General features: G+C 40.3%; 51 protein-coding genes. 12 read left to right on the plus strand and 39 right to left on the minus strand.

The genetic code is table 11. The features are described from left to right. The first annotated feature begins 191 nt into the window (after window positions 1–191). Together wrbA and KFZ56_RS19020 are read left to right on the plus strand one after the other, a co-directional pair. On the plus strand, window positions 192–800 hold the full coding sequence (wrbA, locus tag KFZ56_RS19015; protein WP_222643788.1) for an NAD(P)H:quinone oxidoreductase: 609 nt from the start codon (window positions 192–194) through the stop codon (window positions 798–800). 82 nt (window positions 801–882) lie between these two features. Beyond that, window positions 883–1,599 carry an SDR family oxidoreductase gene (locus KFZ56_RS19020; RefSeq protein ID WP_222643789.1) on the plus strand — a complete coding sequence of 239 codons (717 nt, stop codon included), beginning with the start codon at window positions 883–885 and terminating at the stop codon, window positions 1,597–1,599. 100 nt (window positions 1,600–1,699) lie between these two features. On the opposite strand, the gene KFZ56_RS19025 is transcribed toward KFZ56_RS19020, so the two are convergent. Continuing rightward, window positions 1,700–1,918 (minus strand): hypothetical protein, encoded by a 219-nt coding sequence (locus tag KFZ56_RS19025; protein ID WP_222643791.1) that lies wholly within the window; start codon window positions 1,916–1,918, stop codon window positions 1,700–1,702. Window positions 1,919–2,049: 131 nt separating this feature from the next. Then, window positions 2,050–3,573, minus strand: a complete 1,524-nt coding sequence (dacB, locus tag KFZ56_RS19030) for a D-alanyl-D-alanine carboxypeptidase/D-alanyl-D-alanine endopeptidase (RefSeq protein ID WP_222643792.1) — start codon at window positions 3,571–3,573, stop codon at window positions 2,050–2,052. Between the two features lie 411 nt (window positions 3,574–3,984). Between dacB and KFZ56_RS19035 the strand changes: the two genes are divergently transcribed. Then, on the plus strand, window positions 3,985–4,344 hold the full coding sequence (locus KFZ56_RS19035) for a Lin0512 family protein (RefSeq protein WP_222643793.1): 360 nt from the start codon (window positions 3,985–3,987) through the stop codon (window positions 4,342–4,344). 69 nt (window positions 4,345–4,413) lie between these two features. On the opposite strand, the gene KFZ56_RS19040 is transcribed toward KFZ56_RS19035, so the two are convergent. Next, complete coding sequence (locus tag KFZ56_RS19040) at window positions 4,414–5,580, minus strand: TraB/GumN family protein (RefSeq protein ID WP_222643794.1); 1,167 nt, start codon at window positions 5,578–5,580, stop codon at window positions 4,414–4,416. 212 nt (window positions 5,581–5,792) lie between these two features. On the opposite strand from KFZ56_RS19040, the gene KFZ56_RS19045 reads away from it, so the two are divergent. From KFZ56_RS19045 to KFZ56_RS19055, 3 genes are all read left to right on the plus strand, one after another. Next, window positions 5,793–6,332, plus strand: coding sequence for a GNAT family N-acetyltransferase (locus KFZ56_RS19045; RefSeq protein ID WP_222643795.1), 540 nt, complete (start codon window positions 5,793–5,795; stop codon window positions 6,330–6,332). 134 nt (window positions 6,333–6,466) lie between these two features. After that, the gene (locus KFZ56_RS19050) at window positions 6,467–7,333 is read left to right on the plus strand and encodes an SDR family oxidoreductase (protein ID WP_222643796.1); all 867 of its coding nucleotides are present in this window, start codon (window positions 6,467–6,469) and stop codon (window positions 7,331–7,333) included. Window positions 7,334–7,492: 159 nt separating this feature from the next. Then, window positions 7,493–7,939: an ATP-binding cassette domain-containing protein gene (locus KFZ56_RS19055; RefSeq protein WP_222643797.1), complete on the plus strand. Its 447-nt coding sequence runs from the start codon at window positions 7,493–7,495 to the stop codon at window positions 7,937–7,939. A gap of 19 nt (window positions 7,940–7,958) precedes the next feature. Here the strand turns inward: KFZ56_RS19055 and KFZ56_RS19060 are convergent, their stop codons facing one another. Continuing rightward, complete coding sequence (locus tag KFZ56_RS19060; RefSeq protein ID WP_222643798.1) at window positions 7,959–8,714, minus strand: tyrosine-protein phosphatase; 756 nt, start codon at window positions 8,712–8,714, stop codon at window positions 7,959–7,961. A gap of 566 nt (window positions 8,715–9,280) precedes the next feature. On the opposite strand from KFZ56_RS19060, the gene KFZ56_RS19065 reads away from it, so the two are divergent. Next, entirely contained in the window at window positions 9,281–9,850 is a 570-nt protein-coding gene (locus KFZ56_RS19065; RefSeq protein ID WP_222644063.1) for a histidine phosphatase family protein, read from the plus strand. A 3-nt stretch (window positions 9,851–9,853) separates the two neighbouring features. Here KFZ56_RS19065 and KFZ56_RS19070 read toward each other — a convergent pair whose 3' ends face one another. From KFZ56_RS19070 to KFZ56_RS19080, 3 genes are all read right to left on the minus strand, one after another. Further along, the gene (locus KFZ56_RS19070) at window positions 9,854–10,192 is read right to left on the minus strand and encodes a DUF3889 domain-containing protein (RefSeq protein ID WP_222643799.1); all 339 of its coding nucleotides are present in this window, start codon (window positions 10,190–10,192) and stop codon (window positions 9,854–9,856) included. A gap of 398 nt (window positions 10,193–10,590) precedes the next feature. Then, the gene (locus KFZ56_RS19075) at window positions 10,591–10,887 is read right to left on the minus strand and encodes a 4a-hydroxytetrahydrobiopterin dehydratase (RefSeq protein WP_222643800.1); all 297 of its coding nucleotides are present in this window, start codon (window positions 10,885–10,887) and stop codon (window positions 10,591–10,593) included. A gap of 128 nt (window positions 10,888–11,015) precedes the next feature. Beyond that, a complete protein-coding gene (locus KFZ56_RS19080; protein ID WP_222643801.1) occupies window positions 11,016–12,731 on the minus strand; it encodes an ABC transporter ATP-binding protein in 1,716 nt (571 codons plus the stop codon). Window positions 12,732–13,204: 473 nt separating this feature from the next. Between KFZ56_RS19080 and KFZ56_RS19085 the strand changes: the two genes are divergently transcribed. Next, the gene (locus KFZ56_RS19085; protein ID WP_222643802.1) at window positions 13,205–13,585 is read left to right on the plus strand and encodes a DoxX family protein; all 381 of its coding nucleotides are present in this window, start codon (window positions 13,205–13,207) and stop codon (window positions 13,583–13,585) included. A gap of 642 nt (window positions 13,586–14,227) precedes the next feature. Here the strand turns inward: KFZ56_RS19085 and KFZ56_RS19090 are convergent. The 7 genes from KFZ56_RS19090 to KFZ56_RS19120 form a co-directional block, all read right to left on the minus strand. Continuing rightward, window positions 14,228–15,451, minus strand: a complete 1,224-nt coding sequence (locus KFZ56_RS19090) for a S1C family serine protease (RefSeq protein ID WP_222643803.1) — start codon at window positions 15,449–15,451, stop codon at window positions 14,228–14,230. A gap of 92 nt (window positions 15,452–15,543) precedes the next feature. Further along, window positions 15,544–16,329, minus strand: a complete 786-nt coding sequence (locus KFZ56_RS19095) for an MBL fold metallo-hydrolase (RefSeq protein ID WP_222643804.1) — start codon at window positions 16,327–16,329, stop codon at window positions 15,544–15,546. Continuing rightward, window positions 16,313–17,269 carry a two-component system regulatory protein YycI gene (locus KFZ56_RS19100; protein WP_222643805.1) on the minus strand — a complete coding sequence of 319 codons (957 nt, stop codon included), beginning with the start codon at window positions 17,267–17,269 and terminating at the stop codon, window positions 16,313–16,315. Before KFZ56_RS19100 ends, KFZ56_RS19095 begins: the two co-directional genes overlap by 17 nt. After that, the gene (locus tag KFZ56_RS19105; protein ID WP_222643806.1) at window positions 17,256–18,578 is read right to left on the minus strand and encodes a YycH family regulatory protein; all 1,323 of its coding nucleotides are present in this window, start codon (window positions 18,576–18,578) and stop codon (window positions 17,256–17,258) included. Before KFZ56_RS19105 ends, KFZ56_RS19100 begins: the two co-directional genes overlap by 14 nt. Continuing rightward, the gene (gene walK, locus KFZ56_RS19110; protein ID WP_222643807.1) at window positions 18,575–20,419 is read right to left on the minus strand and encodes a cell wall metabolism sensor histidine kinase WalK; all 1,845 of its coding nucleotides are present in this window, start codon (window positions 20,417–20,419) and stop codon (window positions 18,575–18,577) included. Before walK ends, KFZ56_RS19105 begins: the two co-directional genes overlap by 4 nt. 5 nt (window positions 20,420–20,424) lie before the next feature. Beyond that, the gene (gene yycF / locus KFZ56_RS19115) at window positions 20,425–21,126 is read right to left on the minus strand and encodes a response regulator YycF (protein WP_222643808.1); all 702 of its coding nucleotides are present in this window, start codon (window positions 21,124–21,126) and stop codon (window positions 20,425–20,427) included. Between the two features lie 665 nt (window positions 21,127–21,791). After that, window positions 21,792–23,081 (minus strand): adenylosuccinate synthase, encoded by a 1,290-nt coding sequence (locus tag KFZ56_RS19120; protein ID WP_222643809.1) that lies wholly within the window; start codon window positions 23,079–23,081, stop codon window positions 21,792–21,794. Window positions 23,082–23,361: 280 nt separating this feature from the next. On the opposite strand from KFZ56_RS19120, the gene cdaS reads away from it, so the two are divergent. After that, window positions 23,362–23,979, plus strand: a complete 618-nt coding sequence (gene cdaS, locus KFZ56_RS19125) for a sporulation-specific diadenylate cyclase CdaS (RefSeq protein WP_255585254.1) — start codon at window positions 23,362–23,364, stop codon at window positions 23,977–23,979. A 468-nt stretch (window positions 23,980–24,447) separates the two neighbouring features. On the opposite strand, the gene KFZ56_RS19130 is transcribed toward cdaS, so the two are convergent. Then, the gene (locus KFZ56_RS19130; protein WP_222643810.1) at window positions 24,448–25,557 is read right to left on the minus strand and encodes a 5,10-methylene-tetrahydrofolate dehydrogenase; all 1,110 of its coding nucleotides are present in this window, start codon (window positions 25,555–25,557) and stop codon (window positions 24,448–24,450) included. After that, window positions 25,554–26,741: a hypothetical protein gene (locus KFZ56_RS19135; protein WP_222643811.1), complete on the minus strand. Its 1,188-nt coding sequence runs from the start codon at window positions 26,739–26,741 to the stop codon at window positions 25,554–25,556. Before KFZ56_RS19135 ends, KFZ56_RS19130 begins: the two co-directional genes overlap by 4 nt. Before the next feature lie 703 nt (window positions 26,742–27,444). On the opposite strand from KFZ56_RS19135, the gene KFZ56_RS19140 reads away from it, so the two are divergent. Then, a complete protein-coding gene (locus KFZ56_RS19140) occupies window positions 27,445–28,140 on the plus strand; it encodes a YdeJ family lipoprotein (protein ID WP_222643812.1) in 696 nt (231 codons plus the stop codon). Between the two features lie 733 nt (window positions 28,141–28,873). On the opposite strand, the gene dnaB is transcribed toward KFZ56_RS19140, so the two are convergent. The 4 genes from dnaB to KFZ56_RS19160 all read right to left on the minus strand — a co-directional run bounded on the left by dnaB (window position 28,874) and on the right by KFZ56_RS19160 (window position 33,722). Next, the gene (dnaB, locus tag KFZ56_RS19145) at window positions 28,874–30,241 is read right to left on the minus strand and encodes a replicative DNA helicase (RefSeq protein WP_222643813.1); all 1,368 of its coding nucleotides are present in this window, start codon (window positions 30,239–30,241) and stop codon (window positions 28,874–28,876) included. Between the two features lie 83 nt (window positions 30,242–30,324). Next, window positions 30,325–30,771: a 50S ribosomal protein L9 gene (gene rplI, locus KFZ56_RS19150; RefSeq protein WP_222643814.1), complete on the minus strand. Its 447-nt coding sequence runs from the start codon at window positions 30,769–30,771 to the stop codon at window positions 30,325–30,327. Continuing rightward, window positions 30,768–32,744 (minus strand): DHH family phosphoesterase, encoded by a 1,977-nt coding sequence (locus tag KFZ56_RS19155; protein WP_222643815.1) that lies wholly within the window; start codon window positions 32,742–32,744, stop codon window positions 30,768–30,770. The genes rplI and KFZ56_RS19155 overlap by 4 nt, the downstream gene beginning before the upstream one ends. A 27-nt stretch (window positions 32,745–32,771) precedes the next feature. Then, the gene (locus KFZ56_RS19160) at window positions 32,772–33,722 is read right to left on the minus strand and encodes a YybS family protein (protein ID WP_222643816.1); all 951 of its coding nucleotides are present in this window, start codon (window positions 33,720–33,722) and stop codon (window positions 32,772–32,774) included. 280 nt (window positions 33,723–34,002) lie between these two features. Here KFZ56_RS19160 and KFZ56_RS19165 point away from each other — a divergent pair, with 280 nt between their 5' ends. Further along, window positions 34,003–34,491, plus strand: a complete 489-nt coding sequence (locus tag KFZ56_RS19165; protein WP_222643817.1) for a DUF1189 family protein — start codon at window positions 34,003–34,005, stop codon at window positions 34,489–34,491. Window positions 34,492–34,846: 355 nt separating this feature from the next. Here KFZ56_RS19165 and rpsR read toward each other — a convergent pair whose 3' ends face one another. From rpsR to KFZ56_RS19200, 7 genes are all read right to left on the minus strand, one after another. Then, window positions 34,847–35,077, minus strand: a complete 231-nt coding sequence (rpsR, locus tag KFZ56_RS19170) for a 30S ribosomal protein S18 (RefSeq protein WP_222643818.1) — start codon at window positions 35,075–35,077, stop codon at window positions 34,847–34,849. Between the two features lie 21 nt (window positions 35,078–35,098). Continuing rightward, the gene (gene ssb, locus KFZ56_RS19175; protein WP_222643819.1) at window positions 35,099–35,581 is read right to left on the minus strand and encodes a single-stranded DNA-binding protein; all 483 of its coding nucleotides are present in this window, start codon (window positions 35,579–35,581) and stop codon (window positions 35,099–35,101) included. A 176-nt stretch (window positions 35,582–35,757) separates the two neighbouring features. After that, the gene (gene rpsF, locus KFZ56_RS19180) at window positions 35,758–36,048 is read right to left on the minus strand and encodes a 30S ribosomal protein S6 (RefSeq protein ID WP_222643820.1); all 291 of its coding nucleotides are present in this window, start codon (window positions 36,046–36,048) and stop codon (window positions 35,758–35,760) included. 236 nt (window positions 36,049–36,284) lie between these two features. Continuing rightward, window positions 36,285–37,385: a redox-regulated ATPase YchF gene (ychF, locus tag KFZ56_RS19185; protein ID WP_222643821.1), complete on the minus strand. Its 1,101-nt coding sequence runs from the start codon at window positions 37,383–37,385 to the stop codon at window positions 36,285–36,287. Between the two features lie 203 nt (window positions 37,386–37,588). Next, window positions 37,589–37,792: a DUF951 domain-containing protein gene (locus tag KFZ56_RS19190; protein ID WP_222643822.1), complete on the minus strand. Its 204-nt coding sequence runs from the start codon at window positions 37,790–37,792 to the stop codon at window positions 37,589–37,591. Window positions 37,793–37,830: 38 nt separating this feature from the next. Further along, window positions 37,831–38,745: a mechanosensitive ion channel family protein gene (locus KFZ56_RS19195; RefSeq protein WP_222643823.1), complete on the minus strand. Its 915-nt coding sequence runs from the start codon at window positions 38,743–38,745 to the stop codon at window positions 37,831–37,833. A 13-nt stretch (window positions 38,746–38,758) separates the two neighbouring features. Beyond that, window positions 38,759–39,787, minus strand: coding sequence for a YkvI family membrane protein (locus tag KFZ56_RS19200; RefSeq protein WP_222643824.1), 1,029 nt, complete (start codon window positions 39,785–39,787; stop codon window positions 38,759–38,761). 88 nt (window positions 39,788–39,875) lie between these two features. On the opposite strand from KFZ56_RS19200, the gene yyaC reads away from it, so the two are divergent. Beyond that, on the plus strand, window positions 39,876–40,499 hold the full coding sequence (gene yyaC / locus KFZ56_RS19205) for a spore protease YyaC (protein ID WP_222643825.1): 624 nt from the start codon (window positions 39,876–39,878) through the stop codon (window positions 40,497–40,499). Between the two features lie 371 nt (window positions 40,500–40,870). Here the strand turns inward: yyaC and KFZ56_RS19210 are convergent, their stop codons facing one another. The 12 genes from KFZ56_RS19210 to rpmH all read right to left on the minus strand — a co-directional run bounded on the left by KFZ56_RS19210 (window position 40,871) and on the right by rpmH (window position 52,090). After that, the gene (locus tag KFZ56_RS19210) at window positions 40,871–41,497 is read right to left on the minus strand and encodes a transporter (protein WP_222643826.1); all 627 of its coding nucleotides are present in this window, start codon (window positions 41,495–41,497) and stop codon (window positions 40,871–40,873) included. Between the two features lie 65 nt (window positions 41,498–41,562). Further along, the gene (locus KFZ56_RS19215) at window positions 41,563–42,267 is read right to left on the minus strand and encodes a DUF554 domain-containing protein (RefSeq protein ID WP_222643827.1); all 705 of its coding nucleotides are present in this window, start codon (window positions 42,265–42,267) and stop codon (window positions 41,563–41,565) included. Between the two features lie 227 nt (window positions 42,268–42,494). Next, a complete protein-coding gene (locus tag KFZ56_RS19220) occupies window positions 42,495–43,331 on the minus strand; it encodes a ParB/RepB/Spo0J family partition protein (RefSeq protein WP_222643828.1) in 837 nt (278 codons plus the stop codon). Further along, window positions 43,312–44,085, minus strand: coding sequence for a ParA family protein (locus KFZ56_RS19225; protein WP_222643829.1), 774 nt, complete (start codon window positions 44,083–44,085; stop codon window positions 43,312–43,314). Before KFZ56_RS19225 ends, KFZ56_RS19220 begins: the two co-directional genes overlap by 20 nt. A gap of 208 nt (window positions 44,086–44,293) precedes the next feature. Further along, a complete protein-coding gene (gene noc / locus KFZ56_RS19230) occupies window positions 44,294–45,157 on the minus strand; it encodes a nucleoid occlusion protein (protein ID WP_222644065.1) in 864 nt (287 codons plus the stop codon). 366 nt (window positions 45,158–45,523) lie between these two features. Next, window positions 45,524–46,240: a 16S rRNA (guanine(527)-N(7))-methyltransferase RsmG gene (gene rsmG, locus KFZ56_RS19235; protein WP_222643830.1), complete on the minus strand. Its 717-nt coding sequence runs from the start codon at window positions 46,238–46,240 to the stop codon at window positions 45,524–45,526. 64 nt (window positions 46,241–46,304) lie between these two features. Next, entirely contained in the window at window positions 46,305–48,191 is a 1,887-nt protein-coding gene (gene mnmG, locus KFZ56_RS19240; protein WP_222643831.1) for a tRNA uridine-5-carboxymethylaminomethyl(34) synthesis enzyme MnmG, read from the minus strand. Window positions 48,192–48,209: 18 nt separating this feature from the next. Continuing rightward, the gene (gene mnmE / locus KFZ56_RS19245; protein WP_222643832.1) at window positions 48,210–49,586 is read right to left on the minus strand and encodes a tRNA uridine-5-carboxymethylaminomethyl(34) synthesis GTPase MnmE; all 1,377 of its coding nucleotides are present in this window, start codon (window positions 49,584–49,586) and stop codon (window positions 48,210–48,212) included. Window positions 49,587–50,019: 433 nt separating this feature from the next. Beyond that, a complete protein-coding gene (gene jag / locus KFZ56_RS19250) occupies window positions 50,020–50,631 on the minus strand; it encodes an RNA-binding cell elongation regulator Jag/EloR (RefSeq protein WP_222643833.1) in 612 nt (203 codons plus the stop codon). After that, window positions 50,628–51,404, minus strand: coding sequence for a YidC family membrane integrase SpoIIIJ (spoIIIJ, locus tag KFZ56_RS19255; RefSeq protein WP_222643834.1), 777 nt, complete (start codon window positions 51,402–51,404; stop codon window positions 50,628–50,630). The genes jag and spoIIIJ overlap by 4 nt, the downstream gene beginning before the upstream one ends. A gap of 98 nt (window positions 51,405–51,502) precedes the next feature. Next, window positions 51,503–51,844 (minus strand): ribonuclease P protein component, encoded by a 342-nt coding sequence (gene rnpA / locus KFZ56_RS19260; protein WP_222643835.1) that lies wholly within the window; start codon window positions 51,842–51,844, stop codon window positions 51,503–51,505. 111 nt (window positions 51,845–51,955) lie between these two features. Then, window positions 51,956–52,090, minus strand: a complete 135-nt coding sequence (gene rpmH / locus KFZ56_RS19265) for a 50S ribosomal protein L34 (protein ID WP_050350585.1) — start codon at window positions 52,088–52,090, stop codon at window positions 51,956–51,958. Window positions 52,091–52,669 lie beyond the last annotated feature (579 nt).

The following is a 52,669-nucleotide window of genomic DNA, read 5'->3' on the forward strand; positions in this document are numbered from 1 at the left end:
ATTTCATTATTTTCATTTTACAAGTTAACCTCGAGAAAAAATTTAAGGAGTTGTTGTTTACAAATCTTTTTTTGTACACAAACTGTAATTTAAATTAATACAGTTTGATGAATTGAGTAACACGCAAACATAGGGTTGTCTCTTGTCAGAGAGACTAAATTAATTATTAACAACACAAGGAGGAACTATACATGAGTGTTAAAGTCGCTATTATTTATTACAGTTCAACAGGTACCAATTATCAATTGTCACGCTGGGCAGAAGAAGCCTTACAAGCAGAGGGGCATGAAGTGAGAGTCGTTCGAGCACAAGAGCTGGCACCAGCAGCAGCCATTGCAAAAAATCCCGCATGGGAGCAGCATCTGGAAGAAACGAAAGATGTTCCAGTAGCGTCGCCGGATGATCTTGATTGGGCAGATGCCCTTATTTTCAGTACGCCGTCACGCTTCGGAAACGTTCCCGGTCAAATCAAACAATTTCTTGATACAACAGGTGGCCTTTGGTTTACAGGGAAACTTGTGAATAAAGTGGTCAGCGGCATGTCTTCTGCCCACAATCCACATGGTGGCCAGGAAGCCACCATCAAAGCACTCTATACAACGATGGCTCACTGGGGAGCGATTATCGTCCCACCTGGGTACACCAGCGAAGCTGCAGAAACTTCCGGTGGTAACCCTTATGGAAGCTCCGTTACCATCGACAACGAGGATAAGATGATCGAAGACGTTGAACAAATCGTTAAAGATCAGGCAAGAAGAACAGCCGAAGTTGCTGACTGGATTAAAAAAGGCAAACAATAAGTAAAAGTTAGCATTTGAATGTCCTTTTCCTGCATAATGGATACAAATGGAAAAAATAAAATAACAAAGGTGGGGGATGAAGATGAAATTAGCAAATAAAAAAGTTGTCATCATCGGTGGTTCTTCCGGGATTGGCCTGGAAACGGCAAAACTAGCCGTTGAACAAAACGCGGAAGTCATTATCGCCGGCCGCTCTGAAGATAAACTACAACAGGCGAAATCAGAAATTGGCTCCAATGTCACAACCCATACCCTTGATTTTACAAAGGAAAAAGAAGTTCAGGCATTTTTTGATAAGATCGGAAAACTGGATTCACTCGTAGTGACTGCAGGAATTGCTACATATGGCAATTTCCTTGAAGTCGATACTTCTCAGGATCGTGATTTGTTTGAAGGTAAATTCTGGGGACAGTACCACGTGGCAAAATATGCTGCTCCGAATCTCGCTGAAGATGGATCTATTACCCTCTTCTCCGGCGTAGTTGCTTATAAGGCAATGGAAGGGGCATCTGCCTTAAGCGCGGTTAATGCTGCGGTATCCGGGCTTGGCCAAACATTAGCACTGGAACTCGCGCCAGTTCGCGTTAATGTCGTTTCCCCTGGAGTTATCGACACGCCATCACGCTATGGTATGCCTGAAGATGAGCGCAAAGCGTTCTATGATGCAGTTGGAGGACAATTACCAATGAAGCGTGTCGGGCAACCGGAAGATGTGGCAGAAAGTGTCATTTATTTACTGCGCAACGGCTTTTCCACCGGAGAGGTTCTTCATGTCGAAGGTGGACACCGATTAATATAATGAACGAAATAATAAACAGTGCAGGGATATTCTTCCGTTTATTATAACAGGGACACAGGGACATGGGGACAGGTTCATTGTCCCATTTGTGACCCCATGTCTAAGCAGGATTCACTTTTCTTATTCCAATAATTGAAAGAACCAATGCGATTGGAGGAACAAGAGGTAATATAAGCATCCAACCCATGAAGTACATGATTGGAGCCAAGAAAGCAATCCCGCCTGAAAGAATCGGTAATTGGGACTTTTTCTGCAACCCATAAATAGACAAGAATAATCCTGCTACGATGACTATCATTAGAGATATGTTAAGCAACATGATATACACCTCCAACTCACTCATAAACCCAGTTTATGCCTTTATACTAACACGAATGATTATCAAAATTCTAATGATAAGATATACACGAGAGGCAAGGACAGGGACAATGGACCTGTCCCCATGTCCCATTACTCATCAAATTCATGCCCAGCCAGCGCATGTCCAATCGCATCCTCTATTGCCGTTACCGAATCATCCAAATGATTATTGATCATCACAGCGAATATCAACCTTTCCCCGTCTGCAGCTGTAACATAGCCAGATAGTGTTGATACACCAGTTAATGAACCAGTCTTGGCCACCACGTTACCCCGAGCAGGTCCTTCTGTCATCCGGTCTCTTAATGTTCCTCCGACGAGGCGTTCCGGATCTCCCGCTACCGGCAAAGAATATTCGAATGCTGGGAACCAATCTTTATCCTGAATCGCATATAGCATTTGCGTTAGATCATTCGCAGGGATCATGTTCTTATGTGACATCCCGGATCCATCACGAAGCATAATGGTATCGCCATCCATACCGAACTCCACCAGCGTATCTTCTATGACTTCAAGTCCTTTATCCCAGGACCCCTCATCACGGGCGACTTTACCCATTTCTTTGGTCAGTATTTCCCCGTGGCCATTGTTGCTTAATTTCATAAACGGAATGAAAAGTTCCTCGATTGGCATAGATTTTTTTGATGTAACAAGAGAGACATCTTCAGGTGTAACACCCGTCCCAAGCTTCGAATTTCCTGCAAATGTAACGCCATTCTCTTCTAAGGATTGTTTGAAAACATTCAGCGCATATCCGGTAGGTTCCCAAACGGAAGCCCAAGACCTGTAGTCCGAACCACTTGCTGGCATTTCTCCTTCCACAATGATGGTATTGGAACCATGCTCCCGTTCGATGGAAATGTCTTTATCTTCTGTGTCTGCAACCATCTCCGTGTTATTTACGACCGTGACATAATCGGTTTCTGGCGTAATCTGTATCTCAGCCTGCTCAGCGTCAGCATCAGCACTCACCTCCACAATAACCGTTCCTGCATCATAATCTTTATCCGGCGAAAGGGTCAAAGCAGACACTTGAGCACCTGTGTGAAAAGGTTCATCTGACCAATTCAGATCCTCGGAAAGACGAACATCGTCGTACCAGCTATCATCCGCAATCACATTTCCTTGTATTTTATGAATGCCTTGATCCTTCAAATCTTTTGCAAATTGATCCAAGTCTTCTTTCAATAGCGTGGGGTCGCCCTTTCCTTTCAGATAAACGTTCCCTTGTAGGACGTCTCCTCTAAGTTGTCCGTCGGTCCATACTTCCGTTGAAAATTGATACTCTTTTCCGAGCGTCTCCATCGCTGCTGCGCCTGTCAGTAACTTCATATTGGAGGCTGGATGCAGTCGTGTATCACCATCGCGGGAATAAAGCATGTCACCAGTATCTGCTTGCCGAACACTCACCCCGCCCACCGCTCCATCCAGACGCTCATCATCCAGGATGGCATCCATTTTTTCTTCCAATGCGCCCATTTCTTTTATTTCTTCTATCGATTCTTCGGATGCCGTGACAAATAGGCCTTCTTCCTGCTTCATGAATGGAATCACTGCTAGTATTGCAATCAGGAAACAGAATAGCAACTTTTTTATAGGATTTTTCGATAACATACACGTGTCACATCCTTCTTCATTTGAATACTTCTAATAGAAACTGCTCTATTTTCCATCTTTGTCTAATAACCCTGTACTAATACAGGACTCCCTGATATTTAGGAGCCTTGGACAAAAGTAAGATGAACAACGCTGTAGACGTATGATACATCGTTTAGCGGAGGAAATATACGTAGATTCCTGTGGGTGGACAGGCCTAGAGACTCCGAAGTGCGTAACACGAGGAGGCTCACCAGCCACCCACGGAAAGCGAAGCATATTTCCGGAGCTAGTTTAAATAATATCAATTCCAGAAATACTTTTACTTGTGTATAAAGTCCCGATGTGTTTCACCCATGCCATTTGAGGGTATGCATATTTATGTAGATCATTGCTGACAACTATAAATTTACCAAAGGAGTGTTACAGATGGATCAGGTTTTATTTGTGCAAACTGGTTCAGGCATTGACGTGCATGGGCAAAATATTACAAAAGCAGCTACCCGGGCGGTAGAGAATGCCATTTGGTATAACTCCATGCCTGGTATTGAGAAATTCCTTCCCGAGCAAAAACTCGAGAATATGAAAGTAATTGTCAAACTGGCACTTCCACTCGATCGCGAAAAGCTGGATACGGCAAAAATAAAAGAAGCCATTCCCTATGGTACGGTTGATGTTGAACTAACAGAAGGTGGAATGGCAACATCGAGCGGAATTATTTTAGAAGATAAAGATGATGAAAATGATTTGATGTATATCGTCAATGCGGCTGTTGAAGTTGGCTATTAAAAAATGAAGCCTCTAATGTAGAGAGGCTTCATTTATTATATTCCTTCCATTCAGTGTGCATTCATTTTTCTATAAGTTCTCGAAAAATAAGCGAATCACATCGGCGCCGCCAATGAATGTTCCCAGTGAACTTCCGATATTTGCTAAAAGGACGACTAGTAAAATCCGAGTTACCTTATTGTTCCAAAAACCCTTCACACTAAAGACATCCTCCGTCAGGTTTTCAAAGTCCCGGACATTCGGCCGTTTGATATAGGCCTGCATGAGTCCAGCAAACCACCCGGCTGCAATGAGTGGATTTAAAGAAGTGATCGGTGCGACGACAAACGCTGTAAGAATGGTGAGCGGATGTCCTAATGCAGCTATCGCTCCAATTGCTGAAAACGATCCATTCCAGATCACCCAGCTAAGGGACTGCTGGATACCCGCAGTTGGATTCGCATAAAATGTATATGCGATAATTGCCAGAATGATAATTGGAATAGACCAGGCAATGATTTTGGGTGCATTTGATTTTGGTGGAACGTGAGATAAACGCTTTAAATCATGATCGTTATGAATCTCCTGTTTAATGCCAGGTACGTGCGCAGCTCCAAGAATAGCTACAACCTTATTGCCCGGTGCTTCTTTGATTTTTTGGGATAAAAATTGATCCCGCTCATCGATAAGTGGTTTTTTTAGTCTTGGAAAACTTTCCGTGAATTCATGAAGCATCGCATTAAGCGTATCTTCTGACTTCATTTGCTCCAGGTCCGCTTCGGAAATCGACTCTTTACTAAAAATACCACCGACGACTTGCATAAGCAGCAACGCCTTTCCCTTTAGCCCAATATTGCGCCACACCCGGGAAAAAGTGGTTTGAATGTTTCTATCAGCCAGGACTAATTCTGCGTCTGTTTCTTTCGCTGATTCGATCCCTTGAATCATTTCCTGACCGGGATTAATGCCAAATTGCTTTGCCATACGATTTTGAAAGGACGATATAGCAAGGTTCATGAGCAGTAATGTAGCCTTCTTTTCCCGAATCACCTTAAAGATATCCATATCCTTCCATTTGTTTCCTTCCACAATGGAATTATATCGGCCCTGATCGAGTTCAATACAAACAGAATCCGGATTTTCAGCTTCAATAACTTCCTTCACCTGCTCCGCACTGGTTTTGGAAACATGCGCCGTCCCAATAAGTATTAATTCCTTACCATTCATATGTAATCGAGTAACATTTTCTTGACTCATGCCGTACCTTCCTAACAAATAAGAATTATTTTTATCCATTATACCATACGACTGACGCCTGTCACTCCATAGAACAATTTCAGTAGCCCCACCCGTATTTTGTCGATATTTGTCAAATAGAATAACGCTGGGGTGATTTTAGAATATTATTATTTTGAGCCTTTTTTGTGATATGATTAGCATACATATTAGCTGAAAGGTGGGGCGCCTTCATGAGTGTGATTGAAATTGATGAGGAACTTTACTTGAGAATGTTAAGTATAGAAGATGCAAAGGAGCTATTTCGACTAACCGATAATTCAAGAGATTATTTACGCGAATGGCTTTCCTGGGTGGATGCTACTAAAACGGTGGATGATTCCCGCGCTTTCATTGAACATACATTACAAACGTATAGAACAAAAAAAGGATGCACAGCTGGTATATTTTATCAGGGCGAACTCGTCGGTGCTGCTGGCTTTAACAGTTTTGATTGGCCAAATAAGATAGGATACATCGGTTATTGGCTCGCGGAAGGTTTCCAGGGAAAAGGGATCATGAGCCGCGTCTGCCACGCCCTGACGTCTTATGCTTTCCATGAACTGCGGCTAAATAAAGTGACCATCCGTGCCGCTTATGAAAATAAGAAAAGCAGAGCAATTCCCGAGCGACTTGGTTTTGTGCAAGAAGGGCAGATCCGTCAGGCAGAATGGTTGTATGATCATTACGTGGATCATGTTGTATACGGGATGCTTGCCCATGAGTGGGAATAGGTTGGGATTGATAAAAATTTACGACATCAGAATGCGTAATTGATTCTATGGAATACTATATTTAGATATGTTTGCACGCTTTTTGAAAGTGGAAGAATAAGATAAGAACATATCAATATAGGAGGTATCGCCATATGGATCCAAAGAATATGCAAACGGGGAGTACACCCCGCCAACATCAAGATAAGCAACCTGGTATCGAATCAAAAATGCAACCAAGGCCTCATCAGCCTACGACATATATAGGAACAGGTAAGTTACGTGGGAAGTCAGCACTTATCACCGGAGGCGACAGCGGGATCGGTCGTGCTGTCGCCATTCTGTATGCCAAAGAAGGAGCCAATGTCGCCATTTCGTATTTAGATGAGCATGAAGATGCCGAAGAAACGAAACAGCTGGTAGAGACTGAAGGAGCTAAATGCCTCCTGCTCCCAGGTGATATTAAAGAAGAATCCCATTGCCAGGACTTAGTAGAAAAAACAGTGAATGCATTTGGCAGTATTAATATTCTTGTCAACAATGCGGCAATTCAATACGTTCGTGATGATGTGCTTGAGATATCATCTGAGCAATTTGAGGAGGTTTTCCGAACGAATTTCTTTTCTCAATTCTATTTAACCAAAGCTGCTGTGAGACACATGCAGGCTGGCGATTCGATTATTAGCACTTCCTCGATTAATGCGTATCGGGGGAACCCCATCTTTATGGATTATTCCGCAACCAAAGGGGCAATCACTTCATTCACACGCAGTATTGCGCAAAGTCTTGCTAGTAAAGGGATTCGCGCCAATACAGTCGCCCCCGGCCCGGTGTGGACACCACTAATTCCGTCTTCCTTTGATGAAAATGGCGTTGAAAGTTTTGGACAAGACGCTCTAATGGGACGTCCGGGACAGCCGTCCGAACATGCATGGGCTTATGTTATGCTTGCTTCTGATGATTCATCTTACATGACCGGTCAAGCCATTCATATTAATGGTGGGTCATGGACTTCATCTTAATAAATAATAATGCAGCGTCGAGAACCCTATCGATTCTGCTTTTTTAATGTTATCCTTTCGATTTTTCATATTTCTAATGTAGAATGCCTTTAAATATGATAGAATATTATAAACTGTCTATAAAATATGGCAGATGACGGAGCAGGGAGGCGCGTTCAAGTGTCTGATGTTGTCCAAATGCAACATGTAACCAAGAAATTCGGGAAAACAACCGCGGTAAACAATGTTTCATTCGCTATTAAAAGCGGGCAAACTGTGGCTATTTTGGGTCCGAATGGTGCTGGAAAGACAACTACTATTTCTATATTGTTTGGATTAATGGAGCCGACAGAAGGGAAGGTTCACCTATTTCATAAAAATCCAAAGGAAAAGAAGGTCCGTGAAAGAATCGGAGCCATGCTGCAGGAAGTAAGCATTATTGATAGGCTAAAAGTTCATGAAATCATTGCACTTTTCCGAAGTTATTATCCTTCTCCTTTATCAATGGAAAAGCTCATTACGTTAACCGGTTTGAAAAACGCGGGATATGGGGACAGGTCCCTTGTCCCCATAATAATAGGAAAGGTTCAGGGTATTCACAAGCTTCTTTCCCATTTCCTGTATTAGGGCCTGCATTCGTTTTTTCTTATTCAAGCATCATTTTCCTAACCCTTTCTTGTTTCGAAAGACCAAATTGTAATATATTAACTAGATAATGATCCATACCATTGTATTCCTTCTCGATGGCATCAAACGCTTGTTGTAAATAAGCCTGATCAACGCCAAGCACTTTTTTGATTGCTTTCGTACTTTCGCTATTTAGATTATATTTTTGGAGATCTTGTAAAATATGTTTATTCGCTTCTTGACGAGATGTATTCGTTTGAAGATAGTCGTCCATAATCACCGGTCGATCCACATTTAGAATTGTTAATAAGAGGGCCGCCGCTATTCCCGTACGATCCTTCCCCGCAAAACAATGAAATAATACGGATCCTTCTTCCTGCTCCATGACTTTATGCAGGAAAAGCCGATAGCCTTCCTGGGCAATCGGATCAAGTACTAGCTGCTCATAAACGGAAATCATCCAACGATCGCCCTGTTCAATAGAGCCGACTTTCGAAAAGTTATCCTTGCCTATGGAATTCGTTCTTCCACTTTTTAAGACATCAATAGGAATGTATTCCACACCCTCTATTTCATCGTCTGGTTCCTTATCGATTTCGGATTGCTCTCGAAAATCAATGATTAATTTGAGATCGTGATCTTGAACGAGTTCCTTCTTGTCAGCATCACTCAGATTGACCAGCTGTCCGGCACGTAATAATTTATTCCTTTTTATCTTTTTCCCATCTTTCGTAGCAATTCCGCCAAGGTCTCTAAAGTTGACTAATGTTTCCATCTCTCCACCTCAAATCGTTATTATACAAACACCAACGCTTAGTACTATGGGGCCTCTTATTCTAAAGGGGTTCATAAAAGTAACTATGTTTATTTAAAGTGCCTTCTTCTCAAAAACATATGTTAGATTTATTATAACTTTAGTGATCAAGTTCCTACAAACTTATGACTTGAATCATTCACTATAATTATACGGAGGGACAAAGAATAACTAAAATTGGTATCATTACAGGCAGCACACGTGATGCACGAGTAATTTACAAGTTGCGGAATGGACGAAAACCCTTACATATAAAAAAGAGAGGAGTGCAAAATTTGAAATTATCGATATTAAAGAAAGGGGTCTTGGGCGTTTCAATGAAGAAATCTCACCACTTATGACAAATAAAGATTATGCAACAGAAGCAAACAATACGTGGTCCAAGAAAATTGACGAGCTCGATGGTTTCATTAATGTACATATACATATTGTTAGTTCCTTTTGTCCTATAAAAATTTTATATAACAAAAACTATTTATGGTATGATGAAATCAATTAACAAAAAATATGTGCGGGAGGTAATCACTATCACAGCAATATGCTTAATCAGACACGGCGAAACAGATTGGAACGCTGCAGGAAGGCTGCAAGGGGAAACGGATATTCCATTGAATAATACAGGGGTTCGTCAAGCCGAGGAATGTGCTGCTTCTTTGCGTCCTGCGGATTATGATGTACTTATCACAAGTCCGCTAAAACGGGCAAAACGTACAGCAGAAATCATAAACAATAAGTTAGATCTCCCGTTTGTGGAGATGGGAAACTTTAAAGAAAGGGCCTTTGGGGATGCAGAAGGAATGACGATGAAAGAAAGGTTGACAGCATATCCGGACAAAAACTTTCCGAACCGGGAAACAATGGATGCATTCACACAGAGAGTCATGGCAGGAATAGATACCATCACGAAAAACTACCCCGACCAAAGCGTCCTGCTTGTCGCTCACGGGGCAGTGATTAACCTTATTCTTACGATCGTATCAAATGGGAAAATCGGTGCTGATACCACGAAATTATTAAATGCCTGTATCAGTAACATTCATTATCAGGAGAATCAATGGAATGTGAAAAATTATAATCTGGTGGATCATTTGACGTAAAAATTATTCTGCTGTTTCTTCAAAAGAGATTTGGATAACTTCTTCCGTTTCATTATGAAATGTTATATCAATTAAAACACCATATTCCTTTGTCTCTTCTTTCAGCCATAACTTAAATTTTTGCGTCGTTTCATCTTCACTCGTGTGGCTGCCTACGTGCAAATAATCAATGATGTCAGCATCTGGGTATTCCGATTTGGTTTCTTCCATTGCAAGTCGGCTCCATTTGGCATATGGAGGATTTTCATCTTGAGCGCTTGCGGTATTTGGAGTATATAGTGGTGCTACAGAAAGGGACGTAAGTAATAACGTAATACTAAGAGCTAAGAATAATTTTCTCAACTTGGTCAACTCCTTTATATGTTTTATTATGTGATATTTCTAGAAAAAGTATAAGTATTATTTACATATTCCATACAAAGAGGCTGGGACAAAAGTGTTTTTAACAAATAAATTCCGAACAGACATCGCTTCGGAAATATACTTCGCGCACCTTAGGGCGGCTGGTGAGCCCCCTTGTGCTCGTCGTGTTGCAAGTGGCTTCGAGGGGCAGCACTCCTCGCAAAAAAGATTGCTATCGCACTACGGTGTCTCACCTATGCCTTTCCTCCCGCTGGAGTCTCCGCATATTTCCTACGCTAAGTTTGATAATGTTCGTCTTTTTTATTAAACACTTTTGTTTTGTCCCAGCCTCAACATTTCCCGGGAAATATCGACAAAATTTGAATCCGATACGTCAATTATTTCTCAGCCTGCTCATACAATTCATCAAAATGGTTAGCCATTTCCATGTCCAGGTCTGTTAACCCTTTGGCCTGCCATGATGAGATTTTCAACGTTACTACTTTATAGTCGATAGAAATGAATGGGTGATGATGCTTGCTTTCTGCATATGCGGCAACTTGATCTACGAAGCCCACGCCAGCTAGATAATTTTTAAATCGATACCTGCATTCGATCCACTTTTCATCAAGTCGTTTCCAGTTCGGGAGATTTTTCAATTCCTTTACGATTTGTTCTTCACTTAAGCGCTCCATTGCATCCACTCCTTTAATCACCAGTTTAACAAATAGTAGATAAAAACGATAAATGCCAAACTTATACACAGGTTATCCACATATTTTTGCGGATAACCTGTGTATAAGACAAAAAAGGATACCCTTCATTACCGCATCTGCACTCGGTGCAAATGCGCAAATATCCCGTCACGCGCCAGCAGTTCCTCATGACTTCCTTCTTCTTCAATGCCGTCCTTGGTCACAACCATAATACGATCTGCATTTTTAATCGTTGCAAGACGGTGTGCAATGACAAGTGTTGTCCGATCTTTAGCAAGTTCATTCAGAGCCTTTTGAATAATGGTTTCTGTTTCTGTGTCGAGAGCAGATGTTGCCTCATCCAGAATCAGGATTGGCGGATTCTTCAAGAACATGCGTGCAATGGCAATCCTTTGTTTCTGGCCGCCTGAGAGTTTCAAACCACGCTCTCCCACTTGCGTCCCGTAGCCGGCAGGTAATTCGGCAATGAACTCTTCCATATGTGCTTGGCGCGCTGCCTGCTTAATTTCCTCATCTGTCGCATCCAGTTTCCCATAAGCAATATTGTCACGGAGCGTGCCTGTGAAAAGGAACACATCCTGCTGCACAACGCCAATTTGCGCGCGGAGTGACTCCTTCGTCATATCACGCAAATCCATGCCATCAATGGTAATACTACCACCATCGACATCGTAAAACCGCGGAATTAGAGAGCATATCGTCGTTTTTCCTGCGCCGGATGGACCGACAAACGCGATCGTTTCACCTGCATGGATGTTAAAGCTGAGGGAATCTAGTACCGGTGACTGCGTTCTTTCATAAGCAAAGGTGACTTCACTAAATTCGATATCTCCTCGCAAACTCCTAACTTCAATTGCATTTTCGTGATTTTTGATATCCGGTTCCGAATCCAATAAATCAACAAAACGCTTAAAGCCGGCCATTCCTTTTGGATACAACTCCAGTAGGGCTGTGATTTTTTGAATAGGATTAAATAATACGTTTACATATAAGACAAAGCTAACCATTTCCCCATAGGAAAGCGAGCCATTAAAGACTAACCACGCGCCGATAACCAAGACGAGTAATGTGATCAAGCGCATGAGCATGTATATGTTGGAGTTCACGAATGCCATCACTTTATAGGCACCGAGTTTAGCCTTTCGAAAACTACGGTTATCCCTTGTAAAACGCTCCATTTCAAATTCTTCATTCGTAAAAGACTGAACAACACGCACGCCAGCTACAGCATCTTCTACACGTGCATTCACCCCAGCAATATCCTCATACATCTTGCCCCATGCTTTGTTCATCTGAATGTTACTGTATGCAATCAGGAAAATCAAAATCGGCACGGCAATTAAAATAATCAAAGCCAGTATCGGATTGATGAAGAACATAATGATAAATGCACCTATAAATGTCATAGCAGCAATAAAAAAATCCTCCGGTCCGTGATGTGCCAGCTCCCCAATATCAAATAAGTCATTGGTTATTCGACTCATGATATGTCCTGTCTTCGTATTATCAAAAAAACGAAACGACTGGCGCTGCACATGATGAAACAGATCATGCCGCATATCTGTTTCAATGTTTATTCCAAGCTTATGGCCTAAATAGGTCACGATATACTGCAGAAAAGTACTAATTAAATAGACCAGTAACAGCAAAATACTTACCGTCACGATGAGATTCCAATTCTCCCCAGGTAATAGTTCATCAATAAACCATTGCACTGCAACCGGGAATGCAAGCTCAAAAATCGCTACAATAACTGCAGCGGTAAAATCTATCATAAACAAACGCTTGTGTGGCTTGTAATAAGAGAAAAAACGACGTATCACGCGTGCACTTCCTTTTCTGGGTCAACACCAAAACCTATGGCTGAAATATATGAGAAAATATGATAACCACAAACAGTAGCGAAGGAAAAACACGGATACTCCTGTGGGAAAGCGCAGAGTGAAGACCCCACAGAAAAAAGTGTATTTCTTTTTTCTACCACAGGCATAAGTGCGACTATGCTTCTGTCTGCGCCTGACGGCTTGCCAATCAGCAAGTCTTCTTTAAAGGAGGCTGAGCTCAAGCCCACGGAAAGCGCAGCGTTTTTCCGCAGCGGCCGCCGACGTCAATATGAAATCTATTTCGTCAACCATAGATTTTGGTGAAGATCCCCTTTTCTTTTCATCTAAAGAAAATTATAAGTCGAACACCTAGGTTTGGCAACAAAATTGCGATATTTTTTTATAAGGTTGTCAAGGTTGTCTCTCTCCTCGCATATACATTTAACAAAAGGCCGATCTGGAGGTGATCTCCCATGCAAAAGAATATGAATGTAATCAGATGGATTTGTTATGCAGTCGGTTACGTGTTTATAACATCCGGTATTTTAAAATTAATTGTCCCTGATTTAAAAAATCTGTTTATCAGCCTTGGGCTTCCCTTTCCTGAAACAACTCTATTTCTTGTAGCGATAACCGAAATTACGTGCGGCATGCTTATTGTTGGAAGGATGTATGTCAAATACGCCGTCGCTCCTCTCATTCTAATCATACTCGCGGCGCTCTTTCTAACAAAAATTCCAGTTATGCAAACAGATGGATTTTTATCCTTTGCCTTTGATGCCAGGCTCGACATTGTCATGTTGATCCTCCTGATACTCATTTTGCAACATGTTCGTGGAAGAGCCGTATCATAAAACATAAACACAGGTACTTGTTAATAATAGGGTGGATAAGTGGGGAAACTTGTGTAAAACCCCACTTATCCACAAAATTATACACATATGCACAAATGTTCTTGGTTATTTTGTATAGAAATTTACGTTCTATACCATATCTAGTTTTTTATCTACATATTTGTGCACAGGCTGTGTATAAAATTCCCTGCTTGTCCAGAACAAAAGCGAAAAGCGCCTGGTTAAAAACGTAGAGACCCCCGCGTTGCAACTGAGATTAGATGAACGTGACTTGTCGCCAATGAATGGCGAAAGTCTACGTGAATCTTATGCTTGGAAAGCGAAAAGGAATCATGCCCCTGCATCAGGGGAGCCGTGCGTTGGCCGGCAAGGCCGTTCTTAGTCGGCCTTCCTTTGTCAAGTGAACCGATGATGACTTTCGCCACAGGCATAAGTGCGACTATGGCTCTGCCTGCGCCTGTCGGCTTGTCAGTCGCCAAGTCTTCTTTATCGTAGGGAGCTCTCGTGTTATCTCCTCGTTTTTGGCGCTTGTAGCTGGACGTAGTCATTAATCAATAATACGTTATGCCCAAGCAAATAATTTTATAATTTCCTGGGCAACAAAAAAGCTACCTCCTCTCCTGAGAAGATAGCTCATGCACCTTATTGGGAATCAAGCTCGATTGTAGCCTCCGCCTGTTCACCATCTCGGTAATACGTCACAACAACTTCATCACCGATTTCCTTTTCCTGATATAAGATTTTTCGTAAATCAATCATATTCATCACCGGTTCGCCGTCAAGCTGTGTGATAACATCCAGCTGTTGCATCCCTACCTCATCAGCTGGAGATAGTGGATCGACACTCCACACGTAGACACCGCCATCAATGTCTTGGGGAAGGTTTAACGTTTGATCCCATTCCGATTGTGGAACTTCATCAAGCGAATAAATTTCCACCCCTAAATAGGGCCTTGTTACTTCACCAGTTTCTTCTAGCTCTTGGATCGTTGGCATCGCACTGTCAATGGGTATGGCAAATCCAATCCCCTCCACAGCAGCCTGATTTATTTTCATGGAATTAATGCCAATAAGCTGTCCGGAAATATTAATCAATGCACCACCACTATTTCCCGGATTGATGGCAGCATCGGTTTGAATGACTTCCGCTTGCCAGTCAGGGCGTCCATCTTGGTTAAAGTCCTGTGGAATTGTTCGTTGCGTTCCACTGATAACTCCCTGTGTAACCGAACTGGAAAACATCATGCCTAACGGATTACCAATCGCAATTGCCGGTTCACCGACCTTTATATTTTCCGAAGTGCCAATGTCAATAACTCCTTCCACTTCTGAACCATCCATGCGCAAGACGGCTAAATCTGAAAACAAATCTCCGCCAAGTATTTCTGCATCCACACGTGTTTCGTCGGCTAAAACAACCTCAACCGTATCCGCACCTTCAACAACATGCTGATTGGTCACAACGAACGCAGTACCGTCGTCAACTTTATAAATAACACCGGACCCCGTACCTGCTTCATTACTTTCTTCCTGAGATCCCCAAAAGTCCTCCTGACGTTGAATATTAAGGACACCAACAACTGCTGGCGTTACTTCTTCCACAACATCCGTTATTTGTGTGGAAACATCAACATTTACATTGGTATTTACATTATTGCCATCACCATCATACGCATCATTGTTGTTTGTTTCCTCTTGCGCTGTCCATTGATCTGGTAAGAGATCCGAACCTGGTAGGGCAGGCAACGCTACCGTCACTAATAAAACGCCAATAATAATACCCAGCATACCAGGAACGAGCCAACCACGTCGCCTTTTGCGTTTGCGATGTGGGTTTGGCGGGTAATTCTGATTGTAGTATCCCATTTAACTATCCCCTTATCTTGATATATCGTATAATATGCTCCTTATTATAGTATTACCCTTCATCCCCCAGAAAAATTTACAACAATGGAATTTTACACGACATCATATAGCGCTGTCGGAACTTTCGGGTCTGTATCACATAAATCAAGCTTGATGCCACGCTCCTGCAACATATTATCAACAGACATACGCGCAAGATCCTTCATATTATTATCTTGGCTCAAATGTGCTAAATAAATACGCTTGGTTTCATTTCCGATAATATCCGCAAGGGCTAGTCCCGAATCCTCATTGGAGACATGGCCGGAATCACCTAAAATACGGCGTTTTACATTCCATGGATAACGTCCCATTCGAAGCATGCCGACATCATGATTTGCCTCAAAAATATAGGCATCGGCACCTTCTATCGTTTTTTTAATGCGTTCCGATACATAACCAAGATCTGTCACAAGTGCTATCTTTTTCCCGTTATGATGAAACGTAAAAAACATTGGCTCTGCTGCATCATGCGAGACACCAAATGATTCAACATCTATGTCGCCAAATGTCTTTATCTCCCCTGTACCGAAATGAAACTTTTGGTCCAAGGGGATTTTCCCTATCGATCCTTCCATAGCCTGCCACGTCTTTTCATTTGCGTAAATGGGCAGATTATACTTTCTGGCAACAACCCCTAGCCCTTTAATATGATCACTATGCTCATGGGTTACCAAAATACTTGTTAGCTTACTGGGATCTATTTGCACACCATCAAACAATTGATCCAATTGCTTTCCGCTCAGTCCTGCATCTACAAGGATTCTTTCCTTTTCCGATTCCATATAAAATGCATTTCCTGTACTACCCGATGCTAATACACTAAAACGAATTGTCATTTTCTCCTCCACTCCGACTATTCTCTTCTCGTGTTTCAAGTTCATTTAACACTGGATCCTTTACCTCGCTTTCATCATCCAATGTACGAACATTGGAGATAAAGGATTCAAGCGTGTCATTTAAAAACTCCGATTCTTCGCTATAGAAAATGGTTCCTTCAATCGCATTGACAAAGTAATTCCGCTCGCTCCCGTCATCGCTTCCTTCATTGACCACCACTTTATACGTAGGGGCAAATACTTGCTCGTCATTTTCTAAAGGAACCCTTGTATAAAAACCAATATTCACACGTGATATTTCTTCATCCGGATATAACTGATTTCTTGTATACAATGTTTCAATTGCCCTTATAGGCTCAATCAATGTCCGCTTATCCCCTTGAGGCTCAGCCTCTGCGAGCATTGTTTGCGTGTAGAATTGCATGTTATTATCTTCATCCAGAAAAACGAGAACGATTCCACTCTGATTTAGATAGACCGGGCGTTTATTCTTGACTTGAAAAAAGAATAAAACGTTGTTATCTGTATCCCATTTGCCTAGCTCATAATTATCGGAGTGTAAAATGAGCCCCTCCATCATAGCAGTTATTTCTTCTCTCGTTGCGTCATCCGGAATAGAGACAGGATCCTCAAACACAGAGAGAATGAAGTCATTATTAATTACCTCGGAAATTTGATTGTCAAAACTCTCTAATTGATCACGTTCTTGTTCGCTAAACGTCTTTTGCCCGGTTGAGATATAAGACTCCTTTGTAACGTCAACCTCAATATCGCCGGTTGTAATATTTTCTGATTCCAGCTGGTCCGTAATGGGGGACTCCGGATCCTCCAACACGCTTAAATCCGCTTGATCCTGCTTATTCATAAACTGGATTAATAAATAGGCATTCAAAATGAGGAAACAGATGATAAACAAGGTTTTTATTTTACTCCATTCCATCCTGAAAGCCTCCTTCACCTGGCGCTATATCTTCAATCGCATACCAGCCGTCGTTATATTTCATATACCACGTTGGTTCAAGCGAAACATAATCACGATTGACAGACATTCGATAGCCGGGTTCCAGGTCCTGGATATTTTCCAAATCATAATTGGAACTTAAGTCGTTTTGCAAAAAAGAAATAACGTCATTCCCTGATGGGAGTTCTTCCGAATGACTGTCCAACGTATCGCTTAAACGAAAAAGCGGACGCGTATATTTTGTTAGCTCTTGGTTTTGCCATTCCTGTTCAATCCTTGTCATACCAGCATTATTAAACACTGGATATCCAAGATAGTACATGCGATATTGCACATTACCAGCTGAATCTTGAAGATCCGCAAGTTTATAATCCTCTGTCCATCCATTATGTTCATTAATATTTAAAATGCTTCTTTCCAGTAACTCGACAGCAGTTCCCCATTCCGATTCACCGGATTGCGGATTGATATATTCCATACTGCCACCATATTGCCTAACAGTCATACCACGTTGAGCATCTGAGTAATACAATTCACCCGAGTTTGTCGTTGATGTATCTGATTGACTAACTAAAGATGGATTTGGAAATAATGCATTCACCATATTATTTGGTTGAATGCCGGTTATCGCCACCGCTGATTGTTGATCCATCGTGATAGCGTCCGCAGGAACATAGATCGGTGCATTTCCTTCATCAAATAAAACATATTCACTTAGTTCTTCCCGTGATGTAATGGTATTCCATAACTGACCGTAGTGATCAGATGCATTTATTACGGCACTTGCCTGCTGCCGGCCATCAATGGATACAAATTCAACGCTTAAGCTCGTTGTATCTTCATTAAATGAAAGATACATACGATCAAACGACCAACTTGGAAGTTCTTCTATCTCTTCATTAAATGTAAAAATACGATCTACGATTTCCATGGGAAGGTCGTCCGGAAATATCACCTCTATTTCATAGTTATGATCAATTCGCCCATTCGTTTCACTTGTTTCAAAATCACTCATTTCCCATGTCTGGATATCTTGATATAAAGACAGATGGTCAGCTGGATCCGCATATCCAAAATGCTGATTATCCGCATGGAATATTATCTCATTTGGCTCAACAATAGAACTTTTTGTCTCGTCTCCGCTACCGCCAATATCAACCTCATTGATAACGGAAGAAAGATTTTGCGTTTCATAATTCGGTTGATAATTCCACAAACCAAACGTGAGTAGTAGACTCAACCCGATTAAGATAATCAATACAAACGTCTTTACGGTTTCAAGTTTCAATTGTTATCCCCCCGCTTCTCATTCATAAGCGGAAGTGTAAAGAGGATGGTTGTCCCTTTTCCTTCTTTGCTTTTTGCCCAAATCTTGCCATAATGTGCCTCTACTAGCTCTTTCGAAATGGCCAATCCTAAACCTGTTCCACCAAGTTTTCTCGTTCTTGCCCGATCCGCTCTATAAAAACGATCAAAGACTTTGTCGAGTTTATCATAAGCAATACCCACACCTTGGTCCTGTACACTCACAAGCAGAAAATGCCTTTTATTTTCTACTTTCAGGCGAATAACGCCACCCTCAGGTGAATATTTAATCGCATTTGAAATAACATTATCCAACACCTGTGTCATTTTATCCCTGTCCATCCATACATAGAATTTGGCGTTTGGCACTTCCCGTCTAAGCGATATCTGTTCTGGGATATTCATATCAAATCGATCAATCACTTCATGGAAATAATCTGTGAAATTGATTTTCTCCATTTCCAACCCATAGCTATTTGTATCCATTCGGGAAAGCTGGAGAAGGTCATTTACCATACGTATCATTCGCTCTGTCTCATTTTGCGTAACACGTAAGAATTTAGGTGCAATTTCCTTATCTTCCCAGGCACCTTCTGTCAAAGCTTCTATATAACTTTTCATCGTTGTAAGTGGTGTACGCAGTTCATGAGAGACATTAGAGACAAACTCCCGACGATCCTGTTCGATCCGTTCTTGTTCCGTTACATCACTAATCACAGTAATAAATCCAGTAACCTCATCTTCCTCATCAAAAACAGTAGAAAAATTTGCCCGAACAAGGAAAAACTGTTCATCATCGCTAAAATCAATAATGATAGACCCGCTATCTTGTAGTTCTGTAATGTCCACAATTTTTCCTTCCAGTGGTAACACATCAAGCAAAAATCCACCAATGATTTCTTCGGGATCTTCTCCAATTAACCTGCCGGCAGCTTCATTCATTAATATTACCGCCCCTGTAACGTCTGTGGATATGACACCATCAGACATGTTGGACAGTACAGAACTTAGCTTGCGCCGCTCTTCCTCTATGGTTGCATAAGAGTGTTTTAATCGACTATTTAAATCATTAAATGTATCTGCAAGTTGACCAATTTCGTCTTTACTATAGACATTTACCTTTTGCGTAAAGTCACCTTTAGCCATGGTTTGCGCCTGCATCTGCATCTCAGAAATCGGTCTTGTGATCGTACGCGCTACTAATATCCCAATAAATGCTGAAACGGCTATTGCCAAAAGCGACCCTTGCAAGAAGATCTCATTAATATTCTGAATCTGATCATAGACACTTTCAAGTGATGCTTCCAAATAAATAACACCATTGGAATTACCCTCATCATCAAATACAGGTACTGCTTGTACATACACCCGATTACCGGTATCGGGTGTCACAAATGTATTTTCCTGATCCTGTTCAAGGAAAAGGGCTGTTTGCACAATTTCTCTTGTGGTTTTTTTGCCAACTTCATCCTGATTAAAAACATCATTCGTTCCTAAAATGCGATTTTGGTTATTAATAACTTGAATGCTGGTAATATCTTCTGTATCCACATCACTTACGATACGCTGAATTTCTTCCTGCAGGGTTGGTTCTTCATCATCTTCGCTACGATCCTCACTACGCTCCCGATCAAATGCTTGCTCTACATTATAGGAGAGTAAATCCACACGATCATGAACAGAGTCCTCAAAGCCTTCTCGAAGCTCTGCTTCCAATTCATTCGTAAAGAAAGAACCAATAACCTGAATCGCAACAAATAATAATAGAATATAAATAATAATAAACTTTAATTGGATCGAACGAAAAAAACCAACTTTATTCATGACAACTACTCCTGATCGGGATTACGTAAATAATAGCCAACGCCCCGGCGGGTTACGAGCCACATCGGGTTACTGGGGTTCTCCTCAATTTTTTCACGAAGTCTTCTTACCGTTACATCCACGGTACGTACATCACCAAAATAATCATAGCCCCATACTATCTCCAATAAATGTTCACGCGTCATAACTTGACCAATATGACGTGCCAAATAATGCAATAACTCAAATTCTCGGTGTGTCAGCTCAATCTCAACACCATCTCTGGAGACAACATAAGCATCCGGATGAACTTTAAGCGAACCAATCTCAATGTCTTTCGTCGTCTTCACCGCATCATCCGGGATCTCCTGCCTACGCAGGTTCGCTTTCACCCGTGCAATCAACTCACGATTACTAAACGGTTTTGTCACATAATCATCCGCACCAAGCTCAAGACCCAGTACTTTATCAATTTCTGTATCCTTTGCTGTTAGCATGATGATCGGCATAGACTTTGTCTTGCGAATCTCACGGCATACTTCATTCCCGTCTCTTCCCGGTAACATAATATCCAATAAAATTAAATCCGGATTCTCCGATTCAGCAAGCGAAATAGCCTCATCACCATCATAAGCTAAGACAACTTCATATCCTTCTTTTTCTAAATTAAATTTCAATATATCTGCAATTGGTTGTTCATCATCTACTACTAAAACTTTCTGACTCATAAGCCACATCCTTTTCAAACATTCCTATCACCTATTTTATCGTACTTTCGGTTAAATGTCTTGGGTTGGCGTTGATTCTTGTGATATTTCCACTTCATTAGACCATTATGGGGAGAGACCTGCTTAGAACGGGAACTCATTACGTTAATGAGTGACCTTTATCAAGAAATTCGGTTCTAAACGGGAACTCATTACGTTAATGAGTGACCTTTATCAAGAAATCCGGTTCTAAACGGGAACTCATTACGTTAATGAGTGACCTTTATCAAGAAATCCGGTTCTAAACGGGAACTCATTACGTTAATGAGTGACCTTTATCAGGAAATTCGGTTCTAAACGGGAACTCATTACGTTAATGAGTGACCTTTATCAGGAAATCCGGTTCTAAACGGGAACTCATTACGTTAATGAGTGACCTTTATCAGGAAATCCGGTTCTAAACGGGAACTCATTACGTTAATGAGTGACCTTTATCAGGAAATTCGGTTCTAAACGGGAACTCATTACGTTAATGAGTGACCTTTATCAAGAAATTCGGTTCTAAACAGGAACTCATTACGTTAATGAGTGACCTTTATCAGGAAATTCGGCTTAGAACGGGAACGCATCACGCAGATTTTTTAGCTTATTAAAAAGAGGCCGTCATTTAAGACAGCCCCAATCAATTAATCTCTATAAACACTGCGCACAACATTTGTCTGCGAGCGATCCGGTCCAACAGAAAATACAGATAGTGGTATTTCCGATAATTGTGCGATGCGCTCTAAATAATGACGCGCGTTTTCCGGAAGTTCATGCAGATTTCTGACATGTGTAATATCTTCTGTCCATCCCGGCATTTCCTCATATACCGGCTCACATTCCGCTAAAACGGATAAACTTGCAGGGAACTCATTCATGATTTCCCCTTGATAACGGTAAGCAACACAAATTTTCAGCGTTTCAATACCTGTTAACACATCCAAAGAATTTAGCGATAAATCCGTAATCCCACTCACACGACGCCCGTGACGAACGACAACACTATCAAACCAGCCCACGCGGCGAGGCCTTCCTGTTGTTGTTCCGTACTCACGACCAACTTCCCGAATTTGCTCACCCACTTCATCATTCAGTTCTGTTGGGAAAGGTCCATCACCGACACGGGTCGTATACGCTTTGGACACACCCACAACATGATCGATTTTCGACGGGCCGACACCAGATCCAATGGTTACACCACCTGCAACCGGATTAGACGATGTAACAAACGGATATGTTCCCTGATCAATATCAAGCATGACACCTTGCGCCCCTTCAAATAAGACACGGCGGCCATCGTCAATTGCATCATTTAATACAACCGATGTATCACAGACATATGGTGCCATTTGCTGGCCATATTCATAATACTCCTCTAAAATATCTTCAACCTGTATCGGATTTACTTCATATACTTTTTCAAATAAACGATTTTTCTCTTTTAAATTTTGTTCTAATTTCATGCGGAATGCTTCCTTATCGAGCAGATCCGCAACCCGAATACCACTGCGTGCAGCTTTATCCATATACGCAGGTCCGATGCCTTTTTTCGTTGTACCAATTTTGTCCATACCTTTATCCGCTTCCTGCAATGTATCCAATTGTAAGTGATATGGCAGGATCACATGTGCTCGGTTACTGATGCGTAGATTATCGGTTGAAATATGACGCTCATGCAGGTAAGCAATCTCCTCAACAAATGCCTTCGGATCAATCACCATACCGTTTCCCAACACACAAATTTTATCACTAAAAAATATTCCAGACGGGATCAAATGCAATTTATACGTCACATCATCAAATTTAATTGTATGCCCAGCATTGTTTCCCCCTTGATAACGAGCAACAACTTCGGCATTTTGCGATAGAAAGTCCGTAATCTTACCCTTCCCTTCATCGCCCCACTGTGTTCCAACTACTACTACTGAGGACATCGTGCACCTCCACTAAGTCTATAAAATATGTTTTTTGTTGATTACTCCTCTAAGTTTATCAATAATTAAGGGAGAAGTCAATTTAAAAAACGAACAATATGTATTTATTAGTTTTTATCGTTCGGTAAAATCTTGCAGCTTCAAAAATGAAATTCTCCCTTTTCTTATCACTTTCATCCTTCTTTTCCGACGCACTTGAATAAAACAAGATTTTCAGCAAAAAATAGCGAAAGAATACGAAGTCTACATTTACAAAAGTCTTAACAATGGGGTGGAAAAAATGCCTTCGATTGAGCCACATTTATCCATGATTGGGCGACTGAAAGGTAGCCTAATGCAATTAACAGAAGAAATTGATCAAATGATTGACACCATTGATATGCAAGAATCCAATGTGTTACATGCATTTGACCAAATCCATCATTCCTTTCATAATGTTCAAACTGCAACTGCATCTTACTACTTGAAATTATATTTGTCACCTTTTACCGCCCAGTATGATGTGCTTTCCACAGCGGTCCAGCACTTATCTGAGCGGAAGCACGGCGCATTAATTGTCATTCAACGGAAAGACGAATTGGATAGTTTCATTCATTCTGGTTTACCCATAAACGCGAATCTGTCCTATTCGCTGCTGGAATCGGTTTTTTACACCGGCAATCCCTTGCATGATGGCGCAGTCTTAATTTGTAATGATACGCTTATTTCTGCTGCTAATATTCTCCCGCTCTCCGAACATGAAGCATCAGGAAATAAGCTTGGAACCAGACATCGAGCGGCTCTTGGCCTCTCTGAACAAACGGATGCGCTTGTCTTGGTTGTATCAGAAGAAACCGGCAGAGCAACATTTGCATTAGACGGAAAATTATATCCGATTCGGACGACCGGAGTAGTGTGAATTTACTTGAAATGGATCTTCTATTTTACCTGTTGATCTTGGCTGATTCACGATACTTCCAAAGGGTGTGCTCTATCCTTCTATGAAGAAAAAATAAAAGAGGCTGCTCTGATAGCAACCTTCTTTTTCTATCTCGAGACTATATTCTATTTGTTTCTATTATTCGAAAATGAAATAATGCCCTGCAGGCGTAATAATAATAAAGGTGAATATCACGGCTATTACATTCAAAAGGATAAGAATAATACTTTTTCCCATAATTCCTAAAGGTATGCCAATTACACTAAAAATAAAGCCTAAGATCCAAAAGGGGCTACTAAGTTCAAAAATGGCATTAGGGGTCAATATTAAAAAATAACTAACGAAACAGAGGAATGATAACTTTTTAAGATTATTTTTTTTCATAAATAACCCTTTCTTTTTCAGATACATCCATTAACTGTTGCTTGATTAGAAAAGTTGCTTGGCCTATGCATCATCGTTGGCTGACTCTTTATACCGACGTTTTTGCCGGTATCCATAGGTGATGTCTTTTACCATTTCCTCGTCTTCCAAACTTGCCCCAATAGCACCCGTTACTGTGGTAATGGAGGCTAAAATCCACGCCAGCTTCACATAATTAATGAAAGTGAACGCACCATCGAGATCTGTCAATGATTGATACGCCTCCAGTGGAACGAGCGTTACGACAAGAATTAAAAAAAACGTAAATAACACAGCATAATACGTAATAACAGAAAGAATCAATGTCATGACGGTTGCTCGATTATATAAACGACGAATGAACCGATTTTTGCCACTTGCTGGCGTTTCCCAAAGATTGTGGGAAACAATAAGCCAGACAACCATCAGGCTGATTGCTACCAATGATAGTACAGTCAGCCTTGATTCGCTGAGTAAATGACTTAACGTCCACATCGTTGGAAAAATGGAAGCGAAGGCCCCCGTCGTAAATGCTACCGCAATAACCTTTTTGAATGAAGACATGATACTCCAAGGCTTATTAGCTTGTGTCATACCAAGAAGCAAACGAATCTTCCCATTAAATCTCGGGACGACGGTATAGCGTTTATCTGCTTCCTTTACGCTACTACCTGCATCAACTCTTCTTACTCGGCTTAAGGGAAATTGCTTCTCCAGTGACTTTTTGGAATTATTTCTTCTCCCACTATTCTCTTCGGAAGGATGATACAATTCATCCATGATCGTAATAATCGCCTTTTTCACTTTTTCCTTTTTCACCACCCAACCAAACGCAGGAATAGACAATTGAGCCACATCATGCTTATTGTTTATATCTGTTACGATGATATTCTTATCAAGGAATATAGGCAAATCCGTTAAGCAAATCGCATAGTTCCAATCATGCTGCTTGCGGATTTTGACAGCACCTTCCAAAATATCATCAACCGACTCAGCAAAGCCCGTAACCGGATCCATCACTGTTTCCACAGACCAGTTAACATGTTCATCAATTTCTTCGGCAAAAAATGCCGGCAGTGCTTCCGCCATGTCTGCTGCAATTTCTGCAGGTAGCTCCGGTGCAGCAATTAGCCCTACTTTTGTTTCGTTCGTCAATTTTCTGCACCCTCTTCCTTTTTCGTATCATTGGATTCCTGTTTGCTGCTTGTGCCATCCTCTTCCTGTCCAATTTCATGGTGGCGCTGCTGCTGACGGAAGGAATACGTAATGTTTCTTATATTTTCTTCACGTTCCAGCCCCGATCCGATAGCTCCCGCCAGCGTCCCGGCAGAAGTAATAAACCACACGAGACTAAAATAGGAATGAATTCCCGGATCACTGTCCATTCCCGTTGATAGTTGGAATAACTCAGGTGGAACAAACAAGGAAACCGATATAGAAAACAGTCCAAAAAGCACAATATAATTGATGCTAACAAGCGAAAATAGCGTCAAAAAGGTCGTACCATTATAAAGCTGACGCCAGCGTTTCTTCCCGTGTTCTGATGGTTTTTCCCAAAGATTTTGTGAAAAAATGATCCATGTGACCATTCCAAAAATCGCCAGCAGCATCAAGAAAATCATTCTGTAATTGCTATATAGGATGCTTAACTGCCACGGTGTTGAAAATATGGAAATATAGGTACCCGTTGCAAATGCAAGGGCGAGCACTTTATAAAAGGAAAAGAATCCTTTCCATGGACGGTTGGCTCTGGTCATCCCCAGTAAAACCCGGCTATAACCAATAACCCTGGATGTTATCACATAGCGCAAGTCTGCACCCGTTTGATTGGAATATCCTTCCTCGCGCTTGGTGAAAGAGATAGGAAATGGATTTTTTCCTGCCTTTTTGTATTTGCGCCTGCCTGCTCTTGTCTGTTTTTGTTTTTCTAACTCGAAAAGGGAACCGGCATACAGATTCTCCATGAGCTTCAGCAACGTTTTTCTGATTCGTTTGCGCATCGGAAACAGTCCAAAAGAAGGAATGGAAATCTGAGCGATGCCCTCCTTTAGGTTAGCATTAGCCGTGACTAATTGTTTATCGTAAAAAAAGGGTAGATCTGTCAAGGTGATGGCGTAATCCCAGCCATTTTCTTGTTTGATATTATTTGCCTTTTCCAGCACCTGATTAATGTCTTCCGCTACCCCCACCAATGGGTCTACCGTAAACTCGGTCTCCCATGTTACTTGAGGGTCAATTGTTTTCTCAAACTGCTCCGGCAATTTTTTTACTAGGTGTGTGCATAGATCAGCAGGCAAACCTGGTGTGGAAATCAGCCCGACTGTCATAGATGCAGCCATTCGCTCTCCCCCTTTTTCTGGTTCGTCATGAACAACTTTCTTTTTTTAGTCGTCTCCCTTTTGTTTCCCCTTTTTTGCTAATTAAAAACGGATTTATGTATACGTCATTTGTGAAATACGATGTATAAGGCGAATGGAAGACAAAAACCTCGAATTCTTAGAAACTAAGAGTTCGAGATTTTATCCTTTTTCTTACCACTTAATAACCACATAAACAATTCAAATTGTATAACAAAGATGCCGTTTGAAAAAGATTTTCAGTCCCATTAAAATCGTGATACCGTATATAATCCCAGATACTAAAAAATAGATACATGACGACAAATATAATAAGGAAATTTTTCATAAAAAAGATCCTTTCTTTCGCTTTCCTCCGAGACGAAACGTGTAATTCTCGTTTACGAAGTGAAAAACGGTTCCTTGAAAAAATGTTTTAGTCGATCACCCATAGTAATCATCCTCTTTTTGCAAGACTATAACCATTATTTAATTTAAACAAACAATGATTTACTGTATCTCAAGTAATATATAATGATGAACCTATTCCTATAACTCCACAAATCGGAGCTGCTGGTCCTGTATTTCCTGCACATGCTATAAAACCTAAGGTTGACGCAGGCTAAAAGAAATATGTTTTCTTTTTTGATTAATTGACATGCAATCTCCATATGGTATGTTGGGTTCAAAAGAGAGGAATGATCGAATGAGGAAACAGACAAAGATTTTTTGCTATAATATTGCCCTACTATTAATCATTCTATTTCTCGTTGGATGCGCAGACGGGACGAACGAAGAATCAGAAACAGCTGCTTCAGAGGATGACGCCGTTTTAGAATCTGAAGATGAAACAGAAACAGATGAAAAAGAGGAAGAAGGGGAACCGGCGTCTACCACCGAGCCTGAAGATGACAATAGTGGCGATACTAATGATACTTCTTCAGAAAGAACAAATGATGAAGAGCCTTCTAATAATAATACGGATGAAAGTGACAATGCATCTGGAAGTGAGGAGGATAATCCATTATCCGGATATTCCTCTGAGAAAATTGAATACGCTCGCGTTTGGCTGCAGCTTGGGGAAATAAAAGATGTAGATGAGTTGAATGTTCACCACATTCCAGCCGGTACACCTCTTAACCCTGACGATGAAACCAGTGCTGACTATCCGGAAGATGTGATCCAGCTAGCAGGCGGTCGCTTAGTAGCTGGTTCGGTAACCTATAGTGGGAACGGGGATGGAACGATTAATGTATACAACGTTCCCTTACGCTGGGACGGTAATTACCCTGCAGGGGAGGAATTTTACCAAGATATTATCGAAAATACCAAGCAGGAGTATATTGACATAGGTGACGATGAAGAAGTCATTACGCTCATTGATAAAATGAATATTGATTAATCGGAAGTCGTTATCTTGATTTTCTAACAAAAGGGGCTGTTCAAAAATAGATAGGACAGCCCCTCTATGGTACACGCTTCGACCAAATGTTACTACCCCATGTGCCTGACAGCTCCTCTACGGTACACGCTTCGACCAAATGCTGCTACCCCATGTGTCTGACAGCCCCTCTATGGTACACGCTTCGACCAAATGCTACTATCCCATGTGCCTGACAGCTCCTCTACGGTACATGCTTCGACCAAATGCTGCTATCCCATGTACTTGACAGCTCTTCTACGGTACATGCTTCGACCAAATGCTACTATCCCATGTGCCTGACAGCTCCTCTACGGTACATGCTTCGACCAAATGCTACTATCCCATGTACTTGAGAAACCGTTTGACAAACCGCCCACTTTTACACTCATATCTTTCCCGGGTTCTACCCCGGCAATTATGATAATAACAGCGAACATACACAACACAATGAGTGAGACCAGCCATCCATTTTGTTATATCATGAAGTGCACCAGCCGTGACAGGCCGGACCCAATGGTGCCCGAAGGTTGGATGCAATCAATATAATTCCTATCACTCGTCCAAACACCGCTACTTTATGTCGTTGTGTATGATTATCTATTTTTGTTTGCGCTTTTTCCAAATCTAGTCCCCGGAATACTTTTAAGGAGCCTGTCCCCACCACATCAACGCTTTGCATGGTGAGGAGGCAGACCCCCTTGAAAAACCTTCTTTAAACCGGAACTGGTGGTACGTCACTCTCTTGATAACGATGATCCAAGTCCACAAATTTATTATATTCCTTCACAAACGCAAGCTCCACCGAGCCGGTCGGACCGTTACGCTGTTTGGAAATGATGATTTCGATAATATTCTCTTTCTCTGATTCTGCATCATAATAATCATCGCGATAGAGGAATCCGACAATGTCAGCATCCTGCTCGATACTTCCTGACTCACGTAAATCCGACATCATCGGGCGTTTGTCCTGACGTGATTCCACACCACGCGACAGCTGGGATAGGGCGATTAATGGAACATTTAATTCACGTGCCAACCCTTTTAGTTCCCGGGAAATTTCCGAGACCTCTTGCTGTCGATTTTCACGTGAACTTCCAGTACCTTGAATAAGCTGTAGGTAATCGATTAAAATCATACCAAGTCCGTCTTCCTGTTTGAGGCGACGACATTTGGATCGAATCTCACTCACGCGAATCCCCGGGGAATCATCGATATAGATACCTGCATTGGAAAGAGAGCCCATCGCCATTGTTAATTTACTCCAGTCATCTGCTTGCAGCTGTCCATTACGCAAGCGCTGGGAATCAATATTGCCTTCTGCACAAAGCATACGCTGGACAAGCTGATCGGCACCCATCTCCAGACTGAAAATAGCAACATTTTCATCATTGTTTACGGCGACATTTTGCGCAACATTTAAGGCAAAGGCTGTTTTACCTACAGAGGGGCGTGCAGCAACGATGATGAGATCATTGCGCTGAAAGCCGGACGTAATCCGGTCTAAATCCCGAAATCCAGTCGGGATACCGGTGATATCTGATGTTGCCTGATGCAATTGTTCAATCGTATCATATACTTCGATCAACACATCTTTAATCGTTTTAAACGCTCCGGTTTGTTGACGACTTGATACTTCTAAAATATTTTTCTCAGCCTCGTTCAATACTGTTTCAACATCGTCTTCTTTTTCAAATCCGGATGTGACAATATCTGTAGCCGCACGAATTAAGCGACGGAGTAATGCCTTTTCTTCAACAATTTTACTGTAATATTCCATATTCGCTGCAGTCGGAACACTGCCGGCAACTTCAGAAAGGTACGTAACGCCTCCTGCTTCATCCAGTGTCTTTTGATTTTGCAGGTAGGTCGTTACCGTAACAACATCAATCGGCTCGCCCTTATCAGCCAGACTCATCATTGCTTGGAAAATACGTTGATGGCCCGCGCGATAAAAGTCTTCCGCTACCAATAACTCAGATGCCGTTGAAAATGATTCCGGCTCAAGAAATATAGCACCAATGACGGATTGTTCCGCTTCTATATTATGTGGGGGTATGCGATCATTCCAATCGTCACTCATTTCATCCCCTCCTTACCTAAGAGACATGTCTATATTCGAATGCTTCCATTACCATGAAAGCATTCGAACTATCCCGTGTTTCCTCACTTTTCTGTTACATGCACGGTAACAGAGCCGGAAACTTCCGGGTGCAGCTTAACAGGCACGGTTGTATACCCTAACGCACGAATGGGCTCATCGAGTTCAATCTTGCGTTTATCAATTTTATAGCCATGATTTTTTTCTAAAGATTCAGCAATGTGCTTGCTTGTAATCGATCCAAAGAGACGTCCATTATCACCGGATTTGGCTTGTAACTCGACGTTCAGATCTGCTAACTTATCTTTGAGATCCATGGCTGCTTCCTTTTCCTCTTGTTCCTTTTGTGCTTCTTTGCGCTGCTTCGCTTCCAATGCTTTCAGATTGCCTGGTGTTGCCTCTTGAGCAATGTTGTTTTTCAATAAGTAATTGCGTGCATACCCATCCGAAACATTCTTTACTTCGCCTTTTTTACCTTTTCCTTTGACATCTTTTAGAAAAATTACTTTCATTCTGATTCTCCCCCTTCGAAATATTCATCTAAAATATCCTTCAATAAGCCCTCGGCATCTTCAAGGGTCGTGTCTTCAATTTGTGTAGCAGCATTGGTTAAGTGGCCGCCACCATCCATTTTTTCCATGATAAGCTGCACATTGATTTCACCCAGCGAACGTGCGCTAATACCAATTCTACCATCTTTACGCTCAGAGATAACGAATGATGCTTTAATACCATTCATCGTTAAAAGTGTATCGGCTGCTTGAGCTATTAATATATGACCGTAAGTTTTCCCGGTTTCTGCGGTTGCAATGGCAATAGAATCCCGATAAACTTCAGAGCGTTCGATTAATTTACTACGTTTGACATAAACATCCAGGTCTTCCTTCATAAATCGCTGTACCAGCACGTTATCTGCACCTTTGGAACGCAAATAGGAAGCAGCATCAAACGTGCGCGAACCTGTTCGCATGGAAAAGCTCTTTGTATCCACAATAATACCAGATAGGAGTGCCGTAGCTTCAAGTATTTTTAATTTCTGGTTTTTCGGCTGATATTCCAAAAGCTCTGTTACCAGTTCTGCGGTTGATGATGCATATGGTTCCATATATACGAGTGTTGGATTATCCACGAATTCCTCTCCACGACGATGATGATCAATAACTACTTTGTAATCTGTCATTTGAAGCAAGTTTTCATTTGCAACCATCGATGGCCGATGCGTATCTACTACCACAACCAAGCTTCGGTTTCCTGTAAGCTCCTCTGCCTCTTCTGGATCAATTAAGTGCTCCCATAGTTCCTCGTCTTTCTGTATTTCCTCAACCAAACGATAAACCCCTGTATCGACATCGTCCGGGTCAAATACAACATAACCTTCCACATCATTTGTTTTCGCGATATTTAAAATCCCTATAGCCGCACCAAGCGAATCCATATCCGGAGCCTTATGTCCCATAATAATAACATTATCACTTACTTTGACAAGTTCCATCAACGCATGGGAAATAACACGCGCACGCACTCGGGTTCGTTTTTCCATGGGGTTTGTCTTACCACCGTAAAAACGAACTTTCCCGACTTCATCCTTGATTGCAACCTGATCACCGCCGCGCCCAAGGGCTAAATCAAGACTGGATTGTGCCAGCCCCCCAAGGTCTGGTAGGGTTGCTTCACCATACCCGACACCTATACTAAGCGTAACCGAATTACCCTGCTGGACGTCTACTTCACGGACTCTATCTAGGATATCAAATTTTGCATGTTCCAGCTGTCGCAGAATTTCCTGCGTTCCTACAGCTAAAAACCGCTCTTGTGATGTCCGCTTCAAATAAAGCCCATTCTCAGATGACCAATTATTTAAGACAGCCGTTACCTGTGAATTCAACTGACTTTTTAGCCTATCGTCCATGTTTTGTGTGATTTCCTCGTAATTATCCAAATAAATAATAGCCAAAACCGTTTTATCATTATTGTACAGTGTTTGTAATTCAGCATGCGCTGTACGATCAAACATATACAACAGGCGCTCTTCTTTTTTTACCTTTGTTTGAAATTTATAGCCATCCAGTTCAAACCATATATTATCTTTACTCTCCTTAATTCTTGGGATGAGATCTTCAGAGAGCACATTCAATGAATTCCCGACAATTGTATTATTATCCTCGGCAAATTTATTCATATATGGATTCGCCCATTCAATCTTGTAATCATCGCTATATAAAACAATGCCAAAGGGCATTTCGAGTAGCGCCTCATCTCCAACTTTTTTAATCCGATGGGAAATAGTCGCTATATACTTTTCTGCTTCTTGAAGCAATGTCCGCTCTGTTCGAATGCTGTAGTAAATGGAAGCAGCTAAAAACAATGTCATAATAAGTCCAAGCACCCATTGGAAATACCATATGACAACAAGCAATAGAATGGATAGTGCATAAATCACCCATAAATGACTGCTAAGTTTTGGTTTCTTTTGTAAATCTGGCATAGTACTCAGCTCCTACTTACGTGCGCCTTATTTTTCGTTATTATCTGTCATGCGATCCCTTAACCTAAAGCCTATATCGATTATACCTAAAATACGTACCAAATACAGTAATGGAGCGAATATTATTATCAATACAACACTTAAGATGGGAACCGCTTTGGAGATATTCTTGTGATGCGCGTAAAAGAATATAAAGGAAATGCCTTGAAGGGACATTACGAGACCTGTAATAACAAGAAGATTTTGAGTCCCTAGGTAAAGGATATTATCCGGATCCAGCTCCATCAATGAAAAAACTAATGCAACTAAATAGATCCATATAACAGAAACCGGAAATTGCAACTTGCGAAAAGGCGGAAACTGCAATTGTTTTCGTTCTATTCGGTTGATCACTTTAAAACTAAGCCATTGGCTAATAAATGCCAATACAACACCGGCAATAGCAAGACCAACAGGAAATAAATCGGTTAACAGGCCAACCTGTTCTTCCAACAAACTGCTCGCTTCTTCTAACTGCTGCCCTTCAACTCCAAACTGTTCTAATAGCTCTGCGCTCATTTGCATGGACTCTCCGAGCGTTGCTTCAAATTCCTCTATCCAATTTATATCAAGTAAAACCTGGGTGTATACAAAAACAAATAATAGACCAACAATAAAGCCGAATGTTCCACGAGCCCAAGTCTCATAAGCAGATACATTCTGATAAATGGCACTTCCTATCATTAATCCGCCAAAACCCATAAGTATAGCTATTGGCAACGTAAAAGTAACAGCGAAAAGAGTTGTTAACAGTGCCGCTACAACCATCATTACTAAAGTCGGCTTCCAGTTATATCTCGATGCATATATAACAAATGGCACTGGCAACACAAACATCGCAAAAATCGATAGAACAGGAACGAAAACAGCGACCAGCAACAGTACCATGAATATTGCTGTAAGTAATGCTCCATCTGTTAGCCTCTTTGATTGATTCATTTATTGCACCTCATCTAAAACAAAACGTTTCTAAATTTAATTTCACTCATTATAATATGATAACATGATTTATAGGGTTATGTATGTCGAAACACGTAGAAAATATTATTTCCCGGGGAATATTTTGTAATTAAGATGCAAAATATCCCGAGTGAGGAAGCTCCACCTGTAGCCGGCAAACATAACGCATGCAAAATGTCATTGATTTTTCAGGGCATGATACGCTTTTCTAATTGTTTTCCATTATAATAAAAATAAACCGTACAGAAGGATGAGAAAAATGATTTTTCTGCAAGCATTTCTCCATAGTATCAAATTGCCGCGTAAAAAGGCAATTTTCAAGCTTAATCGAATCGGAATGGATATAACAATCATATACATGTTTATTCTATTATTGCTTGTCTCTATACCATCACTGATCGAGCAACTAACAGTAACGGAGGGGCAGAGTGCCGATCTAAATTTTATATTTATGCTTATTTATTTTTTTATGTTTTATTATCTTCCAATGACAATAATTGTTTTTCTCATGCTATCTCTGATTGCCTATATCGCAACAATCATAGCAAAAGGAATGCGACGCAAACTGCACTTCTCCATACTCTGGAAAATGAGCGCTTATACAACCACCATTCCGTTTATACTTTACAGTGTGATTGCATTGCTTTTCCCTGTGAGTGACATGTTTTTACTGCTTTCGCTTATTTATACAATTGTATTGTTAATTATGATTATTTCTGTTTATCCAAAGCGAAAAGTTAAGGCTTAAGCAGGGGGTTGGGAAAGATGAAATACCCCTGGTGAACATTCTCTTTCGTTACACCGCCTCCCGGTTCGTTTGGTATGGAGCAGCCCGCGATGCGGGTCCTGAAGAACTGCACCCCAGGCTCGAGCGTCTGGGGCGGAATCCAGATCGGTGAATGCCGATGCACCTGCCTTAAACGCCGAACGCGGACTCCTGAATGCCGATCCTTCAGCCATGAATGCCGAAGCCAGAGCACTGAAAGCTGAAGCAGCAGTCTTGAATGCCGAACCCCCAAACATCTGCCACCCTTTTTCAAATTTTTCCTAGCAAAAAACCCCTAAACCAGCCCTACAGCCAGATTTAGAGGTTTTAACTACGATTACTCTGCTACAAATGGCAATAAAGCCATTGTACGAGCGCGTTTAATTGCTTTTGTAAGTTTACGTTGATATTTTGCAGATGTTCCTGTTACACGACGTGGAAGGATTTTCCCCCGCTCTGAGATGAAACGTCTTAGCAAATCAACATCTTTATAGTCGATGTGTGTAATACCGTTTGCTGTGAAATAACACACTTTTTTACGCTTTGCGCGTCCGCGACGAGCTGCCATTGATAACCCTCCTTTGGTTTCTTAGAATGGTAAATCATCGTCTGATATATCGATAGGCTCTCCATTATTTTTAAATGGATCCTCTTGATTTTGATTCTGATTTTGATTTTGCCATGGAGCTTGGTTTTGATTCTGATTTCTGTTTTGGAATCCTGATGTGTCTTGTCCTCTGTCTTGAGAGGTACCTTTTGATTCTAAAAATTGAACACTGTCTGCAACAACTTCGGTTACGAAGACAGTTTTACCATCTTGTCCTTCAAATGTACGTGACTGAAGACGACCATCCACGCCAATCATACTACCTTTTTTCATGTAGTTTGCTAGGTTTTCAGCTGGTCGGCGCCAAACCACACAGTTAAGAAAGTCCGCATCTCGATTTCCTTGTTGATTCGTAAATGGGCGATTAACGGCAATCGTAAAATTGGCTACTGCCACTCCGCTTGGTGTATAACGTAAATCAGGATCCTTCGTTAACCTGCCTACTAGTACGACACGATTTAACATCAGAACCACTCCCTATTAGGGGTTATTTAAAAAGTCCGGTAAAAATGACACATCGAATTTCTTTGTTGGCCTGTTTCTCCGCTACTCATGTATCTAAATACATACATTCCGTTGCTCGAAACTACGCCGCCTCGAACTTCTCGGTCCTTTTTATCCTCCTTTTTAAACCCATATTATTATTGATCATCTTCTCGAATTGCCATATGACGAATAATATCATCAGAGAACTTCGCTTGACGATCAAATTCATTGATTGCCTCTACATCACTGCTGAAGTTAATGACTACATAATATCCATCACGATAGTCTTGAATTTCATAAGCAAGGCGTCTCTTGCCTTTTTCATCAACTTTATCAATCTCCGCGCCATTATCGGTTAAAACCTTATTGAAGCGCTCAATTAATGCTGTCTGAGCTTCCTCTTCAATGTCTGGGCGGATGATATACATGATTTCGTATTTTCTCATCCGGTACACCTCCTTTTGGTCTATGCGGCTCCACACGTTTGTCCAGCGCGTACGCTTCCCGATGGAGCAAGGAGTAATCAATTGCATTACTCACAATACTGTATTATACCAAATGTTTTTTAAAATAACAAGCCTTCGAGAGATCCTGATTTTACGTTAACATGGCCAAGTTCCAACGTATAGAATGTAGATGTACCAATCCATACGCCGGTAAACAGGCACTTTTTGCTTTTGACTTATACATTAAACCGAAAATGAATGACATCGCCATCTTGGACGATATATTCCTTGCCTTCCAAGCGAGCCTTCCCGTTTTCACGGGCTTTATTCATGGATCCTGCCTTCATTAAATCATCGTAAGAAACAGTTTCTGCACGAATAAAGCCTCTTTCAAAATCGGTATGGATGATTCCTGCTGCTTGTGGTGCCTTAATTCCTTTGCGGAATGTCCACGCGCGTACTTCCTGTTCTCCTGCTGTGAAATATGTAGCCAAACCCAGCAATTGATAAGAAGCTTTGATCAGTTGATCCAGACCGGATTCAGCAATTCCCAGCTCATCCAAATACATCTCTTTTTCTTCCTGCTCAAGCTCCGCAATTTCCGCTTCGATTTTCGCACAGACAACGATTACCTCTGCGCCTTCTTTCGCAGCGTATTCTTTTACCTTTTGCACATTTTCATTCGCGTCCGGATCTGCAACCTCATCCTCATTCACATTTGCCACATACAGTGTTGGCTTGCTTGTTAATAAATGAAGTCCTTTTACAATCTTCCATTGATCTTCTGTGAAATCCACTGATCGTACGGATCTTTCCTCTTCCAGTGCAGCTTTAAGCATTGAAAGAACATCATATTCCGCTAAAGCCTCTTTATCCTTTTGCCTGGCCATTTTTTCTACCCGCTGAAAGCGCTTGTTAACTGTTTCCAAGTCCGCTAAAATCAACTCCAAGTTAATGATTTCAATATCCTCAATTGGGTTAATTTTACCGGATACGTGTGTAATATCATCGTCCTGGAAACAACGCACCACTTGGCAAATCGCATCAACTTGGCGAATATGGGAAAGAAATTGGTTCCCCAGTCCTTCTCCCTTGCTTGCACCTTCTACAATACCTGCAATATCTGTAAATTCAAAAGCGGTTGGTATTGTTTTTTTGGGTTGTACTAATGCTGTTAATTTATTTAAGCGATCGTCGGGAACTTCTACGATACCAACATTGGGATCAATCGTAGCAAACGGATAGTTTGCTGCTTCTACTCCAGCTTGTGTGATGGCATTGAAAAGTGTAGATTTTCCTACATTCGGAAGTCCGACAATTCCTGCTGTCAAAGACATTCAACTTTCACTCCTTAAGGATTTCATTCATATGAACGCGTCAATTACTCTAATTATAGATTCAAGAAAAGGAAAACTCAAGTTTGTAAAAGACAAAAATAGGCAACCGAAGTATGCCTATTTTCGTCTTTTACCCTATTATTTTTACATTTTCTATCTCTTACTGCATCTATAATACTACTTTGATGATAATATAGTCAATTTTAACTATTTTTTTCCGACTTTTCCAGTACTTTTTTCATTTTCTTTGTAAATTCCCGACGCGGGATCATGACACTGTGATCGCAGCCTTGGCATTTAATTCGTATATCCATGCCCATTCGGATTATTTTCCAGCGATTTTCTCCGCAAGGATGTGGCTTTTTCATTTGCACGACATCATTCAACCCAAATTGTTTATCCACCATTTGGCCTTCTCCTTTTTTCATCCTATTATACCTGTCGTTTACTGTTCACGCTCTCTTTTTTGCTCTTCTAATACTTCTCTGTCTCCATCATTACCGCGATCATACATCACAACGCGAGGAGCTGGAATTTCAATACCTGCTTTATATAATTGATCCTGCATTTCTCTACGAATATTTCGTTCGCCAGCCCACTGGGAGCCTGGTAATGTCTCTGCAATAACACGAATAACAAAGTGGGATACTTCCAGATTCTGTACACCAATAATCTCCGGAGTCCCTACAATAAACTCATATTTTTCAGGTAATGTCGCTGCAACCTCATTAATAATTCGTTCCGCATCATCAACATTGCTTTCATAGGGAATATTGATATCCACGAGCGATAAGCCATTACGAAGCGAATAATTGGTGACTTGCGTAATGTTTCCATTTGGCAACACATTCATTTCACCCGTCCAGCTTAAAACCTTCGTTGTACGGAGCCCGATTTCTTCTACAGTTCCTTCAATTTCGGATACTGCTACATAATCACCAACGGAAAATTGATCTTCAAAGATAATAAAGAACCCGGAAATAATATCACGTACTAAATTCTGTGCCCCGAAACCAATGGCAAGCCCGGCTACGCCTGCACCAGCTAAGAGTGCTCCAATGTTAAAGCCTAATACATTGTCGAGAATCATAATAAAGGCGATAAAATACACAACATAAGAGACAACACTTTTCGTTAATTTATTCAACGTGTTTTCCCTTCGTTCCGTCATCCGACCCTTTCCGCCTTTTTCCCCTTTGTTAAAGAGCCGATTCGCAAGTCTTCTTGTAACTCTTACAATGATAACTGCCAAAATTAAAATAATAATTATCTTTAAAATACCAGTCCCTATGGTTAGCCAAAGTTCCGGACCAGTTAGATACTCCCACAGTTCTGCTAATTGATTATTGATTGTATCCATATGCAACCTCCATTTAATTACTGTGTTTATTTTCCATTTTATTCCAAATTGGATATAACAACAATCTAGTCAATACATATAAATTTAATATCCCATAGACCGGGTATATGTATGTGATTAATGTAGAAAAGCCTAATTGCGTTAATGGGATCATTGTAGCTAAAGTGACAATGACAATCAAGCCTAAAGGTTTCTTGAAATAGTCTTTTATTCTAGTTACAATTCCGAGTACCCCAGCTGCTGCCGTTGTGAAAATAGCGAACCAAAGTAAAATACTCATCAATATAAGTATTTCAAATGGATAATGGTTTAGTATCGCAAACAACGGTATTTCATATAACAGCAATTCATCGGCAATTTGGATTAAGCTATTATTGTAAATGTAGGAAATAACGCCGAGTAAGAGTCCACTACCTACACATGCTATCCATATCTCTTTTTTGGAACTGATCTTATTACCGATTGCCCCGAGCACCGCTATTAATGGTAGAATATTTAATGCCGTAAACGGAAATGCTGCAGTCCAATTCCGCTGTTCTTGCCAATGAGAAAACAATGCCAACTCCTGATCAACAGTAAATAGTAAGAGAATTAACAAAAGTCCGCCAAGTAAAAGTGGTAAAATAACTTGATTCATGGTCAATAGACCATTGATATCCCTCAAGAATAAAATAATCAATGCCATAACCATAATACCTATACCCAACCAATTGGGTACGTTAAACGCCTGCCCTGTTGCTCCACTCCCAGCAATCATCACAACCGTAGTTGTAAACAAATATAAAAAAATCATAACGTCGTAAAATCCGGTTAATTTTCCACCTACAATGTCGCGTAACACTGGTAGATATTGTGTTGATTTTCGCTCATAACTAACCTTTAAGATCACACCACATGATACCGAGAAAAAGATGGCAAATAGTAGAATGGCCAGTCCACTTTCATGGCCAAAAAATTGCCACAACTCTCTTCCGGAGGCATAACCTGCTCCAATTGTTGTGCCTATAATTAAAAACATCCATTTCAGACCTGCACTCCACATCCCGTTTCCTCCAATATTTTTCAGAATCGATGTATAGAACGATGAAAATATCCGTATACTATACCAATATGATTGTGGAGGTTAAGCTATGAATCTTAAAAACCGTTTTAGACCGAAAAATGAGACGATGCGCATGTTACATAACGATCCCGAATTACTCCCAACAATGGGTAAAAAAATATTTTCTTGGCTTCCTCCATTGCCGTATGAATATATTGTTGTCTGTATTGGGACAGATCGCTCTACGGGAGATGCGCTTGGACCATTAACAGGAACAACCTTCACTGCTATGGAACCGAGGCATATGATCGTTTACGGAACCTTACATAAACCTGTTCACGCAACAAATTTAGAAACGTACATCAAACAGATTAAGGTGAATCACCAAAATCCTTATATCATTGCAATTGATGCTTGTCTGGGAAAGAGTCATTCTGTGGGACAGATTATTATGAGGACAGGACCGGTAAAACCAGGCGCAGCTCTAAACAAACCACTCCCAGCAATTGGCGATATGCATATCACTGGCGTAGTCAATATCAGTGGGTTTATGGAACAAGCCATCTTACAAAATACTAGACTTTCCATCGTTACTGACATGGCACATAAAATAGCAAATTTATTACATGTCATTGATGTTCAACTAACAACGATTCATTCGCAGCCTACATTTATCAAGCAGCAGCGAAAAGCTAACACTATCGAAACATAGTACCCCCCTTTTCTGTATTCGTTGTTTTCGAAAGGTTATTGTTTCTAAGCACAAGGGATATAAAGTGCGACGTAATTACTATTTGCTGTTACTACTATAATTGCCGCCCCTGATCGCGCCGGGCGGATGCGCATCCTTAGGGCACGGCTTCAGCCTCCCCGCGGAAGGTCACAGCTGCTTAGGTCTAGACACGTGCTGGGACTGCGCGTAAATGCTGGTTCCATCGAGTACATTTGTTCCCACAGGAATTGCACATTATGTCGCAATAATTGCGAAGATGTAATTCTGATGAATAGGAATCCCATAGGATAAAAAAACAACGAACGTTATTTAGCATTCGTTGCTTTTGTGTATGGTTCATTTTAATAATGTTAGGTCTCGCGCGATAAAGATTTTCGACCCTTTTTTCTCTTAAAATGCTTTTCTACTTTATTAAACGCCCATTGTAATGCTAATCCCTGAATGACAACCCCTATAATAGTGGTTGCTGTTAGTATCCATATTGATGTGGTATTTTCAATGACAAAGATTTGATGACCAAAGAATAACAAGTGACCACATACAACAAATAATGCATTCATATAGGTAGAGACAGAGTCTTCCAAATTCCAAATAACTACAGATGCAACCAACAATAGCACAAGAAAAATAGATCCCACTTTTACCACAGATTTATACGTGAGCTTTTCTATATATGGAGTCACGTAATATTTTACAATCGTCTTAATTCGAAATAAATAAAACACCCGTACAATTCTAGCCACCTGAAAGAACTGATCTAACGGTATGATAGCCAAAAGCATAAATGGATTTTCCTTTATAAACATCCACTTTTCCTTCGCCAAGAGGAATCGAATGGAATAATCAGCAAAAAACACGATCCAAACAATAAAGTTAACCGTTGAATGATACGTATCTTCTGTCCATATTGTAATGATTGTAAACATAACAAGGAGAATCATCATCCCCTCATATACCATTTTCATCAACCGTTGCATCATGTATCTCCTCATTTTAAGAAGCTTATCCCAAATCACACGATCTGCAGACCTCATAGAAAGTGTTAGAACAATTGATAGATAAAATAGACTACAGCGACCGTCACAATAGATGGTAACAGATTCCCAATACGAATTTGTGTGATTTTTAATAGATTAAGTCCGATCGCTAGAATCAAAAGACCGCCCACTGCAGTAAGTTCTACAATCAATCCATTTAAAAAGGTCTCTGGTATCCATTGATTTATGTAGGTTGCAAGTAATGCAATTATTCCTTGATAAAGTACAACTGGAACCACAGAAAGGATAACACCAAAACCTAATGTAGTTGTTAACACAAGTGCAACAAATCCATCCATAATCCCCTTGGTTATTAATATTTCATGATCTCCTCGAAGGCCACTATCCAGCGCCCCTATTACTGCCATTGCGCCAATAACGAATATTAATGATGCTGTCACAAATCCCTGTGCTACACTGAAATCACTTTTCGTTGTTGTGAATTTGCTACCTATCCATGCTCCGAGTCGGTTAAGTCCTTCCTCTAACCGTAATAACTCACCAAGAATTCCACCAGTAAGCAGGCTTAACAAGACAACAATAATCTCATCTGTTTCAAAGGCCATTTGTAATCCGATAAACAGTACAGCTAGTCCAATTCCATGCATGACTGTTTCCTTAAATCTTTCTGGAATTTTTGTAAAAAATAAGCCGAGTAAACTCCCGACAATAATTAATGCGCCATTCACTAAAGTCCCGAATAAAACCATTGATCCCTCTCCCATTGTCGAGTAATTTATGTCATTTGCTTTATAGGCATTAGATTTATTGAATTGTTTCACGTGGAACAATTTATACGGAGTTCATTCATTATCAGAAGGTTTGGATCTTGTTTGAATCCCTTGGAATGCAATCTTTTACGATATAATTCAAAACCCGCATTTATGTAGATAAGAAAGACCAACGCAACATCTGCGTTAGTCTTCCATTAATCCGTTTATTTTTCAAGTACATCAATGAGACGTTCCAAGTCATCATCCGTATAAAATTCTATTTCGATCTTCCCTTTACGTTTCCCGCGATGAATGGTAACTCCAGTTCCTAATCGATCTCTTAATACGGATTCTCTCTCCTGTAAAAATACATCTTTTTTTGGTTTTTCCTTCTTTGGTGCGGGTTCTTCATTTAATTTGATAATTAACTGCTCAACCTGTCTTACATTCAAATTTTCTTTACGTATTTTGGTAACAAACGCTATTAATTTATCTTTATCTTTTAGACCTAATAATGCACGTCCATGTCCCATCGAAAGTTCACCATTGTTAATGTATGCAATAACTTGATCCGGTAAAGATAACAGACGCACAATATTTGCTATATGAGAGCGGCTCTTTCCTAATCGTTTCGATAGTTCATCTTGTGTTATTTTGAGTTCATTCATTAAATTGGCATATGCATGTGCTTCTTCGATGGGGGTTAAATCTTCGCGTTGCAGGTTTTCCAATAATCCGAGTTCCATCATTTTTTCATCAGTTAGTTCTTTTACAACAGCAGGGACAGTTTCCAAACCTGCCTCTTTAGCAGCACGATAGCGTCTTTCCCCTACTACAATTTCATAGCCTTTAATGCTTTTGCGAACAATTAATGGTTGAATAATCCCATATTCTAAGATGGATTCCTTCAATTCCTCGATGGCATCTGCGTGAAAGTTTTTTCTAGGTTGATAAGGATTTGGTCTACATTCCGTAATAGCAATTTCATGGACAGTTTCATCTTCTTGCGTTTCAATGTCAGGAAATAAAGCGTTAATACCTTTACCCAACCCTTTCGCCATTGGCAACCACTTCCTTTGCTAATTCAAGATATACATCTGCTCCTTTTGATTTTGGGTCATACGTTATAATTGGTTGCCCATAACTAGGGGCTTCACCTAAACGTACTGTACGTGGAATGACAGCTTTATAGACTTTATCCTGAAAATATTTTTTAACCTCATCAATCACCTGTATCCCTAAGTTCGTCCGAGCATCTAACATTGTTAACAATACACCTTCAATCATTAGATGATTATTTAAGTGCTTTTGTACAAGACGAATGGTATTTAATAACTGACTTAGCCCTTCTAGTGCATAGTATTCACACTGGACTGGAATCAGCACTGTATCTGATGCCGTTAATGCATTAAGCGTTAATAATCCCAAAGATGGTGGACAATCAATAATAATGTAATCATACGTCTCTTTGAGCTCTGTTAAAGAATTTTTAAGCCGTATTTCCCGTGATATGATTTGAACCAGTTCAACTTCTGCTCCAGAAAGCTGAATCGTTGCAGGTATAATATCTAAGTTGCCTATATTTGTTGAAACACAAACTTCCTCAGCTGGTAAGTCTTCTACTAAAACATTATAGATACATTGATTCATGTCCGCCTTATTAACACCTACACCACTTGTTGCGTTTCCCTGTGGATCTATATCTACAAGTAATACTTTATTACCTAATTGTGCAAGACTTGCACTTAAATTAACCGATGAAGTTGTCTTTCCAACACCACCTTTTTGATTTGCGATGGACATAATTTTACCCATGTTGACACCTACCTATTAGAAAAACGTTTTCTCCTATTTTAATGGCCAAAATTCTTATATCTTCTATTCTACCACTAATTTAATCTATACTACTATATATATTTCTTCTTTGTTAAAAAAATGTAATTTGAACTGTTGCCAGGCTGTACCTAAAACACCCATCTTCCTTATAAAAGATGGGCATTCTCATAAATTATGATAATATCTATTAATTCTTTTTCGGTATTTTAATCGTTATTTGATAATAATCATCATGTTCCTTCTCATCGGATTCCACATCGACACCCGTATCTGAAACCATATTTAACGACTGACGAATCGTATTCATCGCAATGCGAACATCTTTATTAAACCCTTTTAACGTTGTTCGCTTTTTCTTTTGCCCTTCATCTGGTTTCTGCATTTTAGCAATGCGCTCTTCTGTCTGTTTTACATTTAAATCATTTTCTACAATCGCCTGCAAGAGCTTTACTTGTTTTTCTGGATCAGTTAATTTAATCAAGGCACGTGCATGGCGTTCCGTAATTTCTTTATTTAATATTGCCTGCTGCACTTCTTCGGAAAGTTTTAGTAATCTGAGCTTATTTGCGATTGTTGATTGATTTTTACCTAACCTTTGCGCCAAAGCTTCTTGTGTTAAATCATGAAGCTGCAATAATTGGTCATATGCGGTAGCCTCTTCAATCACGGTTAATTCTTCCCGTTGAAGATTTTCGATTAAAGCAACGGACGCTGTTTCTGCTTCCGTCATATTACGAATGATCGCAGAGATATTCTCCCATTCTAGCGATTGAACAGCTCGCCATCTCCGTTCACCAGCAATAATCTCGTATTTACCCTCTTCCCCTTCCAATTCTCGTACAATAATTGGTTGGATCATACCGTGTGTGTGAATTGTTTGCGCCAGTTCGCTGATTTTTTCATCACTAAAAATAGATCTCGGTTGATACCGATTAGGTTCAATGCTATTTACTGGAAGCTGTATCACTTCATCCGGATGATAGATTTCTTCTTCTGGTTCAGAATCAGATTTATCTCCCAAACCAAATACTCGACTAAAAGGACGTACCATCATCAGACACCACCTTTTTATTCAACTTATACTCTTATCATGGAAAACTTGGAAAAACATTAACGATCTATGTAAAAATTGTTTCACGTGAAACAATTAAAAAACACTATTACACATCAGTGAATAGCCATCCCACACTTATTATATATTTTACCATAAATAGACTCGAAAAAGTACGAAATAAATAAAAGTTTATCTATGAAAAATAAAATGCTGGGCAGAGGCTGGAATAAACGTGTTTTTAACAAATATATTCCGAATATACATCGCTTCGGAAATGTTCGTTTTTTAGTTAAACACTTTTGTTGTGTCCCGGCCTCTACATAAGTGGAACGAAGGCATACGTCAAATTTTTAAAAAATACCTTTATACAATAGGCTCTTTATTTGGTGTTCCAGCTTTCCTTGGATATTTTTTAGGTGTATTCCCCGACTTATTGATCATTACAATGGATCGCTCACTATCCTCTTGAGGTAACGTGAAGATGTGGGTTTTATCTATTTTTCCACCTAATAGTCGGATAGCAGATTCCCCATCCTCCAATTCTTCATGAATGTTAGAACCTTTCATTGCCATAAATATGCCTTGTCTTTTGACAAGTGGTAAACATAATTCACTTAATACAGACATTCGCGCAACCGCCCTGGCTGTCACTACATCGAACGTCTCCCGAAATGCTCGGCTTTTTCCGAAATTTTCTGCCCGATCATGATGGAATTGAACGTTCGTTAGTTCAAGTTGTGCTGCTAAGTGCTTTAAAAAGGTAATCCGCTTTTTTAGTGAGTCTACAATGGTTACATGCAAATAAGGAAAACATATTTGAAGTGGGATGCTTGGAAAACCTGCTCCAGCACCCACATCACAAATCGAAATAGCTTCTTTAAAATCATAATGAAACGCTAATGTTATGGAGTCATAGAAATGCTTCAAATAAACATCTGCTTCTTCTGTTAAAGAAGTCAGATTTATCTTTTGATTCCATTCTACCAAGGTTTGAAAATAAATAGCAAATTGCTTCATTTGGTACTCATTTAATACAATTCCCTGTTCACTTAATGCTTCTCGGAAAGCTTGCGGATTCATTGGCACGAAATCTCCTTCAAATGTGTATCAAAACCCTACCGGACGTTTTGGATATCCGATCCAGTTAATTGGCAACACGAGCAATATTCCCCTGCTCCAAATACACGAGTAAAATAGAAACATCTGCAGGGTTTACGCCTGATATTCTAGATGCCTGCCCCACTGACAGTGGTTGTACTTTTTTCAATTTCTGTCTTGCTTCTGTCGCAATACCACTAATGTCTTCGTAATCAATATCCTCCGGGATTTTTTTATCTTCCATTTTCAACATGCGGGCAACTTGATCATTCGCCTTTTTAATGTAGCCTTCATATTTGATTTGGATACCAACCTGTTCTCTGACTATCTGTGAGAGTTCGGGATTTGGTTCGATTATACGTTCGACTATATCATAGTTTAGTTCCGGACGTTTTAATAGTTCATATGCTTTTATTGCTTCTTTTAATGGTGCAGTTCCGGCTTCTGCCATTACTTTATTTACTTGTTCTGTTGGTTTAACGGTTAATTTGCTTAATCGTTTTTTCTCTTCTTCGACAGCATCATTTTTTTCGACAAATTTCTTGTAACGTGCTTCGGGCACTGTTCCAAGTTTATAACCTGTTTCCGTTAAACGTAAATCAGCATTGTCATGACGCAATAGTAGGCGGTATTCGGCACGTGAGGTCAACAGACGATATGGTTCGTTTGTTCCTTTTGTTACTAAATCATCGATTAAAACACCAATATAAGCTTGGGATCGATCTAAAATGACAGGGTCTTTGCCTGTTACTTTTGCCGCGGCGTTAATACCTGCCATAATCCCTTGTGCCGCTGCTTCTTCATATCCGGATGTTCCATTAATTTGTCCTGCAGTAAAAAGGCCGGGAATTTTTTTCGTTTCAAGCGTTGGCCAAAGCTGTGTCGGAACAATCGCATCATATTCGATTGCATACCCTGCTCGCATAATTTCTGCATGCTCAAGTCCAGGTACACTTCGAACCATACCATGTTGCACGGATTCTGGTAAAGAAGTCGACAATCCTTGCACATAGACCTCTTCCGTATCTCTTCCCTCTGGCTCCAGGAATATTTGGTGATGGGGTTTATCATTAAAACGAACGATTTTATCCTCAATCGAAGGACAATACCTGGGACCTGTACCACGTTTCATGCCTGAATACATGGCAGAAAGTTGTAAGTTATCATTAATCATTTGATGGGTGAATTCATTGGTATATGTTAACCAACACGGGATTTGATCGACAATAAATTCGGTGGTTTCATAAGAAAAACCTTGGGGCTTTTCATCTCCTGGTTGGATCTCTGTTTTGGAATAATCAATGGTACGACTATTGACACGAGGAGGAGTCCCTGTTTTAAATCGTGTAAGTTCAAAGCCAAGTTCCTCAAGATGCTCCGACAGTTTCACAGATACACGCTGATTATTTGGACCACTTTCGTAATCCAAATCCCCCATTAATACTCTTCCACGGTTAAATGTTCCTGTTGTAATAATAACCGTTTCGGCAGAATATTTTGCTTTTGATTCGGTAATAACACCTTTACATACCCCGTCTTCTACAACTAACCTGTCAACCATCCCTTGACGAAGGGTCAGATTTTCCTCGTTTTCGATCACATTTTTCATTTCTTTTATATACAGAGGCTTATCTGCTTGAGCCCGTAACGCCTGTACGGCTGGACCCTTTCCTGTATTTAACATGCGCATTTGGATATACGTTTTATCAATCACTTTTGCCATTACGCCACCAAGTGCGTCCACTTCCCGTACGACGATGCCTTTTGCAGGACCACCGAGTGACGGATTACATGGCATAAAAGCAATCATATCTAAATTCAATGTTAACATTAATGTCTTTGCACCCATTCTTGATGCGGCTACACCAGCCTCAACACCAGCATGGCCGGCACCAATCACGATTACATCATAATGGCCTGCATCATATGTCATTGTTTTTCATCCTTCCTTTTATTTTCCTAAACAAAATTGTGAGAATAATTGATTGATCAAACCATCACTGGCCGTATCTCCAATTATTTCTCCTAAAAATTCCCATGCGCGGGTTACATCAATTTGTATAATATCAAGGGGCATCCCTATATCAATACCCTCCATAGCATCTGCTAATGCAAGATTTGCCTGCTTCAGTAATTGAATATGCCTTACATTCGATACATAAGTTAAATCACCGGTATCAATATCACCAGAAAAGAAGGTCATTGCAATCGCTGACTCCAATTCGTTTATGCCCTCTTCTTGAATAAGTGACGTTGTAACAATCGGATTCCCTTCCGCCATCTCTTTCACTTTATCTACATCAAGCTTATGCGCGAGATCCGTCTTGTTCATAATCACAATATATTCAAGCCCAGCAATTGCTTCAAAAAGCTTTACATCTTCCTCTGTTAGTTCTTCATTAGAGTTTAACACAATTAATATAAGATCGGATTCATTTAAGACTTGTCTGGATCGCTCGACACCGATTTTTTCAACAATATCTTCTGTTTCACGAATCCCGGCTGTATCCACTAATCGAAGTGGAACCCCGCGTACATTCACGTATTCTTCAATAACATCACGTGTCGTTCCCGGAACCTCCGTGACAATCGCCTTATTTTCCTGTACAAGGGTATTCATTAAAGAAGATTTCCCTACATTCGGGCGGCCTATAATAGCTGTTGCCAGGCCTTCACGCAGGATTTTACCTTGTTTCGCTACTTCCAACAGATCATCAATCTCTTGATGGATTTGTTTTGTTTTTTCACGCATCACCTTGTGCGTCATTTCCTCCACATCATCATATTCCGGATAATCAATATTAACCTCGACATGCGCAACAGTTTCCAGTAAATCCTGTCTCAAACGCTTTATAAGTCCTGACAGGCGTCCGTCCATTTGCTTTAACGCTACAGACATTGCCTTATCCGTTTTGGAACGAATCAAGTCCATCACGGCTTCTGCCTGTGATAAATCAATACGTCCATGCAGAAATGCTCGCTTCGTAAACTCCCCCGGCTCTGCCAATCTTGGGCCACTAGCCAAAACGATTTCAAGTACACGATTAACGGCAACCATCCCACCATGACAATTGATCTCCACAACATCTTCTCTTGTAAATGTCTTCGGTGCACGCATGACGGAAACCATTACTTCCTCTGCTACATCGGATGTTGCTGGATCTACGATTTTTCCATAATGCATCGTATGTGATGCTACTTCATGTAAATTACCCCCTTGAAATAATCCTGCTGCAGTTGCAATCGCCTCCGGACCGCTCAACCGTACAATCGCAATGGCACCTTCACCAGTAGGGGTTGATATTGCAGTAATTGTATCTGTCTCCATCATTTCCACCTCCAACCTATTATATATATAAATGAAATTTTATTGGCATTTATACAGGCGGAGAATATGCATATTCTCTTCCCGCCCGCCAAGAAAGAATATCACAAATTATGATAAAAATAAACTTATCCACAGAAAAAATCGTCCCACTAAAAATTCCGTTTATCCACATGTGCATAAACGGAATTCCAATCCTTTTCGTTATTTCTCCTCATATCCTTTTCTAGCAACTTTATCTCTTCATGACTACTTAACGCATCCTCTTCATTAGTTCGATCAATTTTGCCGCCACTCGGGCCCTCCCCAATTTTATACCTTCTTATCTTTCATAAAAATCCGCCTGCCTTCCAATAAGAAAACAGACGGGATTTTATATTATAGTTTCCTCTTTTGGCAATTGTCACTAGGCCAAGTTGATTTAACATTTTTTACCTCATGGTTTAATCACAATATGCCGATGCGGTTCATCACCTTCAGAGTATGTCGAAACATCGCCACGGCTTTGCAGAACACTATGGATAATTTTTCGCTCAAATGCCGGCATTGGTTCAAGCGCTACTTTTTTATTGATATGGATTGCTTTATCCGCCATTTTCGCTGCTAAGGATTGCAGGGTGTCTTTTCGCCGATCGCGATATCCCTCTGCGTCTACTGTAACAGAATAAAACTGTGTGTTGTCTTTATTTAACGCAAGATGTACTAAATATTGCAGGGAATTGAGCGTTTGGCCACGTTTTCCGATTAAGATAGCGATATTATCACCACTTAATTCAAAAGTGACATGGTTACCCTCCATACTTGTTGAAACATTTGCATCTACATTCATATTCATGGTAACTTCTTTAATAAAATCCGCTGTTTCCTGGATTGGATCTTTGCTGATGGTTACTTTTACAATTGCTCGTTTTGATCCAAAACCAAGTAACCCTTTCTTACCTCCATCAATAACATCAACTTCTACCTGGTCCCTCGTGATGTTTAACTGCTCTAATGCTGATTGGATCGCTTCATCAACGGTTTGTCCACTAGCAGTTATTTCTCTCACTTTTTGTCTCCTCCAGTATTGTTAGTATTATTACGCATCATCGGTTTATTGATAAGCAGGGTTTGAGCAACCATAAAGACGTTACCTACTACCCAATATAATGCCAATGCTGATGGGAAGAAGATCGCAAACACACCAATCATAATCGGCATGACATAAAGCATCACTTGCATTTGCGGATTACTTGCAGAAGGATTTCCTGCCATCATGAGCTTTTGCTGGAAGAAGGTCGCTCCACCAGCAATCAATGGTAATATAAAGAAGGGATCTGGTGAACCTAATTCAAACCATAGAAAACTATGTGTACTAATTTCTTCCGTTCGCATTATTGAATGATACATCGCCATTAATATAGGCATTTGTACAAAAATCGGCAAACAACCTGCGAGTGGATTTACCCCGTTTTTCTGGAATAAAGCCATCGTTTCTTCTTGAAGCTTTTGTTGCGTTTTTTGATCTTTAGAACTATATTTCTTTTGTAATTCCTGAAGTTTTGGCTGGACTTCCTGCATCGCTCGTGAACTTTTAAGTTGTTTTATGTTTAATGGTAACAACAACAAGCGGGCAAGAATCGTTACAATAATAATAGCTAAACCATAATTTTCATTAAACAATTCGGCTAAATATGTGATAAATTGGGATAAAGGATATACTAACCAGGTATTCCAAATACCGGTGCTTTCTTCCGTTATCGGTTCATTCACTTGGGTACAACCGGCAAGTAATACTACTAACCCGATTAAGGTCAAAAGCAAAATGTGCTTCTTACGCAAAATGTTTCCTCCTAACTAATTAACAAATACCTATCCATTTGCACTATTTATTCTACCTCATATAAGAGAAGGTTTCTATTTTAAAACAGTCATTGTTATTATTTTTTTAATAAGTGTTCTTTGTATAGTAAGTGGGTTAAACTTTTTTTTATTTCGGCAGCACCCATTTTCTTCGTAGGCTGTCTGGCGATAATCACAATATCATACACTTTGGGTATACAATCTTCCAATTCCTGAAAGGCTTGACGCAAATAACGTTTAATTCGATTTCGTGTAACAGCATTTCCAATTTTCTTACCTACTGAAAGCCCAATCCGAAAGTGATCTTGCGTAGGTTTTCTTACATAATATATGACTAGCTGTCTGTTGGCAAAGGATTTCCCATGCTTAAACGCATACTGAAATTCTTCGTTCTTCTTTATACGAAATTCTTTTCTCATCCATTATCACCTTTACTAAATCACATCTATGTAATACGTTGCAACTCAACTTGAGATACACCCTTTATGAATTTCCTTAAAGAGAAAAAAGACCACTGACTTTTCAGTGGCCTATGCAGATAATACCTTTCTTCCTTTACGACGACGGCGAGCGATAACTTTACGACCGTTTTTCGTGCTCATCCGTGTACGAAAACCATGTACCTTTTTTCTTTTCCGATTATTTGGTTGAAATGTTCTTTTCATTTATCTTGCACCTCCTAGAGGGATCATTCCTAATAATACCCAACTTTATTGATGAATGTCCATAAACAGTCTCTGTAATTATAGTAATACGGGACCAATATGTCAACTTTCATTTTGTATAATCTTATCCACAATGCGATGTTCACCTTCATTCGACACATTTTTCCCTATCCACATTCCGTATCGACATGTTAATCACAAAATATGGGGATGTGGAGAATATTTCTACACAACCGGTTGAAATTGTGGATAACTGTCGAAAATCCATTGCCATTCCTCTATTTATTTGATATTATATTAGTGTTTAACTTGTGTAAATCCAAGAACAATTGAAAAGTTATCCACTACTTGTGGATTATTTGTGGATAGATATTCACACTATCTTTATATATTTTTCAACAACTCTGTGGATATTGTATATAAGCTATCAATGACATCGGCCTTCTAATGTTTTCCTATCCACAGACAAAAAACAAAAATAATGTAAAAGTTATATAGTTTGTTATGCCTTTCCATCTTTTTACTAGATTGAGAGAGGCTTTTTCTATCATATATATGTCGAAAGGAGTGAAATTATTC

The organism is Virgibacillus sp. NKC19-3 (assembly GCF_019837165.1).
GTDB classification, from domain to species: Bacteria; Bacillota; Bacilli; order Bacillales; family Amphibacillaceae; genus Virgibacillus_L; species Virgibacillus_L saliphilus.

Excerpts from the sequence above, each read along its gene's own strand:
- wrbA (WP_222643788.1), top strand. The coding sequence starts at position 192 with ATGAGTGTTAAAGTCGCTATTATTTATTACAGTTCAACAGGTACCAAT.
- KFZ56_RS19020 (WP_222643789.1), top strand. The coding sequence starts at position 883 with ATGAAATTAGCAAATAAAAAAGTTGTCATCATCGGTGGTTCTTCCGGG.
- KFZ56_RS19025 (WP_222643791.1), bottom strand. The coding sequence starts at position 1,918 with ATGTTGCTTAACATATCTCTAATGATAGTCATCGTAGCAGGATTATTC.
- dacB (WP_222643792.1), bottom strand. The coding sequence starts at position 3,573 with ATGTTATCGAAAAATCCTATAAAAAAGTTGCTATTCTGTTTCCTGATT.
- KFZ56_RS19035 (WP_222643793.1), top strand. The coding sequence starts at position 3,985 with ATGGATCAGGTTTTATTTGTGCAAACTGGTTCAGGCATTGACGTGCAT.
- KFZ56_RS19040 (WP_222643794.1), bottom strand. The coding sequence starts at position 5,580 with ATGAGTCAAGAAAATGTTACTCGATTACATATGAATGGTAAGGAATTA.
- KFZ56_RS19045 (WP_222643795.1), top strand. The coding sequence starts at position 5,793 with ATGAGTGTGATTGAAATTGATGAGGAACTTTACTTGAGAATGTTAAGT.
- KFZ56_RS19050 (WP_222643796.1), top strand. The coding sequence starts at position 6,467 with ATGGATCCAAAGAATATGCAAACGGGGAGTACACCCCGCCAACATCAA.
- KFZ56_RS19060 (WP_222643798.1), bottom strand. The coding sequence starts at position 8,714 with ATGGAAACATTAGTCAACTTTAGAGACCTTGGCGGAATTGCTACGAAA.
- KFZ56_RS19075 (WP_222643800.1), bottom strand. The coding sequence starts at position 10,887 with ATGGAGCGCTTAAGTGAAGAACAAATCGTAAAGGAATTGAAAAATCTC.
- KFZ56_RS19085 (WP_222643802.1), top strand. The coding sequence starts at position 13,205 with ATGCAAAAGAATATGAATGTAATCAGATGGATTTGTTATGCAGTCGGT.
- KFZ56_RS19090 (WP_222643803.1), bottom strand. The coding sequence starts at position 15,451 with ATGGGATACTACAATCAGAATTACCCGCCAAACCCACATCGCAAACGC.
- KFZ56_RS19095 (WP_222643804.1), bottom strand. The coding sequence starts at position 16,329 with ATGACAATTCGTTTTAGTGTATTAGCATCGGGTAGTACAGGAAATGCA.
- KFZ56_RS19100 (WP_222643805.1), bottom strand. The coding sequence starts at position 17,269 with ATGGAATGGAGTAAAATAAAAACCTTGTTTATCATCTGTTTCCTCATT.
- walK (WP_222643807.1), bottom strand. The coding sequence starts at position 20,419 with ATGAATAAAGTTGGTTTTTTTCGTTCGATCCAATTAAAGTTTATTATT.
- yycF (WP_222643808.1), bottom strand. The coding sequence starts at position 21,126 with ATGAGTCAGAAAGTTTTAGTAGTAGATGATGAACAACCAATTGCAGAT.
- KFZ56_RS19120 (WP_222643809.1), bottom strand. The coding sequence starts at position 23,081 with ATGTCCTCAGTAGTAGTAGTTGGAACACAGTGGGGCGATGAAGGGAAG.
- cdaS (WP_255585254.1), top strand. The coding sequence starts at position 23,362 with ATGCCTTCGATTGAGCCACATTTATCCATGATTGGGCGACTGAAAGGT.
- KFZ56_RS19135 (WP_222643811.1), bottom strand. The coding sequence starts at position 26,741 with ATGGCTGCATCTATGACAGTCGGGCTGATTTCCACACCAGGTTTGCCT.
- KFZ56_RS19140 (WP_222643812.1), top strand. The coding sequence starts at position 27,445 with ATGAGGAAACAGACAAAGATTTTTTGCTATAATATTGCCCTACTATTA.
- dnaB (WP_222643813.1), bottom strand. The coding sequence starts at position 30,241 with ATGAGTGACGATTGGAATGATCGCATACCCCCACATAATATAGAAGCG.
- rplI (WP_222643814.1), bottom strand. The coding sequence starts at position 30,771 with ATGAAAGTAATTTTTCTAAAAGATGTCAAAGGAAAAGGTAAAAAAGGC.
- KFZ56_RS19155 (WP_222643815.1), bottom strand. The coding sequence starts at position 32,744 with ATGCCAGATTTACAAAAGAAACCAAAACTTAGCAGTCATTTATGGGTG.
- KFZ56_RS19160 (WP_222643816.1), bottom strand. The coding sequence starts at position 33,722 with ATGAATCAATCAAAGAGGCTAACAGATGGAGCATTACTTACAGCAATA.
- KFZ56_RS19165 (WP_222643817.1), top strand. The coding sequence starts at position 34,003 with ATGATTTTTCTGCAAGCATTTCTCCATAGTATCAAATTGCCGCGTAAA.
- rpsR (WP_222643818.1), bottom strand. The coding sequence starts at position 35,077 with ATGGCAGCTCGTCGCGGACGCGCAAAGCGTAAAAAAGTGTGTTATTTC.
- ssb (WP_222643819.1), bottom strand. The coding sequence starts at position 35,581 with ATGTTAAATCGTGTCGTACTAGTAGGCAGGTTAACGAAGGATCCTGAT.
- rpsF (WP_222643820.1), bottom strand. The coding sequence starts at position 36,048 with ATGAGAAAATACGAAATCATGTATATCATCCGCCCAGACATTGAAGAG.
- ychF (WP_222643821.1), bottom strand. The coding sequence starts at position 37,385 with ATGTCTTTGACAGCAGGAATTGTCGGACTTCCGAATGTAGGAAAATCT.
- KFZ56_RS19190 (WP_222643822.1), bottom strand. The coding sequence starts at position 37,792 with ATGGTGGATAAACAATTTGGGTTGAATGATGTCGTGCAAATGAAAAAG.
- KFZ56_RS19195 (WP_222643823.1), bottom strand. The coding sequence starts at position 38,745 with ATGGATACAATCAATAATCAATTAGCAGAACTGTGGGAGTATCTAACT.
- KFZ56_RS19200 (WP_222643824.1), bottom strand. The coding sequence starts at position 39,787 with ATGTGGAGTGCAGGTCTGAAATGGATGTTTTTAATTATAGGCACAACA.
- yyaC (WP_222643825.1), top strand. The coding sequence starts at position 39,876 with ATGAATCTTAAAAACCGTTTTAGACCGAAAAATGAGACGATGCGCATG.
- KFZ56_RS19210 (WP_222643826.1), bottom strand. The coding sequence starts at position 41,497 with ATGCAACGGTTGATGAAAATGGTATATGAGGGGATGATGATTCTCCTT.
- KFZ56_RS19215 (WP_222643827.1), bottom strand. The coding sequence starts at position 42,267 with ATGGTTTTATTCGGGACTTTAGTGAATGGCGCATTAATTATTGTCGGG.
- KFZ56_RS19220 (WP_222643828.1), bottom strand. The coding sequence starts at position 43,331 with ATGGCGAAAGGGTTGGGTAAAGGTATTAACGCTTTATTTCCTGACATT.
- KFZ56_RS19225 (WP_222643829.1), bottom strand. The coding sequence starts at position 44,085 with ATGGGTAAAATTATGTCCATCGCAAATCAAAAAGGTGGTGTTGGAAAG.
- noc (WP_222644065.1), bottom strand. The coding sequence starts at position 45,157 with ATGGTACGTCCTTTTAGTCGAGTATTTGGTTTGGGAGATAAATCTGAT.
- rsmG (WP_222643830.1), bottom strand. The coding sequence starts at position 46,240 with ATGAATCCGCAAGCTTTCCGAGAAGCATTAAGTGAACAGGGAATTGTA.
- mnmG (WP_222643831.1), bottom strand. The coding sequence starts at position 48,191 with ATGACATATGATGCAGGCCATTATGATGTAATCGTGATTGGTGCCGGC.
- mnmE (WP_222643832.1), bottom strand. The coding sequence starts at position 49,586 with ATGGAGACAGATACAATTACTGCAATATCAACCCCTACTGGTGAAGGT.
- rnpA (WP_222643835.1), bottom strand. The coding sequence starts at position 51,844 with ATGAGAAAAGAATTTCGTATAAAGAAGAACGAAGAATTTCAGTATGCG.
- rpmH (WP_050350585.1), bottom strand. The coding sequence starts at position 52,090 with ATGAAAAGAACATTTCAACCAAATAATCGGAAAAGAAAAAAGGTACAT.